Genomic DNA, 57,671 nt, shown 5'->3' on the forward strand with positions numbered 1-57,671 from the left:
GCGTCGGTCAGTTCAAAGCCATTGAGTGTGTAATCGCCACCCACGTTTGCCGGCAACGCCGCCGAGGCGTACCAACGATTGCCGTGCCGGGCGACGATGAAGGTGTAGCGCTTACGGGCCTTGGGGTCGCCCTTGGGGTAAACCTCGGCTTGATAGCGGGTTTTATCAATGGCACGAATGTTCAAATGGCGCGCCTGCCCCCAGGCGTCTTTGCTGCTCCATTTTCCCAGCAGCGACTGCGGGGCCGTTTGTGCCACCAAAGGGGCTTGCTTGAAGGTGACCAGACAACCGTTCAACAGTAAAAACGAGACTGCCAGAAGCATTACGCGCCAACCTTTCATGCCTGCATCCTTCTATAAAGCGGCCAACACCAAGTGCATGTAGCGCGTGAGGATAGCGAGCCGCTCTGCGTCGACTGCTGGCTGCGCGCCATTGAGTAGGGCCTGATATTCCATCCGACCGATAATCGCCGTCAAGACATTGGCATCCTGCTGCGGCTGTTTGGAACCCAGCACCTGAAAGATCTGACACGTGCCCTGCAAAAATATTTGCTCGTGTGCCCGCACCAGTACGGCCAGCCGAGGGTTAAGCAGCGCGGCCTGATGGAACGCCTGCTCGGCGCGCAACTGGTCACGCCGGGTCAGCAATTGGTGCTCCACATAGTGCGCCGTCATGGCCGCGATTTCATCGGCCAGTTGTGAGCGCGATTGCGGGCTGCCATCGCCGTACGCCACCATTTCGCGCAGCTTGCCCTCAGTGCTTTGCCACAATTTGGCCATAAAGGCCGCACTGCGCTCCACGTACTGGGCGAAGGTATCGTGGATCAGGTCATCGATGTCTTTGAAGTAATAGGTGGTCGCCGAGAGCGGCACGCCCGCCTCGCCAGCGACTGCACGATGGCGCACACCGCGCACGCCATCGCGCAACACAATGCGCATCGCGGCATCCAGAATCAGTTGCCGACGCTGCTCACTGCCATGTCGACTGGCTTTACGGCCTTGATACTGGACGCTACCGGCCACCGCCGTGGCAACATCTACGGCACCGGTTTGTGCCTGGACAAGGTTCACGCATGTTTCCTTTTATTGAAGACGATGGCTGTGCCTGAAATGCGCCCGTTTTGGGCGCAATAGCCGCCTGCGCCAGCGATTGCACGGCATACACCACGGGGCAGCAGGCAATAAAAAGCCGCCCTTGGCGGCGGCTTCTTATTTCGCAACGTTACGCTTGTGGGCGCATGTGCGGGAACAGGATCACGTCGCGGATCGACGGTGAGTTGGTCAACAACATCACCAGACGGTCGATGCCGATACCTTCACCGGCCGTTGGCGGCATGCCGTATTCCAGCGCACGCACAAAGTCAGCGTCGTAGTGCATGGCTTCGTCGTCGCCTGCGTCTTTATCAGCGACCTGAGCCATGAAGCGCTCAGCCTGATCTTCAGCATCGTTGAGCTCGGAGTAAGCATTGGCGATTTCACGACCACCGATAAACAGCTCGAAACGATCGGTCACGTTCGGGTTATCGTCGTTACGGCGTGCCAGTGGCGACACCTCGAACGGGTACTCGGTGATGAAGTGCGGCTGTTCCAGTTTGTGCTCGACCAGTTCTTCGAAAATCATCACCTGCAATTTGCCCAGACCTTCGAAACCCAGCACCTTGGCACCGGCTTTCTTGGCGATGGCGCGCGCCTTGTCGATGTCGTTCAGGTCATCGGCGGTCAGCTCAGGGTTGTACTTGAGGATCGAGTCGAACACCGACAAACGCACAAACGGTTCACCGAAGTGGAACACTTTGTCGCCGTACGGCACGTCGGTGCTGCCCAGAACCAGCTGCGCCAGTTCACGGAACAGCTCTTCGGTCAGGTCCATGTTGTCTTCGTAGTCGGCGTACGCCTGATAGAACTCCAACATGGTGAATTCAGGGTTGTGACGGGTCGACACGCCTTCGTTACGGAAGTTACGGTTGATCTCGAACACTTTTTCAAAGCCGCCGACCACCAGGCGCTTGAGGAACAGCTCTGGCGCGATACGCAGGTACATGTCCATATCAAGGGCGTTGTGGTGGGTTTCGAACGGCTTGGCCGCAGCACCGCCCGGGATGGTTTGCAGCATCGGCGTCTCGACTTCAAGGAAGTCGCGTGCCATCAGGAAGCTGCGGATGTGGGCAATCACTTGCGAACGTACACGGAAGGTGTGACGCACGTCTTCGTTGACGATCAGGTCAACGTAACGCTGGCGATAACGCTGCTCGGTGTCGGTCAGGCCGTGGTGCTTGTCGGGCAGCGGACGCAGGGATTTGGTCAGCAGACGCACGTTGGTCATTTCAACGTACAGGTCGCCTTTGCCGGAACGGGCCAGGGTACCTTCAGCGGCAATGATGTCGCCCAAGTCCCAGGTTTTGACTTCGGCCAGGGTGTCTTCCGGCAGGGTTTTACGGTTGACGTAGACCTGAATGCGACCGCTCATGTCTTGGATCACCATGAACGAGCCACGGTTAAGCATGATGCGACCCGCAACCTTGACCGGGATGGCCGCCTCGGCCAGCTCTTCCTTGGTCGCTTGCGCGTACTGCTTTTGCAGGTCGGCGCAAAGGCTGTCACGGCGGAAGTCGTTCGGGAAGGCATTGCCCTTGGCGCGCTCGGCTGCAAGTTTTTCCTTGCGCAGGGCGATCAGGGCGTTTTCTTCCTGTTGCACATCTTGCGGGTCGAGTTGTTGGTCGCTCATGTCTTAAAAAATTCCATCACAGGTTCGTTGCCCCCGCCTTGCGGCAGGGGGGAGCGGGCGTTGGCGGCCCTCACGGGGCAGCGCCTCAGCGGCGCACTTTACGGGTGTTGCGCGACTTACAGCCCTTGTTTCAGGCTCGCTATCAGGTACTCGTCGATGTCGCCGTCGAGCACTTTGTCGCAATCGCTGCGTTCTATATTGGTACGCAAATCTTTAATGCGCGAAGCATCGAGTACGTACGAACGGATCTGGTGACCCCAGCCGATGTCCGACTTGGTGTCTTCCAGCGCCTGGGAAGCGGCGTTGCGCTTTTGCACTTCCTGCTCGTACAAACGTGCCCGCAGCATTTTCATCGCGGTGTCTTTGTTCGCGTGCTGCGAACGTTCGTTCTGGCAGCTCACCACGGTGTTGGACGGTACGTGGGTAATACGTACGGCCGAGTCGGTGGTGTTTACGTGCTGACCACCCGCACCGGAGGAACGATAGGTGTCGATCCGCAGGTCTGAGGGGTTGATGTCGATTTCGATGTTGTCGTCGATCTCTGGCGAAACGAATACCGCCGAGAACGAGGTGTGACGACGGTTGCCCGAGTCGTACGGGCTTTTGCGTACCAGACGATGGACGCCAATCTCGGTGCGCAACCAACCAAAGGCGTATTCACCCTTGATGTGCACGGTTGCGCCTTTGATCCCGGCCACTTCACCGGCAGACAGTTCCATGATGGTGGCATCGAAGCCGCGCTTGTCGGCCCAGCGCAAATACATCCGCAAAAGGATATTGGCCCAGTCTTGCGCTTCGGTGCCGCCCGAGCCTGCCTGGATGTCCAGGTAAGCGTTGTTGGCGTCCATCTCACCACTGAACATGCGGCGAAATTCGAGTTTTTCAAGGGACTCGCGCAGACGTTCAACCTCAGCGGCAACGTCATCCACAGCGGCCTGATCTTCTTCCTCGGCAGCCATCAGCAGCAGGTCTTTGGCATCGGCCAGACCGGTGTGCATCTCATCGAGGGTTTCTACAATTTGCGCCAATAATGAGCGCTCGCGTCCCAGTTCCTGGGCGTACGAAGGGTTGTTCCAGACACTCGGATCTTCAAGCTCGCGATTGACTTCGGTCAGACGCTCATGCTTTTGATCGTAGTCAAAGATACCCCCGAATGGTTTCGGAGCGCTCTGACAGGTCCTTGATGCTGTTAAGGATCGGGTTGATTTCCATGGCGGACTGCACTCGTAGGCGATTTTTACAAAGCCAAAGAGTATACCGAAAATATACCGTTACAGCAGCCCGCCCGGCGGCCTTATATGGGCCATTTGCCGCAGCCCGCAAGGCGCAACACGTCAATGACGGCGCCCTACGAGGCATACAGCACACCGCGAATTTGCAGCTGGCGCGCCACAATAAACAGGCGAAGTCACATCACAACTACAGCTTGGGAATAGTTACCCAACTTTAGAGAAATGGACTACCCGGCGTTTCATTGCACATCACAACAAGCTCGCTATACCTAACCAGTACGGCCTTTAACGCGCTGCTGTCGCGTGATAACACCCCGTGGGCTGACCGTACAAACAAGCACCAGGAGCAAGGCAATGGAAAACCTGAGGTGTGGCCCACAAGGCTTTCAACGCAATTCACGGCAGGTCAACAAACGCTGCCTGGAGCTACTGCTGTCATTGGCAACGCCCCAGGGTAATGTGCTGGATGTCGGCTGTGGCACCGGCAACAGCCTGCTGTTTGTGGATTTGAACAACATCGAACAGTACATCGGCATCGATCAATCCAAGGACAAAATTACCTATGCCAACCTGGTGCATGCCGCGCCCAACGTGCGTTTTATCATCAGTGACTTTCTGACGTACTCCCTGGACCACTTTTCGCCCTTTGATGCCGTCGTTTGCGCGGCCTGCTTGCAAGGGTTTATTCCACAAGAACAAACCGTGATCGACAAACTGTCGGCCGCCATCAGGCCCGGGGGTGACTTGTTTTTGTCCTGCGCGCTGGATTTCGATTACTTGCCGGACGAGCGTTTTATACAAGAGCGAGCCTTGATGGAGATCCGCCATCAATACCCCTGCATCACTGAACCGGTGGTGTTTGATGACTTCAGGTTCAGCCGCCGGGACATTCTGGACACCCTGCACGACTTTGACATGGTGCGCGCACAGCGCATTGAGGAAACCGTCGAGTTTGAGAACTTCAGCGACTTCAGGGACTGGCATTGGGGCGCCAGTACGCAGGTACGCCGCCAGTTCGACGAAACTATCCGCGAACAGGCGATCACTGACTACTACCAAACGCTGTATGCACACTACTGCGCTGGCCGTTATAAAACGGCGTACTCCACCGGGCTGATGCTGCTCAGAAAGAAAGGCGACTAACGCCCGGCCCGGGCTGCATCTGCACGCACAGACGCAGCCTGCGCCAGCAGCTACGGGGAGCCTGACGAGAGTTCGCTTACTCGATACCCACTTGGTTGCGCCCGTTGTTTTTGGCCAGGTACAACCCCTTGTCCGCCGCCGAAATCAATTCGCGGCAATTGCCGCTGTGTTGCGGCGTGAGCGTGGCCAGCCCAATGCTGATCGTGAGGCTGCTGCCCTCGGCGGGCGAGATGTGTGCAATCTTCAACGCCGCAACGGCCTGACGCAGTTTTTCTGCTACCAGGCGTGCTCCGCCCTGAGAGGTGTTGGGCAGCACGATGGCAAACTCTTCACCGCCGTAACGCGCAGGCAAGTCGGAGGGTCGACTGCTGGCATCGCGGATGGAGGCGGCCACTTTGCGCAACGCTTCATCACCGTCCAGATGGCCAAAGGTGTCGTTGAACGACTTGAAGTAGTCCACGTCGATCATCAGCAACGACAACTGGGTTTGTTCACGCAAAGCACGCCGCCATTCCAGTTCAAGGTACTCGTCAAAGTGACGACGATTGGACAGCCCGGTCAGGCCGTCAGAGTTCATCAACCGTTGCAGCACCAGGTTGGTGTCCAACAGTTGCTGCTGGCTCACCCGCAGCGCACGGTAGGCCGCATCGCGCTGCAACAGCGTCATGTAGGAGCGCGAGTGATAGCGAATGCGCGCCACCAGCTCGATGTTGTCGGGCAGTTTCACCAAATAGTCATTGGCCCCTGCCGCAAAGGCCGCGCTCTTGATCAGCGGGTCCTCTTTGGTGGAGAGCACAATAATGGGGATGTCTTTGGTCGCCGGATGATTGCGGTATTCGCGCACCAGCGTCAGGCCGTCGAGGCCGGGCATCACCAGATCCTGCAAAATCACGGTCGGTTTGATGCGAATGGCTTGCGCGATGGCCTGGTGCGGGTCGGCACAAAAGTGGAAGTCGATGTTTTGCTCAAGGGCCAACCCCCGGCGCACGGCCTCGCCGATCATCGCCTGATCGTCGACCAGCAACACCATCGCTGCGTTTTCGTCGTTTTTGACGTCGTCCAACTGCAAGTCATTCATGCGCGTTCACCTGAATTACCACCTTCAAGCCAGTCCTGCCGGGGTTTGTCACTCATTTGCCAAATATCTCCAGCAAGCGTGGCGCAATCTTGTCCAAGGGTCGAATTTCAACCGCGGCATCAATCGCCGCGGCCGCTTTGGGCATGCCGTATACCGAGCTGCTCTGTTGGTCCTGGGCAATGGTCAAAAAGCCTTGCTGGCGCATGAGTTTGAGCCCTTGCGCGCCATCACGGCCCATACCGGTCAGCAGCACCCCCACGGCCTCGCCATTCCAGAACCTGGCAACACTCTCGAAGAACACATCAATCGAGGGCCGATAAATTTCGTTCACCGGCTCTGCCGTGTAGGCCAGCGTGCCGTTTTTCAAGAGCCGGATATGGTGGTTGGTGCCGGCCAGCAACACCGTGCCGGGCTGGGGCGCTTCACCATCGCGGGCCAAACGTACATCGACCCCGCACGAGCTGCTGAGCCATTCGGCCATACCGGCTGCAAACACCTGATCAACGTGCTGAACCAGTACAATCGCCGCCTCAAACTGCCTCGGCAGCCCTGTTAGCAGTGTTTCGAGGGCGGCTGGCCCTCCCGCCGATGAACCAATGGCCACTAGACCGTGGCGCATGCTGTGCTGACGTGGCGGGGTGTCCACCGGTTTTACCCGTTTGTCGGGTTGGCCCACCAACCAGCCAATGTTCAAGATTTTACGCAGCAACGGCGCGGCGGCCTCTCTGGCGTTACCCGCGCCCAAAGCCGGTGTGTCCACCACATCCAGCGCGCCAAAGCCCATGGCTTCGAACACACGGTGCACATTTTGCTGACGGTCGACCGTCACGATCACAATCGCACAGGGGCTTTCTGCCATGATCCGGCGGGTGGCTTCCACACCGTCCATGACCGGCATGATCAGGTCCATCAAGATCAAGTCAGGGGTGTTTTCGGCGCACAGCAAAACCGCTTCTGCGCCGTCTCGCGCCACCCAGATCACCTGATGGGCCGGCTCGAATGCCAACGCCCGGCGCAAGGCTTCAACCGCCATGGGCATGTCGTTGACGATGGCAATTCTCATGTCTGGGCTCCTCCAATGAGCTCAACCACTGCATCGAGCAGCGCATCGTCATGGAAACTGGCTTTGGCTAAATAGTAGTCGGCTCCTGCGTCCAGGCCGCGCCGACGGTCTTCTTCACGATCTTTATAGGACACCACCATCACCGGCATCGACTGCAAACGGTTATCGCGGCGTAACAAGGTCACCAACTCGATACCGTCCATGCGTGGCATGTCGATGTCGGTAATCAACAAATCGAAGTGTTCAGCACGCAATGCATTCCAGCCGTCCATGCCATCGACCGCCACCGCCACTTCATAGCCGCGATTGAGCAGCAACTTGCGTTGTAGCTCACGCACGGTGAGCGAATCGTCGACCACCAAAATACGCTTGCGGGCCAATTCGGCCGTGTGCCGATTACGCCGGTCAATACGCTCAAGACGCCCGGTATTGAGCAGTTTGTCGACAGACCGCAGCATGTCTTCGACGTCAACGATCAGCACCGGCGAGCCGTCATCAAGCAACGCACCGGCCGAAATATCCTGCACCTTGCCCAGACGCGGATCGAGGGGCAATACGACCAACGTGCGCTCGCCGATAAAACGCTCCACCGCCACCCCGTAGACCACATCGCGCTCGCGAATCACCACCACTTTGAGGGTTTCGTCATCGTTCTGGCTGGGCGGGCGTTGCAGCAACTGGCTGGCGGCGACCAAGCCTACGTGGCGGCCCTCATGCCAAAAATGCTGGCGCCCTTCGAGCTGTACGATGTCGTCGGGTTGCAGATCGCGCATGCGTTCGATATGCGCCAGCGGGAAGGCGTAGGCTTCGTCGCCGACCTCCACCACCAGGCTGCGCACCACCGACAAGGTCAGCGGCACTTCCAAATGGAAACGGCTGCCCTGCCCCCCCGTTTGCTCCAGCACAATCGCCCCGCGTAGCAGGCGCACCATGTGCTGCACGGCGTCCAGCCCCACCCCGCGCCCGGACACTTCGGTCACGGTGTCGCGCAGGCTGAAGCCGGGCAAAAACAGAAAGGTCAGCAGCTCTTCTTCACTGAGCTGGGCGGCCGTGGATTCGGTCGAAAGCTGGCGCTCGACGATGGTGCGGCGCAAGCGTTCAAGGTCCACCCCCGCGCCGTCATCGCTCAATTCCAGCACCAGCAAACCGGCCTGATGCGAGGCTCGCAAGCGAATCAGCCCTTCAACCGGTTTACCCGCCAACAACCGCTGCTCGGGCAACTCGATGCCGTGATCAACCGCGTTACGCAGCAAATGGGTAAGGGGTGCCTCGAGCTTTTCCAATACGTCGCGGTCAACCTGGGTTTTTTCGCCTTCAATTTCCAGGCGTATCTGCTTGCCCAGGCTGCGGCCCAGGTCACGCACCATGCGCTCTTGCCCGGCCAATACATCGGCGAAGGGCCGCATGCGGCATGCCAGCGCCGTGTCATACAGCAACTGCGCGCGCTGGCTCGCCTGCCAGCCGAACTCGTCCAGCTCAGCGGTCTGCTCACTGAGCACGTGCTGTGATTCGGCCAACAAGCGCCGGGCCTCAGCCAAGGCTTCTTGCGCCTCATGGCTCAGACCGACCACTTTGAGTTGATCACCGAGGCTGTCCAACGCCCGCAGGCTGGTGCTCTGGATCCGCTTAAGGCGCTGCAACGTGGCCAGATAAGGCTTGAGCCGCTGGGTTTCGACCAGCGACTTACTGGATAAATCCAGCAAGCTGTTGAGGCGCTCTGCGGTGACGCGCAGTACCCGCTCGCCACTTTCCGTGCGCCGTTGCGGACGCTGTGCAGGTTCAGCCGCCAGCGGCGGCTCGAACGTGGGTTGCGGCGCCTGCGGCTGGGGTGCCAGCAGCAGTTGCGACACATCAAAAACCGGGGCTACCACTGGCGCGGGAATTTGCGAGGGATCGAGCAGGCGATTCATCAGCGCCACATAGGCCTCGACATCCGCCGCGCTGACCGTGTTGCCCGGTGTTGCAATGCGCATCAACAGGTCAGTGCCTTGCAACAAGGCATCAATGTGCTCAGGCAACAGGTACAAGCGGCCTTCCTGAGCGCTGACCAGGCAATCCTCCATCACATGAGAGACGCTGACCCCGGCATCCACCCCGACAATGCGCGCTGCACCTTTGAGCGAATGCGCCGCGCGCATGCACGCTTCAAGCTGATCGGCCTGAGTCGGGTTGCGCTCCAGCGCCAGTAAACCCGCATTCAGTACTTGAGTTTGGGTTTCAGCCTCCAGGCTGAACAGCTCCAGCAACGAGGCATCGCGCATTTGCTCGGGGGTCATGTGAGGCTCCGGGTAATGGCGCTGAGCAATTGCTCTTCATCCAGCCAGCGCAGGCTGCGGGCCTTGTACGGCAACACACCCCGGGTGAATTTGGCGCTGGCGTGCTCGCCCGAGAGCGATGCGGTGTTTAACACCCGTTGTTCAATGTTATGAATGCCGTCGACTTCATCCACCGGCAGCACCACCGGCCCGCCCGGCGCGGCCACAATCAGCATGCGCGGCATCACCCGCTGTGATGCCGTCACGCTCACGGTCACGGTCGGGTCCAGCCCCAGCAATTCGACCAGCGACAGGCAAGGCACCAGCGTACCCCGCACGTTGGCAACGCCCAACAAGGCACGCGAACGCTGGTGGGGCAACGAATGGATCGACTGCATCGGCGCCACCTCGTCCAGGCAACCGGTGGCCAGTCCCAACCATTCACCGCCCATGCGAAACATCATCAGCGAACGTGTCGCCACTTTATGTTCAAGGTCGGGCGCAGCGGCAAGGTCTTGGCCGTCCTGCTCAAATGAATAGCGATCAAGCAAGCGGGTTGCCGCTGCCGAGTACACCGAACAGTTGCGACAGTGAATATGCTCAGTCAATAACGGGCAGGATTTATTGCCATAAACACCGATGCGGTTCCAGCAATCATCAATCGCCAGGGCTTCGGTGTGGATCAAGCTTTGGGCTGTTAAACCGTTCATTGTTTACGCTCACTCTGAACCGAACGCTCATTGCGCGCAGCTCGGGCCTGCAAACGCTGGGCACCGGCGACATCGCCCAACGAGGCCAGCAACGCGGCCAACTGCGCCAGCGCCTGGGCATGTTGAGGTTCCAGATACAACGCCTTGCGATAGAACGCTTGCGCCTGGGCGGTCTGCCCTTCGACATCACTGAGCAGGCCCAACCAATAAAACACCTGCGCCTGCGGGCCGTGGCGTTGCAAGCTCAGCTCACAAGCGGCCCGCGCTTGGCGGCTATTACCTTCATTGGCCAGCGTGGCGATTTTTTCGAGCAATTGCGCGGGTTCGTCCAACGTGGGCGCTGACGGCTGCGTGAGCGTTTGCGGGCGGGCAATAAAGGGGCGACTGACGGGCGCTGTGAGCGGCGGCAAAGGCCGCGCTTGCGGCTTGCGCTCCACCCGTGGGGGCATCACCGCAGGCGGCGGCTCCTGGCTGTGGCAAAACGCAAACGACTGCGGCGCATTGATTGAGCGCATGCCCAACCCGTTGAGCAGGCTGCCCTCGGCCGGGCCGATAAACAACACACCATCGGTACGCGTCATGCGTTTGAGCGCGTCCAGTGCTTGCTTCTGCGTTATGAGATCGAAGTAAATCAGCAGATTGCGGCAAAACACGAAGTCATACGCGGGTTGGTTGGCCATCAGTGCAGGGTCGAGCAGGTTACCCACATGGAACGTGATCTGCTCACGCACCCGCGCGCACAGCTGATAGCCGTCCTCCTCAAGGGTGAAATAGCGCTCACGAAATTCGATGTTCTGCCCGCGAAATGAGTTTTTGCCATACACCGCCCGCTGGGCGCGCTGCACCGACAGCGGGCTGACATCCAGCGCATCGACCTTGAACTGATGCGCGGCAAAGCCTGCGTCAAACATCGCCATCGCAATCGAATAAGGCTCTTCGCCGGTAGAACACGGCAGGCTCAAAATGCGCAGCACCCGTGGGCTGCTGTGCGCCGCCAGACGCTCGCGGGCCAGCCGTCCCAGCGTGACAAAGGATTCGGGATAACGGAAAAACCAGGTCTCGGGCACGATCACTGATTCGATCAGCGCTTGCTGCTCGTCCTGCGAGCTATTGAGCCACTGCCAATACTGATCGTGGTCGGCCATGTTCAATGCCGTACACCGCTGGCGCACGGCCCGCTCAATAATCGCCGGCCCTACTGACGCCACATCCAGACCGATCTGACGTTTAAGAAAGTCAAAAAAACGCTGATCAGCACTCATGCGCGGGCCTGCCCAGACAGATCGGGGTCCGCGTCAGTGAACAACAAACCGCGTACTGCTGGCGTTAGCAGGTCGTTGACGCGAATCCACTGCAACAACCCCTGCGCATCTTTGCGCACCGGTCCCAAATAAGGTGCCTCGCGGTTATCCAGCCCATAGGGCTGAAAGTCCGCCGGGTTGCAGCGCAACATCTCGTTGGCCTGCTCCAGCACCAGCCCCAACAAACGGCCCTGATAATTGACCAACACCAGGCGGGTACTGGTGCGCTCGACGGCCGGTTGGCCAAAGGTCATGGCACTCACATCAATCACCGGCACCATCTGGCCACGATGCGCAAACACCCCTGCCACCCACGCGGGCGCATGGGCGATGGGTTTAAGCGGCAAACGCGGCAACACTTCAACCACGTCGATAGCCTGTAAGGCATAGCGCTCGGCGCCAATATAAAACACCAGAAAAAGGCTGTTTTTCGACGCTTTGGCGACTTCGCGCGGGGCGAGAGGTTCGCTCATCAGACTTTGAATCGCGAAACGCCGCTGCGCAGCCCGACCGCCACCTGGCTCAGCTCGTCAATGGCAAAGCTGGCCTGGCGCAAGGACTCAACGGTCTGGCTGCTGGCATCGCCCAACTGCACCAGCGCATGGTTGATCTGCTCGGCGCCGGTGGCTTGTGCCTGCATGCCTTCATTGACCATCAACACACGAGGCGCGAGGGCCTGCACCTGATGAATGATCTGTGACAACTGCTCGCCCACCTGCTGCACCTCGGACATGCCACGGCGCACCTCTTCGGAAAACTTGTCCATGCCCATCACACCCGCCGACACGGCGGACTGAATCTCACGCACCATTTGCTCAATGTCATACGTGGCCACGGCCGTCTGGTCAGCCAAGCGGCGCACTTCGGTGGCCACCACGGCAAAGCCGCGTCCGTATTCACCGGCTTTCTCGGCCTCAATCGCAGCGTTGAGCGACAGCAGGTTGGTTTGGTCGGCCACTTTAACGATGGTCACCACCACCTGATTAATATTGCCGGCCTTCTCGTTCAGAATCGCCAGCTTGGCGTTCACCAGATCGGCCGCCCCCATGACCTGATGCATGGTGTCTTCCATCCGCGCCAGGCCCTGTTGCCCGGAACCGGCCAAAATCGAGGCTTGGTCGGCCGCCGACGTGACTTCGGTCATGGTACGTACCAGATCACGCGAGGTGGCCGCGATTTCGCGCGACGTGGCGCCGATTTCAGTGGTGGTGGCGGCGGTTTCAGTGGCGGTGGCCTGTTGCTGCTTGGAGGTGGCGGCGATTTCAGTGACCGACGTCGTGACCTGCACCGAGGAGCGCTGGGCCTGAGACACCAGCGCCGTCAATTCGGCCATCATGTCGTTGAAGCCAGTTTCGACAGCGCCGAACTCGTCTTTACGCTCCAGGTTCAGGCGCTTGCTCAAGTCACCGGAACGCATCACTTCGAGGATCGACACAATGCGCTGCATCGGCGACATAATCGCGCGCAGCAACAGGAAGCCGCACACACTGGCCGCGATCACGGCAATCAGCACTGACACCAGCATGCTGGCCTTGGCCGCCAGCACCGCGTCAGAAATGTTGTTGCTGGCATGAATGGCCGAGTTTTGGTTGTCTTCAATCACTTTATTGAGTTGCTGACGGCCTGCGTTCCACGCGGGCGTCAGTTGCTCTACCAGCAGGCGCCGAGCTTGATCCATGTCGTTCTTTTCGAACAGCGCGACCACCGTGTCCAGCGAGGCGTCGTAGGCTTTATGGCGCACTAAAAACGCTTCATATTCCGACTCATCCGTGCCGTCGCTGATGGTCGAGCGATAACCGGCCAGTTCTTTTTCCAGACGAGCTTCATAGGACGTGTAGAGGTCTTTTTCCTCTTTGGTGAGCGGGCGACCGGTTACATCATTCATCAGGTGCAAGGTCTGAACGTAACTGTCGACCCAGGCACTGCGGATCATGGAGCTGTAATACAAACCGGGAATGGAGTCGGTGCGCACTTTCTCTTCACTGGTTTCAATCGAGACCAGGCGTGAATACGCTGCGACGATCATCAACAGCATGATGGCAATGATTACGGCAAAGCTCGCCAAGATGCGTTGGCGTAACGTCCAGTTCTTCACAGTCGATCCTCGGGTGCCGTTCAAATGAAGGGGAGTATAGCCGAGGGTGCAGGATGATTCGCACGAGGTTTGAGACCGATCTCACATGGATCAGGTAAAAAACTTACCTAGGATTACATCTGTAATCGCCAAGGCGACATCATCAGGGCGTTCTACCGCCAGGCCGCCACCTCATGTGGCGGCGAGCGGCTTGGCACACAGCCGCTTGAGGTGGGTTGCAGGCGCCAGCCCAGCACGCTGAGCACGTCACAGCCATCACGCAGTCACATCGCTGGCGTGGTGGCCAAGTGTTTGAGGTCGATGGCGTGTGTGAAACCTCCCGAAAACCCGTGATCCCCAGGTGGCTTACTGCTGCTTTTAGCGATGCAACTGCCGTCACTCAAATGGGTTGAACGACGAAGATCCTCACAGGAGGCTGAGCGCAGGTGCTGTTGCGGGGGCACGCCGTGACGGGCCATCCTTGGCCCGACACGTCTGTCCCGAAGGGGCGGGTAGATCAAAAGCCACGTCAAAAGCAGATCTAAAGCAGGTCGCGGACTGCGCGTGTCTTTGCGACGCTACCCTAAGCAAATCCTCACCCTTAAGCCTGTTTAACCTGCTTTTCAAGTTCGTTTTTCAACGCCGGATCAAGCTTTAGCTGCCTGGCCAGTTCATCCAGATACGAACGTTCCATGAAGCTGTCTTCATCCACCAGCATCACGCTGGCGATGTACATTTCAGCCGCCATTTCCGGCGTGCTCGCCGCGAGGGCCACTTCGGCCGGGTCCAACGGTTTGATCAGCTCGGCTTGCAGCCACTCCTGTGTCTTGGGGTCGTTGTTACATTTGCTGAACTCGCCCTCGATCAGTTGACGCTCACGGTCGTCAATGTGGCCATCGGCCTTGGCCGCCGCGATTAACGCTTTAAGGATGGCCCGGCTGTGCTGCTCAACTTGCGGTGGCGGCAGGCGATCAACGGTTTGCGGCTCGGTTTGGGGCGCGCTGCCCTGGTTGGCCTGCCAGTTGCCATAGGCTTTGTAGGCCAACACGCCCAAAGCCGCCAAACCACCGTAGGTGATGGCCTTGCCGCCAATTTTGCGCGCGCTTTTGTTGCCCAGCAGCAGGCCCATTGCGCCCGCCGCCAACGCTCCACCGCCCGCACCCGAAAGCAAGCCGCCCAACCCGCCAGCGCCGCCCAACAGGCCGCCTAACCCGCCTTTGTCAGCTCCCGCGCTGCTTTTGGCAGCACCGGTTTTGTTCTGTAACAATTCCTGGCCAGACTTGAGTAACTGATCGAGTAATCCACGAGTGTTCATACAAGGCCTCTAGCAACGGGGTTAAGGAAAAAAGCAGGCCGACAGAGTAGTGCCCCATCAGCGGCTATGGTCAGTTCGATTGCTTCCAGATGTTGCGCCGCGTAGGCCAGGCCCACATTAAGTGCAGCCGATAACGCCCTGCCCCGCAGCGTTATCAGACACTCCTCCAGCGCAAATCGCACAGCGGCGTTTCAATCACGCAGGTCCGATTCATGAATCGGTTGATCGCGATGGGTCGCCCGCTGGTATTGGGCAGGCCAGGTGGCCTGTTTGCCGCCCAGGTCGTCATCGGCGTGCAAGGCCCAGTAAGGGTCGCGCAGCAGTTCACGCGCCAGCAGGATCAAGTCGGCCTGACCGGTGCGCAATATATGCTCGGCCTGCGCCGGCTCGGTGATCATGCCTACCGTGCCGGTAGCGATGCCTGACTCTTTGCGAATGCGCTCGGCAAAGCGCGTCTGGTAACCCGGCCCCACGGGGATTTCTGCGTTGGCCGCGGTGCCGCCCGATGACACGTCAATCAGGTCCACACCCAACGCTTTGAGGCGCCGCGCCAGTTCAACGGTTTCGTCGGGGTTCCAGCCGTCTTCCACCCAGTCGGTGGCCGAGACCCGCACGAATAACGGCAGCTCTTGTGGCCACACTTCACGCACCGCTTCGGTGACTTGCAGGACCAGACGAATACGGTTTTCGAAGGAGCCGCCGTACTGGTCGCGGCGCTGGTTGCTCAACGGCGAGAGGAATTGATGCAGCAAGTAACCATGCGCGGCGTGCACCTCAACCACTGAAAAACCCGCCTCTAACGCACGTTTGGCGGCGTCGACAAAGGCTTGAATCACGTCCTGAATCTGACCCTCGTCCAGTTGGGTGGGTGCGGTGTGTTGGGGGTCGAAGGCGATGGGCGATGGCCCCACCGGCACCCAGCCGCCCTCTTCGACTTTCACGCTGCCGTGCTTGCCCAACCACGGGCGATGGGTGCTGGCCTTGCGTCCGGCGTGAGCCAATTGGATACCTGCGACCGCGCCTTGTGCCCGAATGAAGCGGGTGATGCGTTGCAGCGGTTCAATGTGTTGGTCATCCCACAACCCAAGGTCTTGGGCGGTGATGCGGCCATCGGCGGTGACGGCGGTGGCCTCGGTGAAGACCAGCCCCGCGCCACCCACCGCACGGCTGCCCAGGTGCACCAGGTGCCAGTCATTGGCCAAGCCGTCGACGCTGGAGTATTGGCACATCGGCGAGACCGCGATGCGGTTAGGAAAGATCAATTGGCGCAGGGAATAGGGTTCGAGCAGCAGGCTCATGGGTCACCTCTCATTTCAGTGGGCGGGCTCCAAGCTGCTCAGACCCGTGTTGGCGACCAAGCAGTACCCAGAGACTAGTCGACAACACTGAAAGAGGTGGGGTTCACATTCAGGCAGAGGCCTCAATAAATCACCGAGGGTTAGCGCGGCTCAATATGGGCAATCATTAATTGCACGGTTTCATTGCCACGAAACTCGTTGAGGTCCAGTTTGTAGGCCAGCTCTACAAAACGGATGGTCGGGTTGGGCCACACCTCACGGTCGATGCCAAACGCGATGCCATCGAGTTTCACGCTGCCGCATTCGGTTTTGAGCACCACTTTCAAATGTCGCTCACCGACAATGCGCTGTTCGACTAGCTGAAAAACACCGTGGAACAACGGCTCCGGGAAGTGCTGCCCCCACGGCCCGGCCGTGCGTAACGCCCGTGCCAGTTCGAGGTGGAACTCTTCGACGGCCAGGCTGCCATCTGACAACAGGCGCCCGGTCAGGTCTTCTTCACGCAGCTGGCGACGCACTTCGGCATCGAACGCCTGTGCAAACAGCTCAAAATTGGCCACCGGCAATGTCAGGCCCGCCGCCATAGCGTGCCCGCCGTATTTGGCGATCAAATCTGGATGCTGGGCGGCAACCACACTCAGTGCATCGCGAATATGAAAGCCCGGCACCGAGCGCCCAGAACCTTTGAGCACGCCATCGCCCGCATCGGCAAAGGCAAACGTGGGGCGGAAATAACGCTCTTTCAGGCGCGAAGCCAAAATCCCGATCACGCCCTGGTGCCATTGCGGGTCAAAGAGGCACAAACCAAAGGGCATTGAATCGAGCGGCAGCTCTTTAAGCTGGGCCAGTGCTTCGCGTTGCATGCCTTGCTCGATGGCTTTGCGGTCCTGGTTCATTTCGTCCAGTTGCACGGCCATCGCCCGCGCCGCGTTGGCGTCGTCGGTGAGCAGGCATTCGATGCCCAGGCTCATGTCGTCCAATCGTCCTGCCGCGTTCAAACGCGGGCCGAGGATAAAACCCAGGTCGGTAGAGGTGATGCGCGAGTGATCGCGCTTGGCCACTTCCAGAATGGCTTTAAGCCCCGGCCGCGCGCGCCCGGCGCGAATGCGTTCAAGCCCTTGGTGCACCAAAATGCGGTTATTGGCGTCCAGCGGCACCACGTCGGCCACGCTGCCCAGTGCCACCAGGTCCAGCAACTCGGCAATGTTCGGCATCTTGCTGTCTTGATAGCGGCCCAGGTCTTTCAAACGGGCACGCAGGGCGATCAGCACATAAAAGATCACGCCCACTCCCGCCAACGCTTTGCTGGGGAACGCGCAACCGGGCTGGTTGGGGTTGACGATAGCGTCAGCCGCCGGCAGTTCGGTGCCCGGCAAGTGGTGGTCGGTGACCAGCACGCTCAGCCCTGCCCGTTTCGCTGCGGCCACACCGTCAACGCTGGAGATGCCGTTGTCGACAGTGATCAGCAGGTGCGGCTCGCGGGTCAAGGCCACTTCGACGATTTCCGGGGTCAGGCCGTAGCCGTATTCAAACCGGTTAGGCACCAGGTAATCGACATGGGCGGCACCCAACAAACGCAGCCCCAGCATGCCGACCGTACTGGCCGTGGCGCCGTCGGCGTCAAAGTCACCCACGATGAGGATGCGCTGGCGCTGATCCAGTGCCACCACCAGCAAATCCACTGCGGCATCAATGCCTTTAAGTTGCTGAAACGGGATCAGGCGCGCCAGGCTTTTGTCCAGTTCCGCTTCAGATTGCACACCTCGTGCGGCGTACAACCGTGTGAGCAACGTCGGCATTTCGCCCAAAAAAGGCAGGATGTGTGGCAATGGGCGAGGTTCGATGCGCATAAGCGGGTGAAGAGTCTCTGTTACTGAAGATTGAATTGTGCAGCGTGTGCGGCTTAGCCGCGCTCGCCCGTCAGCCATTGCAATTGCACTTCGTGCTGGCCACGGTCATCGGTCACAAAGATCGTGCCTTCGCTGATCATCACGTCCCACTTGATGACCCGAGGCATATCTTTGGCCAAGGTTTCGAGCACTTCTTGGGGCACGGCGGCGACATTGACGTTTTTCAGGTTTTTGATCGCCGGGATCACTTTGCCTTCCCATACGCGCAGGCTGCCATAGGCCAGCAAGCTGGTGCGCTCGGTGCGACGCGAACACCAGGTCAGACGGTCGGCATCTGGCTGGCCGACTTCGATCCAGTGCAGCACCCGGTCATCCAGGCTTTTTTCCCACAGCGCGGGTTCGTCTACATCAGACAGCCCACGGCCGAAGGACAGTTGCTCGTTGTACCAAAAGGCGTACGCCAACAAACGCACAGTCATACGCTCTTCGGTCTCCGAAGGGTGACGGGCGATGGTCTGTTTTACGCTCTCATACACACCGCGATCGAGATCGGTGAGGTTGAGTTCAAATTTGTACGTGGTGGACGGCTGGGCCATGAACGGGCTTCTTGATACAGAGAAAGGCGCCAAGTCTAACCGATACGTCCGTGTTCAACGAACTCTGCGGCTTCTTGCAGGCACTGTCCTATGTTAAAACGCTGTACCCGCTCGCTCCCGGACAAGGATTACTTATGCCGCTCACCGCCAAACCCCTTTCGGGCCTCAAAGTCGTTGAACTGGGAACCCTGATTGCCGGCCCCTTTGCTTCGCGCATTTGCGCCGAGTTCGGCGCGCAGGTGATCAAGGTCGAGTCCCCGGATGGCGGCGATCCCTTGCGCAAGTGGCGCAAGTTGTACGAAGGCACGTCGCTGTGGTGGTTTGTGCAGGCGCGTAACAAAAAATCCCTGACGCTGAACCTTAAACACCCTGACGGCTTGAACGTCCTCAAAGAACTGCTGGCCGACGCCGACATTTTGATCGAGAACTTTCGCCCCGGTGTACTCGAAAAACTTGGCCTGGGATGGGACGTGTTGCACGCACTGAACCCAAAACTGGTGATGGTGCGCTTGTCGGGCTTTGGCCAAACCGGGCCGATGAAAGACCAACCGGGGTTTGGCGCGGTCGGCGAGTCGATGGGCGGCTTGCGGTACATCACAGGTTTTGAGGACCGGCCACCGGTGCGAACCGGCATTTCCATCGGCGACTCGATTGCCGCGCTGTGGGGGGTGATTGGTGCGTTGATGGCACTGCGTCATCGTGAAGTGAATGGCGGTCTGGGCCAAGTGGTGGATGTGGCCTTGTATGAAGCCATTTTCGCGATGATGGAAAGCATGGTTCCCGAGTTCGATGTGTTCGGTTTTATTCGCGAACGCACCGGGAACATCATGCCAGGCATTACCCCCTCCTCGATTCATACCAGCCTGGACGGTAAACACGTGCAGATCGGGGCCAACGGCGACGCCATTTTCAAACGTTTCATGCACACACTGGGGCGCGACGATTTAGCCAATGACCCGGCGCTGGCCAGTAACGATGGGCGCGACGTGCGCCGCGATGAGTTGTATGGGGTGATTGATCGTTGGGTCGCCTCATTACCGCTTGAGACCGTGCTTGAACAGTTGAATGCGGCACAAGTGCCAGCCAGCCGCATTTTTTCAGCTGAAGACATGTTCACCGACCCGCAATTTTTGGCACGCGAAATGTTTTTGCACGCCAAACTACCGGACGGCAAAGACTTTAAAATGCCTGGCATTGTGCCCAGGCTGTCCGAGACGCCCGGTTCAGCCGATTGGGTGGGCCCTGAACTGGGTGCCCACAATCATGAGGTATTGGCCGCGCTGGGTTATGACGCGCACGCCATTGCAGAACTCAAGCGCTCGGGCGCCATTTAGTCCGAATGCCGATCGCCATTTTTAGAGGCTGTTTAAGGAGATCAGCACAATGACCATTCGCTCACAGCGGCGAAACCTGTGGGCAGGGCTTATCGCATGGATCGTGTTGATGGGGTCGCCCGCCAGCCACGCAGCCGAAAAACTCATTTGGCTAATGCGTGATTTACCGCCCTTGACGGTGTTTGAGGGCCCACAAAAAGGACACGGGGTGATCGACCAGCTCATGCCGTTTCTGATCGCCAACCTGCCCCGATATGAGCACGAGGTGGTGAAGGTCAATCGGGCACGCGCCCTGCAAATGCTTGAAGGCACAGCACTGGCCTGTGATCCGGCACTGGTATGGAACCCGGCCCGCGCTCGTTCAATTGTTTATTCCACCCCCATTATGGGTTTGCACAGCAATGGCCTGGTGATTCGACGCAGTGACCAGGCACTGCTTGCGCCGTTTGTCAGCGATCAAACGGTCGAGCTCAAAAACATGCTCAATGCGCAGGCCATCAGGCTGGGTATTGTTGCCAAGCGCAGCTACGGGGTCTGGATAGACGAACAACTGGCACAAGGCGAAACCGACGCCGTCTTCATCCATTACGGTAACGATGCCTTGGGCAGCCTGCTGCAAATGCAACAGGCGGGGCGAATAGGCGCCATTTTGGGCTACTGGCCCGAAATTCAGTCAAAAGCCCGTCAGCAAGGCCTGTCACTCGAGAACCTGGTGTTTTATCGCATTCACGGCGCACCCACTTACCAGCCCATTTACATCGGCTGTACGGCGACACCGGCAGGACGTGAGGCGATGATCAGCATTAACCATGCGCTGAGAAAAATTGACCCGCAGGCGCTGTTCGACTCACAAACCCAATGGCAAGCGCCTGACCAGCACGATGATTATCTGAACGCACGGCCCGTGCCGCTTCAGCCGCTATTGCCCCGCTGAAAAAATCCAAAAAAAACCCCGAGCCGTGGGGTGTCGACTCGGGGTTTAACAGGATCAAATTGATCCGCTCGACAGGCTACAAGCATCGGAGCAAAACGCCTGACCCTGTCGATGAAAAATCTGACAGGTATATCGGAATAAAGGTTCCCAGCCTTGCCGATGAAATGCTCAATAGCGACAGGATCTGAAATTGGCCACCTGGTATTTCTCAAGCAACTGATTCAAACGGTTCAAAGTGACGGGCTTTGACAGGCAACCCAACACCTTGAGCCCTTGCCTGTGGGCGTCGCGTGCCGCCATCTCGACGATATGGGGCGCGGCACAACTTTGAATAATTAACGCCGACGCGTGCTGCTTAGCGGCCAACTCACTGATCAGCTCCACCCCCGATGCATCTTCCAGATACAGATCGCAAATGGCGATATCAATGGCTCCGCGTACGGCCAGGGAACTGCGCGCAGACTCAATGCTTGAAGCCGTCATCACATCAAAAATGCGGCATGCATTCAGCATCTGGTGCATGACCATTAACTGGAAAGGGTTGTCTTCAAGGATCAATATTTTGAGAGTTCGCATCATGAGCCTTCGGCCGGCTGAATGGTTTCACCGTGAAGACGCACTTTAGTGGCCTCAACATGGACGAGGTATAGGATTAGTCCTAAATACCAGTAGGAATAACCAAAAACCATTCAACGCAGCGCGCACGTCCTGCTTGTCACAGAGGGTCCCACTTCTTCATTTCTGAAATATCAAACCACCCGCCCATCAAGCCTTCCAACTCCCCCGAGGTTGAATAAAAAGGAACCGTCCATTGATAGATATATCGCCCTCCCGACTTGAACTCGACAAAGCGCTTTTTATAAAAGGATTTTCGGCTTTGCAACATGCTCAATAACTCGCAATGAAACTGCTCGGCCTGCGGTTGGGGGTAGAGGTTGATTTCAATGCTGTTTAAACCCACAACACGCTCCAACTTAATGGACAAGCGATCTTCATAACTGCGATTGCAGCTAATAATTTCAGCTTTAAGACCGACCACAAAAATCGGACTAGGAATACCGTCCAAAAAACGCTGCTGTAACAGAATGTCTTCTCGCAATACGCCTTCTCGTGCCTGCCCAATCACAATCTTTTTGTGCAATTGTCGATTGCACAAAAACAACCACAGGCCGATTGCACTCACCACCGCCATGACCGCATACAACCAGGACGAGTGGTGTAAGGCACTTTCGACATTTGCCGCGGCCCCACCACCGCCCAGCCACTTGCTTCTCAAGGTACGAATCTCGGTCATGGGCATGGCTTCCAGCGCTTTGTTCAAAATGCTCAGCAGTTCAGGTTGCTGCACATTCACCGCAAAAGTATCAGCGGACCATCGCCCGTCCACACTGCGCCCGACTTTAAGTCGACCCGAAGGATAAAGATGCGCCTGCGTTTCACTCTGGATCGTCGCATCGGCTTCGCCACGTTCAACCAGCCCCCTTGCCTGCTCAAAAGTATCTACACGTTTGACGGTGATGCCCGGGTATTCACGCCTGATCATCTCTTCGAGCGCGTGCTTGGCGGGAAGAGCCAGCACCTTGCCCGTTAACTGATCAAGTGAACCCAGCCGGGAGTCATGGGCACGTACGACAAAAACCCAAGGTGCGCCGCCATAGGAATAGCTGAAGTTCAGAAAAGCTTTTCGCTCCTGACTGATCGACAGGGTTGAATTCATTTGTGCGATCCCCCCCTTGAGCAAGTCCAGGGTTTGCATCGTTGAAAAGGTTTCTATATGCGCAAACTGCAAACCGGTCATGCGTGTAATGCGCGCCAGAATATCAATGTTCAAACCTTCCCAATCACCCTCGATATTCCTGAAGGTATACAAGGGGAATTGTTGACTCGCCAGCGTCACCACCGGATTGGCCTTGATCCACTCTCGCTCACTGTGCAGCAGGTCGATATGTTGCTGCGCGATGCTGCCCTCAAGCCCGTGGGTCCAGCGCGCAAGAATCGCCCGGCAAAGGGTTTCATCCACACTCCCCAACACTTGATTGATCAGGTCAGTCATTTGCCGGTCGGCCAGGCGCGTGGCAAAAGAAAACCCGGACACCGGCAAGGCACTGCTCCCCAAGATGCGCAACTTGGAGTACGGCCTCACACTTTTAAAGGACTGGACAATGATTTCATTGCCGATGAAAGCGTCAATATCGCCCTCAGTCAGGGCTTCCATGGCGCTGTGCAGGGTGGGCGTAATGATGAGCTGGCTGTCAGGGTAAAAGGCATGGGCCGCTTGTATATCAACGTAACCGTCTACAAAGCCGATCTTTTTACCCACCCAGTTCTCGATAGGCTGTGCCTCTAAGGCTCGGCCGACAATGACAGGCCGATCAATCAGGTAATCGTCAGAAAAAGCGAGACCTTCTATACCGCGTTCAAAACCATTGGCGCTGGCGAGCATATCAATTTTGCCACTCAGCAAATCGGCAACGGCCTCAGCACGTTTTCGATAGCCCACCACTTCAACCTGTGCGCCCAACTTGTCACGAATGATGCTCAAGTAGTCGGCACTGATGCCTTGATAACGGTTACGGTCGCTTGTGATATCGACAGGCTCGTAATCGTCAAGGGTAATGCCTACCCGCAGCGTTCCATGCGACTCAAGCCAGCGTTTTTGCTGGGTATCCAGACGCAAGGGGTTAAAGCTGGCAAAGCTTTGTGGGAGCTTGAAGGGCAACCCCTGGGCCGCACTGGCCGACGGCACCAGGCTCAACAACCCGATGAAAAGCACTGCACAAACCCATGATTCAAATGCCTGAAGAGACCGTAACATTGCAGCTTCCTTGACCGACCACTCAGCCGCCCAAGAGGGCGAGAACGGAACAAGTTTGCCACGCAGATACTAAAAAGCCCGTCAGGCGACGGGCTTCAAAGTCTGTAAGAAAACGCCGCTTAGAGCGCCTTGCCTCGGTTGCCATGCTGGCTGACAAAGGCTTGAACCGCTTTGAGATCGTTATCCAACACGGTGTAACGCTCTTCTCTCTCAAACAAGTCAGAAAGATGAGCTGGGAGTTCCAGCGCTTTTCCTACGCCAGCTTTCTCAACGGCATCCGGGAACTTGACCGGGTGTGCCGTTCCCAAAATGACCATCGGGGTGTCCAGGTGGCGACGGCATTCACGGGCCGCCTTGACGCCAATGGCGGTGTGCGGGTCGAGCACTTCGCCCGTTTCAGCAAACACTTGGGCGATGGTTTCACAGGTCTGGGCGTCATCCACGGCCAGCGAGTCAAACAGGCGGCGTGCTTCGGTCCAGCGGTCGTCTTCAACGCTGAAGTGGCCGCTGTGCTTGAAGGTGTCCATCAAGCCTGCAACCGCTGCACCGTTGCGCCCATGCAGATCGAACAGCAAGCGTTCGAAGTTCGAGGACAACATGATGTCCATCGACGGGGACAGGGTCGCGTGCAGGGTGTCTTTGGCGTACTGATTACCGCTCATGAAGCGGTGCAGGATGTCGTTACGGTTGGTGGCAACGATCAACTGGTTGATCGGCAACCCCATGTTGCGTGCCAGGTAACCGGCGAAGATGTCACCAAAGTTACCGGTAGGCACCGAGAACGAGATGGAGCGCTGAGGCCCGCCCAACTGCAACGCTGCATGGAAGTAGTAAACGATCTGGGCCATGATCCGCGCCCAGTTGATCGAGTTAACCGCCACCAGGCGCGTGCCTTTCAGGAAGCCTTGATCGGCAAAACTGGCTTTGACCATTTCCTGGCAGTCATCGAAGTTACCTTCAATGGCGATGTTGTGAATGTTGTCACCCAAGAGTGTCGTCATTTGACGACGCTGCACTTCAGACACCCGGTTATGGGGGTGCAGGATGAAAATATCGACGTTTTCACAGTGCTTGCAGCCTTCAATCGCCGCAGAGCCGGTGTCGCCGGACGTCGCGCCAACAATGACCACGCGCTCTGCGCGCTTTTCAAGCACGTAGTCGAGCAGGCGGCCGAGCAATTGCAAGGCGAAATCTTTGAACGCCAGGGTCGGGCCGTGGAACAGCTCCATGACCCATTCGTTGCTATTGAGTTGACGTAAGGGTGCAACCGCAGCGTGAGCAAACACGCCGTAGGTGTCTTCCAGTATTTTTTTGAAGTCGGCATCCGGGATGCTGCCTGTCACAAACGGACGCATCACTCGGAATGCCAGCTCGTGATAAGGCAGACCAGCCCAGGAAGCGATTTCTTCTTGAGTGAAACGTGGCAGGTTTTCTGGCACGTACAAGCCGCCATCGCTGGCCAGACCGGCCAGCAACACGTCTTCAAAATTCAGGGCCGGTGCCTGGCCGCGGGTACTGATATAGCGCATTAGGGCGAACCTTCGAGGTGAGCTGCAAGCGGTTTGGCCACCGGCCACACGTCAAGCACAGGGGCTTTGAACATGTGGCGCGCAACAAGACGCTTGCCGCTATTGATTAATTTAGATGCTCAACGCGGATACGGACCACCGGGCCGACGACGCCTTGCAACGCTTCAAGCGCGGTGATGGCATCGTTCATGCTTTGCTCAAGCACACGGTGGGTCAGCAGGATCATGGGCACCAGACCGTCGTGCTCTTCGACTTCTTTTTGCATGATCGATTCAATGTTGATACCGCGCTCGGACAAGATGCTGGCCACTTGCGCCAGGACACCAGGATGGTCCTTGGCCTGAATGCGCAGGTAATAAGCGCTTTCGCAGGCTTCGATCGGCAGGATCGGGTGATCGGACAGTGCGTCGGGCTGGAAGGCCAGGTGCGGCACGCGGTTCTCAGGGTCACTGGTCATGGCGCGAACCACGTCAACCAGGTCTGCGACGACCGAAGACGCGGTCGGTTCCATGCCAGCGCCAGCGCCGTAGAACAAGGTTGAGCCGGCAGCATCACCGTTGACCATCACCGCATTCATTACGCCATTAACGTTGGCGATCAGGCGATCAGCCGGGATCAGGGTGGGGTGAACACGCAATTCGATGCCGCTGGCCGTGCTGCGTGCAACACCCAGGTGCTTGATGCGATAGCCCAGTGCTTCGGCGTAATTCACATCAGCGGTTGTCAGCTTGGTGATGCCTTCGGTGTAGGCTTTGTCGAATTGCAGCGGGATACCGAACGCGATGGACGCCAGAATGGTCAGCTTATGCGCGGCGTCGATGCCTTCAACGTCGAAAGTCGGATCGGCTTCGGCATAGCCCAGTGCTTGTGCTTCGGCCAATACGTCTTCAAAGGTGCGGCCTTTTTCACGCATCTCGGTAAGGATGAAGTTACCCGTGCCGTTGATGATGCCCGCTACCCAGTTGATACGGTTGGCCGACAACCCTTCACGGATGGCCTTGATCACCGGGATACCGCCCGCTACAGCGGCCTCAAACGCCACGATTACGCCCTTTTCCTGCGCCTTGGCGAAGATCTCGTTACCGTGCACGGCAATCAGCGCCTTGTTGGCCGTGACTACGTGCTTGCCGTTTTCGATGGCTTTGAGCACCAGCTCGCGGGCGATGGTGTAACCGCCAATCAGCTCGATGACGATGTCGATTTCAGGATTGGTTGCCACGGCGAATACATCGTGGGTAATGGGGGTACCGGTAATGTCGCACTGAGGGTTTGGCGTACGCAGGGCAATTTGCGCAACCTGGATACCACGCCCGGCACGGCGGGCAATCTCCTCGGCGTTACGCTTAAGTACGTTGAAGGTGCCGCCACCGACGGTCCCTAGTCCACAGATGCCTACTTTGACCGGATTCACGCTGAACTCCCCATAAAACGGCCGACTCAAGGCCGGCCGTGGAATACAACCGTGGACTGCCACGGTTCTCTATAAATGACTGGGCAACGGAGCTGCCCGGCCATGCTCGTCAAAGGCTTAGCGTGACGAGGCAGGATTATTTAACACTGAGTGCCAGCTTGCCAACCTGTGCTGCCGGCTGATAGCCCGGAATGACCTGGCCATCGGCCAAAACGATGGCAGGCGTACCGTTGACCCCAATGGACTGACCCAGGGCAAATTGCTTGGCCACCGGGTTGGCGCATTTAGGGGCGTCGACTGTTTTGCCGTCGGTCATTTTGTCCATGGCGCTTTTCTTGTCTTTCGAGCACCAGACCGCTTGCAACTGCTGGTCACCGGCCGAACCCAGGCCCTGACGCGGGAACGCAACGTAACGCACTTCAATGCCCATTTTGTTCAGTTCAGGCACTTCTTCATGCAGTTTGTGGCAATAAGGGCAGGTGGTATCGGTAAAAACAGTGATGTGCGACTTGGTTTCGCCGATGGCCGGGTACACCACGGTTTCTGCAACGGGAATCCCGTTGATCAACTTGGCGACACCTACACGCTCGGCTTTTTCGGTCAGGTTGACCGGCTTACCGTCTTTGAGCTGGAACATATAGCCTTGCACGATGAACTGGCCATCCGCGCTGGCATACAGTACGCGGCTGCCCTTGAGCTTGACTTCATACAGGCCCGCCAGCGGACTGGCGCTGATGCTTTCTACCGGAACATCCAGTTGCAGCGTTTCAAGGCTTTTACGGATGGCTTGCTCGGCGCCGGTGTCGGCAAATGAAAAGGTGCTGACCAACGCAAGGGCTGCGGCGGCAAAAATATGGGTCACGCGCATGAAAACTCCTGAAGGCGGACAAAACGGCCAAACCTGAATGCCCCGAGACAAAAAAGGGCGTCAGTGGCCCGTTTTCTAAACCCGCAAAGCCTACCACAAATGGCTTTCAAGGCCGACTGTGACCAACGCAAGAGCACGGCAAACAACTTAGCCTCGCGGATGATGTTGAGCATGCAGGTCTTGCAGGCGAGCACGCGCCACATGGGTGTAAATCTGGGTGGTGGATAAATCGCTGTGCCCGAGCAGCATCTGCACCACGCGCAGGTCGGCTCCGTGGTTGAGCAGGTGGGTCGCGAAAGCATGCCGCAAGGTGTGCGGTGACAATGACTTGTCGATGCCTGCGACGCGGGCTTGATGCTTGATGCGGTGCCAGAACGTTTGACGCGTCATTTGCTCACCCCGCTGGCTGGGAAACAACACGTCGCTGGGCCGCCCATTTAACAGTTCATGCCGCGCATCGCGCATGTAGCGTTCAACCCACACGATGGCCTCCTCCCCCATCGGCACCAGGCGCTCCTTGCTGCCCTTGCCCATGACGCGCAATACGCCCTGGCGCAAGTTGACCTGCTCCAGTGTCAGGCTGATCAGCTCTGTCACACGCAGCCCACAGGCGTAAAGCACCTCCAGCATGGCGCGGTCACGCTGGCCGATGGCCTCACTCAAATCAGGTGCGATCAGCAAGGCTTCTACGTCTGCCTCTGACAACGATTTGGGCAGCGGCCTTCCCAGTTGCGGCATATCGACTTGCAAGGTTGGATCAACCGCAATCAGTTTTTCACGCAACAGATAGCGATAAAAGCCACGCGCACCTGACAAGAATCGCGCTGTTGAACGGGGTTTGTACAACTGATCAAGGCGCCACGCCAAGTGATCGAGAATCAGCTCGCGCCCGGCATGAATCAACTCAATGCCACGTTCCTGCAGCCAGCCATTAAATAACGCCAAATCGCTGCGATACGCGTAACGGGTATTGTCGGACAGGCCTTTTTCCAGCCACAAGGCATCCAGAAAGCGGTCGATCAGTGGGTCATCTATAGCAGGCATCGGTTCTCGACAGGCACAGCCACAAGGCCACGCAAAAATAAAAAGTGAACGGTGAAAGTGGCCGCTAGTCTTTCATAGCCGGCTCTGGGCATAAACACAAAGCTCCACTTACTCGGCACGCAAAGGACCCTTTATGAATGAACAACAGATTCTGCTGACGTTCGGTGGCATCGGGGTCGCAGCTCTGGGCTGCCAATGGCTGGCCTGGCGGCTGAAGCTGCCCGCCATTTTGTTTTTGTTGCTGGCGGGGATTTTACTCGGCCCGGTATTGGGCTGGCTAAATCCGCAACAGCTGTTTGGCCCGCTGCTGATGCCCTTGGTATCACTGGCAGTGGCACTGATTCTGTTCGAAGGCAGCCTGACGCTGCACCTGTCCGAGTGGCGCGAAATCGGCACCGTCGTGCATCGACTGGTGACCGTGGGCGCGCTCTCGACATGGGCCGTAATCACCCTCGCCACTCATTGGCTGCTGGGTTTTGACTGGCTGCTGGCCTTGCTGTTCGGCACCCTGACGCTGGTGACCGGGCCGACCGTGATTGTGCCGATGTTACGCGTGGTACGGCCCAAAGCATCAATTGCCAATATTTTGCGCTGGGAAGGGATCGTCATCGACCCAATTGGTGCATTGCTCGCGGTGGTGGTCTACAGCTTCATCATTGCCAGCGCCAGTGGTGACGGCCTGAGCCACAGTTTATTGACCTTTGCCGGGGTGATTGTATGCGGCAGTGTGTTTGGCATCGTGGGCGGCTGGGTCTCGGGCCACGTATTGCGCAAGCAATGGCTGCCCGAATATCTGCATAGCCTCGCCACACTCGCGGTGGTATTGGCGGTGTTTATCGCGGCCAATCAGGTGATGCATGAGTCCGGCTTGCTGGCAGTCACGCTGATGGGCATGTGGATGGCCAACATGAAAGGGGTTGATGTGCGCAATATTCTGCACTTCAAAGAAAACCTCAGCATCTTCCTGATTTCGGGCCTGTTCATATTGCTGGCCGCCCGCCTCGACCTGAACGCAATGATCGGCCTTGGCCCGGCGGTACTGGTCTTGCTGCTGATCATTCAGTTCATCGCGCGGCCACTGAATGTATTGCTTTGCACCTTTGGCTCAACGCTGAACTGGCGCGAACGCACCTTGCTGGCCTGGATTGCACCACGCGGTATTGTGGCCGCAGCAGTCTCAGCGATTTTTGCCATTCGTCTGGACGAAGCAGGGCATGAAGGCGCACTGCTGCTGGTCCCCCTGACCTTCGCCGTGATCATCGGCACCGTGGTGTTACAAAGTGCCACCGCTCGACCGCTTGCGCGCTTGCTCAAGGTCGCTGAACCGCCACCCAGCGGCTTTTTGATCGTGGGCGCCAACGGTCCTGCCCGCCTCATCGCCAAAGCGCTGCACCAACTGGGCAGCCGGGTGCTGCTGACGGATTCAAACTGGGAAAACATCCGCGCTGCACGCATGGACAACCTGCCGACTTACTTTGGCAACCCGGCGTCGGAACATGCCGAATCGCATCTGGATTTAGTCGGCCTGGGCCACCTGCTTGCGCTGTCACCATCGGGTGAGCTCAACGCACTGGCTGCCACGCGCTTTCGGCATGAATTTGGGCCACAACGCTTGTATGCACTGACCAACAACCAGGAAAGCCGTCGTACCGACAAACATCGCGCCAGTCATGAACATCGCGGGCAAGCCTTTGGGGATCGGGCACTGACCTACAGCCAGTTGGTGAGCGACCTGAATCAGGGCGCTGAAATCTACAGCACACTGCTCACCGACGCGTTCACGTGGGAGGACTATCAGGCGCTGCATGGTGAGCGTGCCACATTGCTGTTTGCGCGCGATAAAACCGGCTGGGTGCATGTGGTGACACCTGACAGCGACTTGAAGCCGGGCGCTGGCTGGACGCTACTGGCGTTGATCAGGCAATCCAGTAGCGACTGACGCATAAGCGAGGCTGCGTCCGGGCACGCAGCACTCGCTAAATCCTTCAACCAGGTGCCCCAGAGACACCGCGGTCATCGGGTTAGGATTACTGCGCAATCGGACGTCGCCTTAGGCAATCTGCCTGGGCTGACGCGTAATGCGCCCACAGGCGTGCACCGCGCTTGCTACACCGTTATGGCGCAAACCCTGGCAACACGGGCACCGGGCGTTTGTCGTCATCAATCGCCACGAAGCTGAACAAGCCCTGGATCGCCAATTCACGGCCATCGCAGCTCATGCTTTCTACATACACTTCAACTTCAACCTTGAGGCTGGTGTTGCCGACTTTCACCACCCGGCCCACCAGTTCCACAATTGAACCTGCCGCTATCGGGTGATTGAAGTTGATGGGATCGGTGGACACGGTCACCAACGGCAGCCGGCAGAAACGGGTCGCGGCAATGAACGACACTTCGTCCATCCAGGCCAGTGCAGTGCCGCCAAACAAGGTGTTGTGGTGGTTGGTGGTCGAAGGGAATACAGCTTTGGTGATGCGGGTAACGGACAGCTCGGTCCGGCGTTGAATCTCTTGCTCACGCGAAATCATGCTTGCTTAGTACCTACAACTGGACAAAGGTCTGACAAATCTCAGGCAACAAAAAAGCAGCCCGAAGGCTGCTTTTTTCTGCATCGGGAAGCTGGACTTAAGCCAGTTTTTCCTTGATGCGAGCTGCTTTACCGGACAGGTCACGCAGGTAGTACAGCTTGGCTTTACGAACGTCACCGCGACGCTTAACAGCCATGCTGTCGATTTGCGGGCTGTAGGTCTGGAAAGTACGCTCTACGCCAACACCGTTGGAGATTTTACGAACAGTGAAAGCACTGTTCACGCCACGGTTACGCTTGGCAATCACTACACCTTCGAAAGCTTGCAGACGCGAACGATCGCCTTCCTTCACTTTCACCTGAACGACAATGGTGTCGCCCGGGGCAAAAGGAGGGATCTCTTTGGTCATCTGCTCTGCTTCGAGTGCAAGGATGATTTTGTTAGTCATGCTGTGCTCCTAAGGTAGATCGTCGGATCTACCATCGATACGTTGTTAACTATCGTCCCGCGCGAGGATGTATTCCTCGAGCAGCTTCTTCTCTTCTCCAGAAAGCGAGCGGCTTTCCAGAAGATCGGCGCGTCGTTCATAGGTCCGCCCAAGGGACTGCTGTAAACGCCAACGCCGGATGTGTGCATGATTGCCACTAAGCAATACGTCGGGAACACGCTGATCCGCATACACCTCCGGTCGGGTGTAGTGCGGGCAATCCAGCAGACCATCCGTAAAGGAATCTTCCTCGGCGGAGTCCGCATGCCCTAAAGCTCCAGGCAGCAGTCGTGTAACCGCATCAATCAGCACCATCGCCGGCAGCTCGCCGCCAGACAATACATAGTCACCAATTGACCACTCTTCATCGACATGAGCGTCTATAAAACGCTCGTCAATGCCTTCATAACGACCTGCAATGAGGATTAATGCTTCCTCATTCGCCAGTTCGCGTACCGCCGACTGATTCAGTTGACGGCCTTGGGGCGACAGGTAAATCACCTTCGCCGCCTCTCCGGCTGCGTTTCTGGCCTGAACCAGCGCATCTTCCAGAGGCTTGATCTTCATCACCATGCCCGGACCACCGCCAAATGGGCGATCGTCCACAGTGTGATGTCGGTCCGTTGTGTAGTCTCGCGGGTTCCAACAGGTGAGCTGCAACAGCCCTTGTTTCACCGCGCGACTGGTGATGCCGTAGTCGCTGATGGCAGAAAACATTTCGGGAAACAAACTGATCACTTCTACGCGCAATTTAGCCACGCTTAGAAATCCGCATCCCAATCCACCTTCATCTCGCCAGCCGCCAGGTCGACGCTCAACACGCATTGCTCTGTATAGGGCAACAAGCGATCACGATCATCCAGACTTCCTGGGCAAGGTTTGACTTCCATGACATCGTTCGAGCCAGTTTCCATCAGGTCAACAATCTTGCCGAGCAGTTGCCCTTCAAGGTTGGTCACTTTCAGTCCCTGCAGCTGGTACCAGTAGTACTCGCCGTCGGTCAGTTCAGGAAACAGGTTACGCGGCACGCAGATTTCAAATTCGCGAAGAAGACCTGCTTCGTCACGGTCATCGAGACCCTTGAGCTTTACAACCAGAAACTTGCCGTTGTGAGAACGGCCACTGACCAGCTCTGCCTGTCGTACATCATTGCCGCGCCGAAGCGTCAGCTTTTTGTAGTCCAACAGGTTATCAATTGGATCCGTAAAGGAATAAACCTTCACTTCGCCGCGTACGCCGTGAATCGAGTAGATTTTGCCGATAACGATCAAATCATCAGCAGTTTCAGGCGTCACGCTCATATTGCTCAGGCCGCAGCCTTAGCATTTACTTTAACCAGCTGAGCAACACGCTCAGACATAGTTGCGCCAACGCTCAACCAGTAAGCCAGACGGTCTTCTTTAACGGAGAAACGAACTTCCTGACCACGGGCAACCGGGTTGAAGAAGCCAATTTGTTCCTTGTGGGAACCGTCACGTGGGTTACGGCTATCGGTAACGGTCAAGTGGTAAAACGGGCGCTTTTTGGAGCCGCCAAGGGCAAGACGGATTGTTAGCATGTGAACATCATTCCTGTAGTCGGTGCTGCAAATCTAAATGCACAGCGGGCATAGGTGCCCGAAAGGCCGCATATTCTAAGGAATATCCGGACTTTTGCAAATGTCTTTTTCTGGCGCCTATTGGCATAACACCCAGATTTGCTATAAGGCCGCCACGAATGGCGACAGGTCAGCTCCCGCACTGTGCGGGTTTGCTGGGGGTCTCGCATTGCTGCGAGCCGCGCAAACGCAAGCGCTTGCGCAGGTGATTTACATTTTTGGCATGCCGCCGCCGGGCATCATCGAGCCCATGCCGCGCATCATTTTGGCCATGCCGCCTTTAGCCGAGAACTTTTTCATCATCTTTTGCATCTGCTTGTGCTGCTTGATCAAGCGACCGATGTCCTGCACTTGCGTGCCGGAGCCCATGGCAATACGGCGTTTGCGCGAACCGCTGATCAGGTCAGGGTCGCGGCGCTCGGCCGGGGTCATGGAGTTGATGATGGCTTCCATTTGTTTGAACTGTTTCTCTGCTGCGCCCTGGGCATTGCCCATTTGCGCCAGATTCACACCACCCATGTTCGGCAGTTTGTCCATGAGACCGCCCAAGCCGCCCATGTTTTTCATCTGTTGCAGCTGATCGCGGAAGTCTTCGAGGTCGAAGCCCTTACCTTTCTTGAGCTTTTTGGCCAGCTTGTCGGCTTTGTCTTTATCGAGGGTCTGTTCGGCCTGCTCGATAAGGCTGAGCACATCGCCCATGCCCAAAATGCGTGACGCAATACGGTCCGGGTGGAACGGGTCCAGCGCGTCGCTCTTCTCGCCCATGCCGAGGAACTTGATCGGCTTGCCCGTGATTGCACGCACGGACAGTGCAGCACCGCCACGGGCATCACCGTCGACCTTGGTCAGGATCACACCGGTCAGCGGCAGCGCGTCACCGAAGGCCTTGGCCGTGTTGGCGGCATCCTGACCGGTCATGGCGTCAACCACGAACAGGGTTTCTGCCGGCTTGACCGCGGCGTGCAGCGCTTGAATCTCGGCCATCATGTCGGCGTCGATGTGCAGGCGACCCGCGGTATCGACAATTACGACATCAATGAACTTGAGCTTGGCTTCATTAATAGCCGCCAGCGCAATCGCAACCGGCTTTTGGCTGATGTCGGACGCAAAGAACGTAACGCCCACTTCACCCGCCAGGGTTTCCAGCTGTTTGATCGCCGCCGGACGGTAAACGTCAACCGAAACCACCATGACGCTTTTCTTTTTGCGCTCTTTAAGGAAGCGCGCCAGCTTGCCAGCGGTGGTGGTTTTACCCGCACCCTGCAAACCGGCCATCAAAATAACAGCAGGCGGCGTGACGTTGAGGATCAAATCCTCGTTGGCAGCGCCCATCAGGCTTTCGAGTTCAGCCTGGACGATCTTCACAAACGCCTGGCCCGGCGTCAGGCTGCGCGACACTTCTGTGCCCACAGCGCGCTCTTTGACCGCGTTGACGAAGTCTTTGACCACTGGCAAAGCCACGTCGGCTTCCAGCAACGCCATGCGCACTTCGCGCAGGGTGTCTTTGATATTGTCCTCGGTCAGCTTGGCCTTGCCGGTGACATGGCGCAGCGTCTGCGAGAGACGGTCGGTTAAATTTTCAAACATGCGCGATCCTTTCAGGCCCAAAGTAGACCGGGGTTATTGCGGCCCAGCCCGTGTAAAACTGATGCTCGGCGAGCCTGCGGCGTGGGCAGGTCGCGGATTATAGCGAAGACTGATCGCGGCGGACACCTTACCGTCAGCTTATGTGGCCTTTCGTGTTCAGGCGGTTGTATGCCAAACTCAGCCCTTTCGGGCTTGCCTAACAGGATTTATGCTCCCCTTGTCACCGAGTTTGCTCCCCAGCCTCGCCGCCGCCTGCTTATACGCCGCTGCGACCTTCTATCAAGGCAATTGCCTGCGCCACGGCGCGAAGGCAAACAATCGTCTGTTGGTGACGCTCGGCATCCTTGCCGTCCTCGCCCACGCTGCGAGCCTGTTTACCCATTTGATGACCCCTGCCGGGCTTGAGCTGGACTTCTTCAGCGCGGCCAGCCTGATTGCCGTTGCCGTCATCAGCGTGACGCTGGTTGCGTGTGCGCGTATCCCGGTCGAGAACCTGTTGCTGCTGTTATATCCGTTAGGGGCACTCACGGTACTGATGTCCGAGTTCGCCCCGCCGGGCACCGTACAGGTCATTAATGAACAACCCGGCATTCTGGCCCATATCCTGCTGTCGATCCTGGCGTACGGAATGTTCACCATTGCGGTGTTCCAGGCCTTGTTGCTGTCATTGCAGAACTACCAGCTCAAACACAAACACCCCAAGGGCCTGATCAAGAACTTCCCGCCGCTGCAAACCATGGAGAGCCTGCTGTTTGGCTTTTTGTGGGCAGGCTGGGCATTACTGTCGCTGTCACTGATTTCGGGCTGGCTGTTTTTGGGCAACCTGTTTGCCCAGCATCTGGTGCATAAAACCCTGCTGGCGTGCCTGGCGTGGATCGTTTTCAGCGTGCTGCTGTGGGGCCGTCATCACCTTGGCTGGCGCGGCCACAAAGCCATCCGCTGGACGTTTGCCGGGTTCTGCCTGCTGATGCTGGCCTACTTTGGCAGCAAGCTGGTTCGTGAATACATTCTGCATATCTGACGGGCGTTGATTATGGATAGCTTGCCCCCCGGGCCATTACTCGCCCTCTTGGCGCTGGTGTTTGCAGGACTGGGATTCTGTATCGGGATTGTTTCGCGCAAGCCTCAGGCCGTGACACAACGCGGCGACGCTCACCCGCCGCATAACGCCCTGCCCGCTGAGAATGATGAACAACCTGGCAGCCGCCCACAGCTGCTGTCGGGCATTCATGCACTGGACAACATCACGGTCAACGACATCCTGATCCCGCGCAGCGAAGTCGAGGGCCTGAACCTGGACGACTCGATCGAAGACTTGATCGAGCAACTGCGCCAGACCAAGCGCACGCGACTGCCGGTGTTTCATAACGACATCAATCAGGTCGAAGCCATCCTCAATACACGCCACATCCAGCACATGCTGCCCGATGCCAGCCTGACCAAAGAGGCGATTCTGGCCGTCTGCCACGAACCCTACTTCATCCCTGAAAGCACCCCGCTGCAATTACAGCTGCTCAACTTTCATAAACAGCAGCGGCGCATCGGCATCGTGGTGGATGAATACGGCGAAGTGCTGGGCATCGTGACCCTTGAAGACATTCTTGAAGAGATCGTCGGTGAGTTTGAAGACGAGCAAAACGCCGACAACCCGCACGTAGAACCGCTGCCCGACGGCCGTTACGTAGTGGATGGCGCCGCGTCCATCCGCGAGTTGAACAAAACCCTGGGCTGGCAACTGCCTTGCGATGGCCCGAAAACCTTGAACGGCCTGGTCACTGAAGCACTGGAAACCATCCCCGAAACCACGGTGTGCCTGAAAATCGGTCGTTACAGACTGGAAATTCTGGAGACCGAAGAAAACCGTGTCAGCCGCGTACTGATCTGGCACAACAGCGTCAAGCCTGCGGCCTGATCGCAGCCCCGCAGCTTGTTCCATCCCCCCGCCGCTCCCTATAATCACTCCCGCTTACCCAAGCCTGGCCGACACGCGTGCTACCCGCACTCAGCGTCGTCGGCCTGCCGCTGCTGGCTGTACCTGCGCGCGCTCCCATCCCGAGCGGCGCTTGCACCCTGGTATCCCTCAGGGCAATGACCATAAAAAATCGCTCAGCCTTGTCTTGCCTCACCGCCAGATAACGCCACGGGCACATAACTGTCAGGGATATGCACATGACCACAACCACTACGTTCAGCGAAGCCTCGTGCGATAAACCGGTTAACTCGGCCTCCCGCGTGGCCACTGCCAGCTTTATCGGGACGGCCATCGAGTTCTACGATTTCTACGTCTATGCCACCGCCGCAGCGCTGGTCATCGGCCCGGTATTCTTCCCGCAAACCTCCGGCACCGCGCAAATGCTGTCGGCGTTTCTGACGTTCGGCATTGCCTTCCTCGCCCGCCCGCTCGGCTCCTTTGTGTTTGGCCACTATGGCGACCGCATTGGGCGCAAATCCACGCTGGTGGCATCGCTGCTGTTGATGGGCGTGTGTACCACGCTGATTGGCGTGCTGCCGGGCTACGCCACAATCGGTGCCTGGGCACCCATTCTGCTGTGCGTGCTGCGTTTCGGGCAGGGCCTAGGCTTGGGCGGGGAATGGGGCGGTGCAGCGTTGCTGGCCACCGAGAACGCACCGAAAGGCAAGCGCGCCTGGTTCGGGATGTTTCCGCAATTGGGGCCCTCAATTGGCTTTCTGGCGGCCAACGGGTTGTTCTTGATCCTGGCAATGACCCTCAGCGATGAACAGTTTCGCTCATGGGGCTGGCGGATTCCGTTCCTGCTCAGCGCAGCCTTGGTCATGGTCGGTTTATATGTGCGGCTCAAACTCGAAGAGACCCCGGTGTTCGCCAAAGCTGTGGCGCAACACGAACGGGTGAAAATGCCGATCGTTGAACTGTTAAGCAACTACTGGGCACCGATGCTGCTGGGTGCCGCCTCGATGGTGGTGTGCTACGCGCTGTTTTATATCTCAACCGTGTTTTCGCTGAGTTACGGCGTGTCCACGCTGGGCTATACCCGCGAGACCTTCCTCGGGCTGCTGTGCTTTGCCGTGCTGTTCATGGCCGCTGCAACGCCCCTTTCGGCATGGGCCAGCGACCGTTATGGGCGCAAACCGGTGCTGATCGTGGGCGGCGTGCTGGCGATAGCGTCCGGTTTTCTGATGGAGCCGCTACTCACCCACGGCACGACCTGGGGCGTGGCGCTGTTCTTGTGCATCGAGCTGTTTCTGATGGGCGTGACGTTTGCACCGATGGGCGCGTTGCTGCCTGAGCTGTTTCCAACGCGCGTGCGGTATACCGGCGCCTCGGCTGCCTACAATCTGGGCGGCATTGTCGGCGCGTCAGCCGCACCCTTCTTCGCCCAAAAACTGGTGAGCATGGGCGGTTTGAGCTGGGTGGGCGGCTACGTGTCAGGCGCGGCGATACTCAGCTTGATCGCCGTGCTGTGCTTGAAAGAAACCAGAGAGGCTGATCTGAACAAGGTCGGGTAACAAGCAATACCCCGCAGGCTGCGATCTTTTGCTCTAAAAGATCGCAGCCTGCGGGAGCTTCCAACTGTTTACAGCTCGACGATGACCGCTGTGGCAGCACGGGTCGCTTTGGCGCGAGCCGCTTCAATCGATTCGTCACGCGCCAGGGCCACGCCCATGCGGCGCTGACCATTGACTTCGGGTTTGCCAAATAGGCGCAAAGCCGTGTCCGGCTCACTCAAAGCAGCACCCAGGTTGGCGAAGGCGGTCTGGGTCGACTGCCCTTGCACCAAAATCACCGCCGAGGCCGATGGCCCAAACTGACGAATCAAGGGAATCGGCAGGCCGAGAATCGCGCGGGCATGCAGCGCAAACTGCGACAAGTCCTGCGAAATCAACGTCACCAAACCCGTGTCATGCGGGCGCGGCGAGACTTCGCTGAACCACACTTGATCGCCCTTGATAAACAGTTCGACCCCAAACAGGCCGCGCCCGCCCAACGCCTCGGTCACCGACTTGGCCACGCGCTCGGATTCAGCCAGTGCAATCGGGCTCATGGCCTGTGGCTGCCATGATTCCTGGTAGTCGCCCTTCTCCTGACGATGACCTACCGGCGCGCAGAACGTTGTGCCGCCGACATGACGCACCGTGAGCAAGGTGATTTCGTAATCGAAGTCGATGAAGCCTTCGATGATGACCCGGCCTTTACCGGCGCGGCCGCCTTCTTGCGCGTAGTCCCAGGCTGTTTGCACGTCATCGGCACTGCGCAACAGGCTTTGGCCTTTGCCCGACGAACTCATCACCGGTTTGACGACACACGGGAAGCCGAGGTCTTGCACAGCACGGCTGTAGTCCTCGAACGTGTCGGCAAAGTGATACGGCGAAGTGGGCAGGTCCAGCTCTTCTGCCGCCAGGCGACGAATGCCTTCACGGTTCATGGTCAAGGACGTGGCACGCGCGGTCGGGATGACGGTGAAGCCTTCGGCTTCCAGCTCAACCAGCGTGGCGGTGGCGATGGCTTCGATTTCCGGCACGATGAAGTGCGGCTTTTCAGCTTCGATCACGGCGCGCAACGCCGCGCCATCCAGCATGTTGATCACGTGACTGCGATGCGCAACTTGCATGGCAGGTGCATTGGCGTAGCGATCTACGGCGATCACTTCGACACCCAAACGCTGCAATTCGATGACGACTTCTTTACCCAGCTCGCCGCAGCCACACAGCAATACGCGGGTCGCGGTCTGCGACAGTGGAGTTCCGATACGGGTCATTTCAGGTCCTCAAGGAAACAAATCATCGAAGGCGCTCGCCAGGCCAGCGCCTGCTGGGGGGAGAAAGGCCGGCATTTTACATGATCTGGGGCGCGTGACCTTATTGAGCGGCGGCTTTGCGCAAACGCCAGGCCATCGCCAACCACACGCAGGTCACACCGGCGAACTTTGAACCCATCGCGGTGAGGATCACGCCGGGGGTGAAGGCGTCGATCATGGCGAAGAAGATGAAGGTATCAATCGGAATGCTCAGCGCCGAACTGATCCACAAGCGGTCTTGCAGCGGGCGCTTGGTGATACTGAACACCAGCCAGTCAATGCATTCGGACACCGCAAAGGCGGTGGCGCTGGCCAGGGCAATTGAAGGGTCTGAGGTCACATACGACAGCACCAGCGCCGCGAGCATGGCCACAATGGCGCCGTGGCCAAAGCGGATTTGCACCATGTCGCGCAACACGAATACCAGTCCGCCCCAGGCCGACCAGATGATGTCCAGATGCGGGGCGGTAGAAAACGCGTAGTTGATCAGTACGACGCTGGCGATATAAGCGATAAGAAACAACATGGGAACGGGCAGCACCTGTGAATAAGGCGCACAGGGTACTTGAGTCAATCGCAACTGTGTAGTCGCTGCCGCAGGCTGCGACAAGGCCCATGCAGACGTCAAGTCAACGGGGGGGGGCACCCCTTTGCAGCCTGCGGCAGCGACTACAAAAGCATTACGTACTGCCCAGCAGCCATACCACCCCGCTGGACGCAGCACGCTCATTACACAACGCCAGCACTTCGCGCCGTTCAGGGTTGGTCATGCGGCTCCAGCGGGTGATTTCGGCCACGCTGCGCTGACAGCCGGTGCAGATGTCCGCCTCGTCCAATGCGCAGATATTGACGCAGGGGGATGCGACCGGGCGCTCCGGCTCGCTCACGATGGTTGCTCTCCAAGATCGCGGGCATAGCGCTGGCCGTTCTGCACATAGTGCGCAGCGCTGGCTTCAAGCAGTTTTTTCTGCTCATCCGTCAGGTCGCGGACCACCTTGCCCGGTGAACCCATGACCAGTGAACCGTCAGGGATGACCTTGCCTTCACCAATCAGCGAATTGGCGCCGATGATGCAGTGCTTACCGATGCGTGCGCCGTTGAGAATCACCGCGTTGATGCCGATCAGGCTGTAATCGCCCACGGTGCAACCATGCAGCATGGCGTTGTGACCGATGGTCACGCCGGTGCCCAGCGTCAGCGGATAGCCCATGTCGGTGTGCATCACGGCGCCGTCCTGCACGTTGCTGTTTTTACCGATCAGGATCAGCTCGTTGTCGCCGCGCAACACCGCGTTGAACCATACACTGGCACCTTCTTCCAGCCGGACCTTGCCGATCAGGGTGGCATTGGGCGCGGTCCAGCTGTCGGGGTGGGTGTCGACGAACGAGTCGCCCAAACGGTATTTCATGCGAATGTCCTCAAGGCAGGCGTGACCTTCTTTCTATAGAAGGCTCTAGATATTGATAAAACGTTCCGGCGGGGTGTGCAGGTTGATATTCACGTCGTCGTAAAGCAGGTTCATCAGTTCAACGATCATGATTGCCGTCAGGCCCCAGATCTTGTACACGCCAAAACGGTAGCTCGGCACGTACCAACTGCGCCCCTGGTAATCGATACGGTGGGTATGCTCGCGCGGGTCCTGGCGAAAGAAATCCAGCGGCACACTGAACACAGCGGCAATTTCGGCATCGTTGGCCAGGTATTCGACGTAATCGGGCACCACGCCAACATAGGGCGTAACGCGGATGCCATGCAGGGAAATCAAGGGACTGAGCGGGCCGATAACTTCGACCAAACCCGGCGGCAGGCCGATTTCTTCTTCGGCTTCGCGCAGGGCGGTGAATACGAGGTCCAGGTCTTCGGGGTCACGTCGACCACCGGGAAATGCCACCTCGCCACCATGGGTCGACAACCCGCTGGCGCGCAAGGTCAAAATCAGTTCGGGCTTGTCATTGCGGGTCACTGGCAGCAATACCGCAGCTTCGGGGAAACTACGCTCTGTTACCAGCGTTCGCGGGGTATAGCGGCGCACGCGGCCAAGCAGCTCGTCCAGCATAGGTCATCTCGATCCGTCACTTATCGGGCATCATGCACCAAATCACCCGGAGCACCCAAGCCCCACACTGTCGCAGGTCGCGATGCAGCACTTGCCCAGGCCCTGCTTCAGCCCCCAAGATAGGCGCCACAACAGAGAGCACAGCATGAATTTTTGCAGCCAGTGTGGCCATTCCGTCAGCCAGCATATCCCGCAGGGTGACTCGCGCCTGCGGTATGTGTGTGACCACTGCCAGGTCATTCACTATCAAAACCCGAATATCGTCGCCGGTTGCGTCGCGACCTGGGGCACGCAAGTGTTGCTGTGCCGCCGCGCAATCGAGCCGCGCAAGGGCTATTGGACCCTGCCCGCAGGCTTTATGGAAAATGGCGAAACCGTCGAACAGGCGGCCCAACGCGAAACCCGCGAAGAAGCCTGTGCCGAAGTGGCCAACCTGAGCATCTATACCCTGATTGATGTGCCGCACATCAATCAGGTGCATATTTTCTACCGTGCCCACATGCTGAACCCACACTATGCGGCCGGTGAAGAGAGCCTTGAAGTGCGGTTGTTTGATGAAGCCGACATCCCTTGGTCCGAGCTGGCTTTTCGCACGGTCAGTCGTACCTTAGAATGCTTTTTCGCTGACCGCCCGAACCAGGTTTACCCTGTGCGCAGCGAAGCCGTTGCACCTTTGGCCGGTTTGGCCAAGCCACAACAATAACGACGCCCGTCACCCATTTGTACCTTTAGGGATACCGCTCCATGCGCTGGTTGTTCGCCGCCCTTTGCCTGTCATTCGCTGTTACGTGCCAAGCCGCTGTTGTCGTCACGATCAACGGCAAACCTGTCGATAAAAATGCGGTCATAAAGCCGGCTCATTCGACTCAGCTCACCCGTGGCAGCAAGCCGGTGGAGAAAATCCTCGTGCTCAAGTCAGCGCGCCAGTTGCAGCTGATCAGCGACGGCAAGCCGATCAAGACTTACCGCATCTCGCTGGGCAAGCAGCCTAAAGGGCCGAAAACCCGCGAGGGGGACAAACGCACCCCAGAGGGCCTGTACTGGGTCGACTGGCGCAAAAAAAGCGAGAAGTTCAACCTTGCGATGCACATCTCGTATCCCAACATCAGCGATGCTGCCCACGCACGCCGTGAAGGTGTAAGCCCCGGCTCGATGATCATGATCCACGGCACGCCCGACACCGAAGAAAACCCGGAAAACCTGTTCCACACGCTGGACTGGACCGATGGCTGCATCGCCATGAAAAATGTCGAAATGCGCGAAGTGTGGAACCTCACCAAAGACGGCACGATGGTTGAGATTCGCCCTTAACAGCTGAATCCGCCGACAGCAAAAAGCCCGCTGACCGTTACCGGTTCAGCGGGCTTTTTTGTAGAGCAAAGGGCTAGAAATCAGCCAGACGCCACACCTCATACGCCGGTGTTTCGTACGGGTGGCTGAGCTTGAGCGCAGCCACCACGGCTTGTATCAGATCATCGGCAACGACCAGCTCAACTTTCCACTCCCCCACATACTCAACCTGGCCGGTTTGCCCGATAAACGGCTGACTGCCGTCCAGCGCACGAAACTGGCCTTGGCCCATGGTCTGCCAGGCGCAGTGATCGTACTGGCCGATTCGACCGCCACCGGCAGCAAATACGGCGTCCTTGACCCCATCGACATGGCTGGGCGGCACGAAAAAGCTGAGCTTGTACATCGCGCTTAATCCACCCAGACGCGAGCGTTGCGGAACATGCGCAACCACGGCGCATCTTCATTCCACTCCTCGGGACGCCACGAGTTCTGCACGGCGCGGAATACCCGCTCCGGGTGCGGCATCATGATGGTCACACGGCCGTCACGGCTGGTCAGACCGGTAATCCCGCGCGGCGAACCGTTCGGGTTGGCCGGGTAGTTTTCAGTCACTTTGCCGTGGTTGTCGACGAAACGCAGCGCCACCGAACCGGACAAGTCGGCTTGCAGCAAGGCTTCTTCGCTGGCGAACTCGGCATGGCCTTCACCGTGCGCGATAGCGATTGGCATGCGCGAACCGGCCATGCCTTGCAGGAAGATGGAGTTCGACTCCTGCACTTGCACCATTGCCACACGCGCTTCGAACTGCTCGGAACGGTTGCGCACAAAGTGTGGCCACAACTCGCTGCCCGGAATCAGTTCGCTCAGGTTGGACATCATCTGGCAACCGTTGCACACACCCAGCGAGAAGCTGTCGGAGCGCTCGAAGAAGCTCTGGAACGCATCACGGGCACGGGTGTTGAACAGTGCCGACTTGGCCCAGCCTTCACCGGCACCCAGCACGTCGCCGTAAGAGAAACCACCGCAAGCCACCATGCCCTTGAACTCGTTCAGGTCGACACGGCCGGCCAGAATGTCGCTCATGTGCACGTCGATCGCGTTGAAACCGGCACGGTCAAACGCCGCCGCCATTTCAACCTGACCGTTGACGCCCTGCTCGCGCAGCACAGCCACTTGCGGGCGAATGCCTTTTTTGATGTACGGCGCACTGATGTTGTGGTTGACGTCAAAGCCCAGCTTGACGCTCAGGCCCGGATTGTCTTCTTCCAGCAACACGTCGAATTCCTGATCCGCACAGTCGGCGTTATCACGCAGACGCTGGATCTGGTAGCTGGTCTGCGCCCACTGACGCTGCAACGCGCCACGCTGACCTTCAAAGACGGTTTCGCCTTTGAGGCTGATGGTCACTTCGCTGTTGTTCAACGGCTGGCCAATCACGGCCACGCACTCACCCAGGCCTGCCACGCTGAACTGGGCCAGAATTTCGGCCGTAGCGTCCTGACGCACTTGAATCACGGCACCCAGTTCTTCGTTGAACAGGATGGCCGGGATTTCGCTGGCGTTTTGGGTCAGGCAATCGAGCGTCAAGCTCAGGCCACAGTGACCGGCAAAAGCCATCTCCAGCACGCTGGTCATCAAACCACCGTCGGAACGGTCGTGGTAGGCCAGCAAGTGACCGTCCGCGTTCAGCCCCTGAATCACGGCGAAGAAGGCTTTGAGGTCTTCTGCGTCATCGACGTCTGGCGCCTGCTTGCCCAGCTTGCCGTAGGTTTGCGCCAGGATGGAGGCACCCATACGGTTTTGGCCACGGCCCAGATCGATCAGGATCAGATCGGTCAGCCCCTTGTCCATGCGCAGTTCAGGGGTCAGGGTTTGACGGATATCAACCACGGGGGCGAAGCCGGTCACGATCAGCGACAACGGCGAGGTGACGCTCTTGTCGGCGCCCTCTTCGCTCCAGCGGGTTTGCATCGACATCGAGTCTTTGCCCACTGGAATGGTGATGCCCAACTCTGGGCACAGCTCCATGCCGACCGCTTTAACAGTGTCGAACAGGCGCGCGTCTTCACCGGGATGACCCGCAGCGGACATCCAGTTGGCCGACATTTTGATGTCAGACAGCTTGCCGATGCGCGAGGCGGCAATGTTGGTCAGGGTTTCGCCGATGGCCATACGGCCCGATGCCGGGGCATCCAGCAGCGCCAGCGGAGTACGCTCGCCCATCGCCATCGCTTCACCGGTGTAAACGTCAAAGCTGGTGGCGGTCACGGCCACGTCAGCCACGGGCACTTGCCACGGGCCGACCATTTGATCGCGAGCAACCAGGCCGGTGATGGTGCGGTCGCCAATGGTGATCAGGAAGCTTTTGCTGGCAACGGCCGGGTGATACAGCACGCGCTCAACGCACTCGGCGATGCTCAGCGTGGCAGGATCGAAATCATCGCCCAACTCGGCTTCACGCACGGCCGAACGGTGCATGCGCGGTGCTTTGCCCAGCAACACTTCCAGTGGCATGTCCACCGGGTTGTTGCCGAAGTGGCTGTCGGTGACCGTCAGTTGCGGTTCAGCCGTGGCCTCACCGACCACGGCAAACGGGCAACGTTCACGTTCGCAGATGGCCTGGAAGCGCTCGAAATCTTCTACGCCCACTGCCAGTACGTAACGCTCCTGGGATTCGTTGCTCCAGATTTCGTGCGGGGCCATGCCCGGCTCGTCGTTTGGAATGTTGCGCAGTTCGAAGCGACCACCACGCTCGCCGTCATTTACCAGCTCGGGGAAGGCGTTGGACAGACCACCTGCACCCACGTCGTGGATGAAGCTGATCGGGTTTTTGTCACCCAACTGCCAGCAACGGTCGATCACTTCCTGGCAACGACGCTCCATTTCCGGGTTTTCGCGCTGTACCGAAGCGAAGTCCAGGTCAGCCGAGCTTGCGCCCGTCGCCATAGAGGAAGCGGCACCGCCGCCCAGACCGATCAACATCGCCGGGCCGCCCAGCACGATCAGCTTGGAGCCGACCGTGATCTCGGCTTTCTGTACGTGCTCGGCGCGGATGTTGCCCATGCCGCCCGCCAACATGATCGGCTTGTGATAACCGCGCACTTCGTCGCCATGCGGGGTGGTGATGGACTGCTCAAAGGTACGGAAGTAGCCGGTCAGGGCCGGACGACCGAACTCGTTGTTGAACGCGGCGCCGCCCAGCGGGCCTTCGATCATGATGTCGAGCGCGGTCACAATGCGCTCAGGCTTGCCGTACGGCACTTCCCACGGCTGTACGAAGCCCGGAATTTGCAGGTTGGACACGGTAAAACCGGTCAGGCCCGCTTTGGGCTTGGCACCACGCCCTGTTGCGCCTTCATCGCGGATTTCGCCGCCAGAACCGGTCGCCGCACCCGGAAACGGGGCAATAGCGGTCGGGTGGTTGTGCGTCTCGACTTTCATCAAGATGTGCACCGGCTCTTGCACCGCGCCGTATTGGCGGGTGTCAGGGTTGGGGAAGAAACGACCGGCCACGCTGCCGACAATCACCGAAGCGTTGTCTTTATAGGCCGACAGCACACCTTCGCTGTGCATCACGTAGGTGTTTTTGATCATGCCAAACAGGCTTTTTTCCTGATTTTGGCCGTCGATGTCCCAACTGGCGTTGAAGATCTTGTGGCGACAATGCTCGGAGTTGGCCTGGGCAAACATCATCAGTTCGATGTCGTGCGGGTTACGACCCAAACCGTTGAAAGCATTGACCAGATAGTCGATTTCGTCATCTGCCAGCGCAAGGCCCAACTCGACGTTGGCTTTTTCCAGCGCAGCACGGCCACCACCCAACACATCAATCGCGGTCAGCGGCTTGGGTTCGGCGTGGCTGAACAAACCAGCCGCCTGCTCCAGATCGCCCAACACAATTTGCGTCATGCGGTCGTGCAAGGTCGCGCCAATCAGCTCGGCTTCAGCGTCGCTGAATTGACCTGCCACATAGAACGCAATGCCACGCTCCAGGCGCTGGATTTTAGCCAGGCCACAGTTACGGGCAATGTCGCTGGCCTTGCTCGACCAAGGGGAGATGGTGCCAAACCGCGGCAACACCAGGAACAGTCGGCCGCTCGGCTCTTGGACCGGCACACTTGGACCGTACTTCAGGAGACGAGCCAGTACCAATTGCTCATCGCGGGTCAACTCACCAGTAACATCGGCGAAGTGGGCGAATTCAGCGTACAAGCCACTGACAGCTGGAACCTTTTGGCTCAGTTGTGCGAGAAGTTTGTTGTGGCGAAAGGCAGATAGGGCAGGAGCGCCGCGCAGGATCAACATCTTCGGGACAGCCTCGGGAGGGGTGTGCTTTGAGGCCCGGCATTCTAACGTAAACCTTTGGTCTCGGCACCCGAAACGGCACACCTTGCGCACGTCAAACGTCGTTATTCGATCAGGGCCTTATTCTTTATGGCTATCAGCGACCACAAGCCAAGTCTGTTTGGATCTTTCAACACCCCTCAAAGGCCCATTTCACAAGGGTTCGCGCTGACTCAAGGCTTCTCAACTGGCTGAGTGCCTATTGCCGTGATATGGCACGCGCGCTGCTTTGCGTATACTGCGCCCATGTTTTCTCTATCTGTATTCCGCCAGCGTTGCGCCAAATGGCTCCTCGCAACCGGACTCTTCCTGATGCTCGGTGCCTGCGTTGAAAAACCCAGCACCCTGGAGCGCGTAAAGGAGGATGGGGTACTGCGGGTGATCACCCGTAACAGCCCGGCCACCTACTTTGAGGATCGCAACGGCGAAACCGGCTTTGAATACGAGCTGGTGAAACGCTTTGCCGATGATCTGGGTGTGGAGCTGAAGATCGAAACAGCCGATAACCTGGACGACCTGTTTACCCAGCTCGGCCAACCTGACGGCCCGGTGCTGGCTGCTGCCGGACTGGTCAGCAGCGAAAATCGCCTCCAACAAGCCAAGTTTTCTCACCCCTACCTTGAGGTCACGCCGCAGATCATCTATCGCAACGGTCAGTCACGCCCTACCTCTGCGGCAGACCTGGCAGGCAAGCGCATCACGGTGCTCAAAGGCAGCTCCCACGCAGAGCAACTCGCCGAACTCAAAAAGCAATACCCCGGCATTGAGTACGAAGAGTCTGACGCTGTTGAAGTAGTCGACCTGCTGCGTATGGTCGATGAAGGTCAAATCGACCTGACACTGGTTGACTCCAATGAAGTGGCCATGAACCAGGTGTACTTTCCTAACGTGCGCGTGGCCTTCGACCTGGGGGATGCCCGCAGCCAGCGCTGGGCGGTGATGGCAGGTGAAGACAACAGCCTGCTGAACGAGATCAACGCCTACCTCGACAAGGTTGAAAAGAACGGCACTTTGCAGCGCCTCAAAGACCGTTATTACGGCCACGTCGATGTGCTGGGTTACGTGGGCGCTTACACCTTTGCTCAACACCTGCAACAACGCCTGCCCAAGTACGAAAAATTCTTTAAGGAGGCCGCCAAAAAAGAAGGCGTGGACTGGCGACTGCTGGCAGCGATGGGCTATCAGGAATCCCTGTGGCAACCCACCGTCACCTCAAAAACCGGGGTTCGCGGCCTGATGATGCTCACCCAGAACACCGCACAGGCGATGGGCGTGGCCAATCGACTGGACGCCAAGCAAAGCATTTATGGCGGCGCGAAGTATTTGGCACTGATCAAGAGCGAGCTGGACGACGACATTCAGGAGCCGGATCGAACCTGGTTTGCGCTGGCCGCGTATAACGTTGGCGGCGGGCACCTGGATGACGCACGCAAACTGGCGAAAAAAGAAGGCCTGAACCCGAACAAGTGGCTGGACGTTAAAAAAATGCTGCCGCGCCTTGCGCAGAAGCAGTGGTACAGCAAAACCCGCTACGGCTACGCCCGCGGCGGCGAGCCCGTGCACTTTGTGGCCAACATCCGTCGTTACTACGACATCCTGACCTGGGCCACGCAGCCGCAACTGGAAGGCGACCAGGCCGCCGACAGCACACTGCACATCCCCGGTATCGACAAGACCAAGCCCAAAGAAGAGCCGCAGCTTTAATCCTGCACTGAATAAAGCCGGTCAAACCCTGTAGTCGCTGCCGAGCAACGAAGGCTGCGACTACAGTCAGGCCTGCTTATACCTTGGCAGCCGCCACAATCAGCGCTTTCATCTCGGCCACTGCCGATTTGAAGCCCACAAACAGGGCGTGCGCCACCAGTGCGTGGCCAATGTTCAACTCGTTGATGCCCTTGATCGCTGCCACGTCTTGCACGTTGTGATAGTGCAAACCATGACCGGCGTTAACGATCAGACCCTGGGCCAAACCAAACGCCACCCCATCAGCGACACGCGTCAATTGTTCAGCAACCTCGGTTGGCGTCTGTGCATCGGCGTAACGCCCGGTGTGCAGTTCAATCGCCGGTGCGCCCACGCGACGGGAAGCTTCGATCTGGCGCTCGTCGGCATCAATAAACAAGGACACTTCGCAGCCGATCCGGCTCAGGCGCTCCACGGCGGCCTTGATTCGTGCTTCCTGCCCCGCTACGTCCAGGCCCCCTTCTGTGGTCAGTTCCTGACGTGTTTCGGGTACCAGGCAGATGTGCGCCGGACGAATGCGCTCGGCGAAGACCATCATCTCTTCGGTCACGCCCATCTCGAAGTTCATGCGGGTTTGCAGCACGTCCTTGAGCAGCAACACGTCGCGCTCCTGGATGTGACGACGGTCTTCACGCAGGTGCACGGTGATGCCATCGGCGCCCGCCTCTTCTGCGTCCAGCGCGGCCTTGACCGGGTCAGGGTAACGCGTGCCGCGCGCCTGGCGCAGCGTGGCTACGTGGTCGATGTTCACGCCGAGAAGAATGCGATTGCTGTGGGTCACGGTGGGCTCTCCTGAAGAGTTGCAGATTCGGCGCACAGCATACCGGTCTATTCAGGGCTTGCGAAACAACTCGCGACTGGCCAGCGGCTTGCCCGCCAAATGCACGGCCAAGGCCTGGCGCATCAGACGCTTGGCCGCAGACAAGGCACCGGGCGTGCTCCAGTCGGCATCCGCCATCGCGTGCAGTTCAACACCGTGAAACAACCCCGGCTGCACCAGATAAATGCGCTCAAGGCCAGCATCGACCTGCAAACGGTACATGCCGTCCACGGCGACGGGGTCACCGTGGATGTCTTGAGTCAGTGAGAAGCCATAGCCCAGGTCATCCAGCAGGCGCCATTCAAAGGCGCGCAACAACGGCTCAAGCGCACGTCCTTCGGCGAGCGCCAGCAAGGTGGCGGCGTAGTGATCGAACACGGCGGGATGGGGGTCTTCAGCCGGTAGCAGGCGCACCAGCAACTCATTGAGGTAAAGGCCACTGAACAAGGCCTCGCCGCTGAGCCAGGTTGAAAGGCCTGCGCTTTCCATGCGCCCGACGTTTTTCAGTTCACCCCGGCCCCGAAATTCGATTTCCAGCGGGACAAAAGGTCGGGCCTGAGAGCCGGCCTTGCCGCGCGCACTGCGCAAAACGGCCCGCAATCGCCCTTGTGGGGTAATAAAGTCGACCAGTGCACTGGTTTCGCGATAGGGGCGACTGTGCAGGACATAGGCGAGTTGGGGGGTGGGGGTTTTGCTGGACATGCCTGCTATCTCGGGGGCCAACAGACAATCTCTGTAGATACCTGGTTGGCGGTCAAGGATCACGGACACAGTGCATGTAGCCGCTGAGGAGCAATGCGAGGCTGCGTCATGCCTTGGCAGCTCCCCCAGCGCGTGGAAGGAGCTGCCGCGGCCTGGGATTACAGGTCGCCGTAGCCCAGCGAACGCAAGGCGCGTTCATCGTCGGACCAGCCGCCTTTCACTTTCACCCACAGGTTAAGCATGATTTTGGAGTCGAACAGCAGCTCCATATCTTTGCGCGCTTCGGTGCCAATGCGCTTGATGCGCTCGCCCTTGTCGCCAATGATGATTTTTTTCTGACCGTCACGCTCAACCAGAATCAAGGCATGGATATGCAAGGTTTTGCCCTGCTGCTTGAATTCTTCGATCTCAACGGTGATCTGATACGGCAGCTCGGCGCCCATTTGACGCATGATTTTTTCACGCACCAGCTCAGCGGCGAGGAAGCGGCTGCTGCGGTCAGTGATCTGATCTTCCGGGAAGAAGTGCTCGTTTTCCGGCAAATGCCCGGCGATCACACGCTCAAGCGCTTCAAGGTTGTGGCCGTGCTGAGCGGAGATCGGGATGATCTGGGCGTTCGGCAGTTGCTCCTGAAGCCAGCTCAGGTGCGGCATCATTTCGGCTTTGTCTTCAATGCGGTCGGTCTTGTTCAACGCGACGATCAGCGGGCCGGTCACGTACTGCACGCGTTCCAGCACCATCTGGTCTTCGTCGGTCCACTTGGTGCGGTCGACCACAAAGATCACCACGTCGACGTCTTTCAACGCCGCCGAAGCGGTTTTGTTCATGTAGCGGTTCAGGGCTTTTTCGCCGCCTTTGTGCATGCCCGGGGTATCAACGTAGACCGCTTGTACAGCGCCTTCGGTTTTAATGCCCAGCATGTTGTGACGGGTGGTCTGCGGCTTGCGCGAGGTGATCGCCAGCTTTTGACCCAAAATGTGGTTCAGCAGTGTGGATTTACCCACGTTTGGTCGACCAACAATGGCGACATAGCCACAGCGTGTTGCAGTTGAATCAGTCATGGCCATTCTCCACGCCAAGGGCAATCAGTGCTGCTGCGGCCGCTACCTGTTCGGCAATACGACGACTCACACCCTGACCCCGGCTTTTTTCATTCAATAAGGCAATTTCGCACTCCACAAAGAAAGTGCGGCAATGCGGTTCGCCCTGGATATCTACCACTTCGTAGCGCGGCAGATCACAGGCACGCGACTGCAAGAACTCTTGCAGGCGAGTCTTTGGATCTTTGTTGGTGTCGACCAGGGTCAACGTCTCGAACTCGCTGGCCAGCCAGGCCAATACGCGGTCGCGGGCAACGTCCATGCCTGCATCCAGGTAAATGGCGCCGATCAGCGCTTCGAGGGCGTCTGCCAGAATCGACTCACGGCGAAAACCGCCGCTCTTGAGCTCGCCCGAGCCCAAACGCAGGTACTCGCCCAGCTCAAAACCACGGGCCAGCACGGCCAGGGTTTCGCCTTTTACCAGGCGCGCGCGCAGACGCGACAGTTGGCCTTCACGGGCCAACGGGAAGCGGTCAAACAACGCCTCGCCCGCTACAAAATTGAGAATTGCATCACCCAGAAACTCCAGGCGCTCGTTATTGCGCCCCGCGAAGCTGCGGTGAGTCAGGGCCAGAATCATCAGTTCCTGGTCTTTGAAGGTGTAGCCGAGCTGACGCTCTAAACGCTCTAAAGAAAAACTCACGATTTACCCACGCTGAGTTCGTGGCCGAATGTCACCACCGGACCGATATTAGGGATCAGTGATGCTCGTTTATCGCATAGCAAATGGACAGGGAACACACTGTTCGCCGCCGTCACACTTAACGCTTTGTTCAAATCCACATCCTGAATACTGTTGACCGCCCTGTCTGACGCGACAAAGCGGTTGTAAGAACCGTCAGGCAACCGATTTATTCGGACACCTGAAAAGCATTCGGCGCTGTTATTAACAGCGCCGTCTTGGCTACTTGATCAGACCCACTCGCGAGAAGTTCGGCAAATGGCTGGTTTTCGGTTCGGGCCAGCTCATCCAAACAGCGAAGGCCTTGCCGACAATGTTCTCGTCGGGGACCATGCCCAGCTCGTCTTTGGGAATGTTCGGATCATCCCAGTAACGGCTGTCGTTCGAATTGTCGCGGTTGTCACCCATCATGAAGTAGTGCGCGGCCGGGACCGTCCACTCATGATCGGGCGGCGTGCGGTAGCGGCTCATTTCCTTGCGGATCATGTGCTCCACTTCGCCCAGCTTCTCTTTGTACAGCTCGGCACTGCCCAACGTGCCAGGCTCCGAACCCACCAGTTGTTCAGCCACCAGTTGGTCATTGACGTACAGTTTTTTGTCGCTGGTGTAGCGAATCTTGTCGCCCGGCAGGCCCACTACACGCTTGATGTAGTTGACTGTCGGATCGCTTGGGTAGCGAAACACCATCACATCGCCACGCTTCGGATCACCCACTTCGATGATTTTCTTGTCGATCACCGGCAAGCGGATCCCGTAAGAAAACTTGTTCACCAAAATGAAGTCGCCCACATCCAGCGTCGGCTTCATCGAGCCGGACGGGATCTGGAACGGCTCAACCAGAAACGAACGCAGCACCAGCACGATGAACAACACCGGGAAGAACGACTTGCCGTATTCAACCAGCAACGGCTCTTTGTTGAGCTTCTCGATCACCTGCGTATCAGCCGGCTTGACGCTGGCTTGATAGTTGGCAATGGCCTTGCGCCGGCGCGGAGCCAGGAAGACCAGATCGAGCAGCGCCAGCAAACCGCAGACGGCTACAGCAATGACCAGCAACAGCGGGAAATTTAGTGACATAGGACCTAGCTATCCAACCTGAGCACCGCAAGGAAGGCTTCTTGTGGAATCTCCACGTTACCCACTTGCTTCATGCGTTTTTTACCGGCTTTCTGCTTTTCCAACAGCTTGCGCTTACGGCTAACGTCACCACCGTAGCATTTGGCCAGTACGTTTTTACGAAGCGCTTTAACAGACGAGCGCGCAATGATTTGGCCACCAATGGCAGCCTGAATAGCCACATCGAACATCTGACGCGGAATCAGCTCTTTCATCTTCTCGGTCAACGCACGCCCTTTATAGTGAGCGTTGTCGCGGTGAACGATAAGTGCCAGGGCATCCACTTTTTCGCCGTTGATCAATACATCAAGCTTGACCAGATTAGCCGACTGATAGCGGTTGAAGTGGTAATCAAGCGAAGCATAGCCGCGACTGGTGGACTTGAGACGGTCGAAGAAGTCCAGAACCACTTCGTTCATCGGCAAGTCGTAGGTCACTTGTACCTGGCTACCCAGGAACAGCATGTCGTGCTGAACACCGCGTTTTTCAATGCACAGGGTTATGACGTTGCCCAAGTGCTCTTGAGGCACAAGGATATTGGCGCGCACGATCGGCTCGCGAATATCTTCAATCGAAGAAACGTCCGGCAGCTTGGACGGGTTATCGACGTAAATCGTTTCACCCGTTTTGAGCAGCAACTCAAAAATTACCGTCGGCGCAGTGGTGATCAGATCCAGGTCGTACTCGCGCTCAAGGCGCTCCTGAATGATCTCCATGTGCAGCATGCCGAGGAAGCCGCAACGGAAGCCGAAGCCCAGCGCGTCAGAGCTTTCCGGGGTGTATTGCAACGACGAGTCGTTCAACGTGAGCTTTTGCAGCGCCTCACGGAAGTCTTCGAAGTCGTCAGAGCTGACCGGGAACAGGCCAGCGTACACCTGCGGCTGAATACGTTTGAAACCAGGCAGTACGTCGACATCCGGGGTGGAGCTCAAGGTCAGGGTATCGCCCACTGGCGCGCCGTGAATGTCCTTGATACCCGCAATGATGAAGCCTACTTCGCCAGCTTTCAGATCCGTGGTGGCCGTGTGCTTGGGGTTGAACACACCCACGCTGTCGACCAGGTGCATCTTGCCGGTGGATTTAACCAGAATTTTGTCGCCCTTTTTCACGCGGCCGTGGCGCACGCGAACCAGGGACACAACGCCCAGGTAGTTATCGAACCAGGAATCGATGATCAACGCTTGCAGCGGATCTTCATAGTTACCGGTTGGCGCAGGAATGGTGTGCACCAGGCGCTCAAGCACCTCGTCCACGCCCAGGCCGGTCTTGGCGCTACAGGTCACGGCATCAGTGGCATCAATACCAATGATTTTTTCGATTTCTTCCTTCACCCGGTCCGGGTCGGCTTGCGGCAGGTCGATCTTGTTCAAGACCGGCATTACCTCAAGCCCCTGCTCGATAGCGGTGTAGCAGTTAGCCACGGACTGGGCTTCAACGCCCTGCCCCGCATCGACCACCAGCAAGGCACCTTCACAGGCCGCCAGGGAACGGCTGACTTCATAGGTGAAGTCAACGTGGCCCGGGGTATCAATGAAGTTCAGCTGATAGGTAATACCGTCTTTGGCCGTGTAATACAGCGTAACGCTGTGGGCCTTGATGGTGATCCCGCGCTCACGCTCCAGGTCCATGGAGTCCAGTACCTGGGCCTCCATTTCACGGGCGGTCAGGCCACCACACATCTGAATAAAGCGATCGGCCAGCGTCGACTTGCCATGGTCAATGTGGGCGATGATGGAGAAATTGCGGATATGACTCAAATCACTCACGGGTCAACACTCAAAAAAAGTCGCAGGCAGACTGCCCGCCGAAAAATAGCCGGGAATTGTACCTGATGATCGCGCCAAGCGTCACGTTCACAGGCCAATGCACACTGACAAAAAAGCCCCTATCGCGAGATAGAGGCTTTTGGTTCAAGCATTAAAGAGCAATCAACCCGCCCGGCGCAGCAACCAGATACCCGCCAACGCGCAGATACCGGCGGGCAGCAGGACCGCAAACAAGGGCGAGAAACCGAATACCAGGCTGGACGGCCCCAGCAGGTCTTGCGCAATTTTAAAGGTGAAGCCCACCAGCACACCGGTGAACACACGCTGCCCCAATGTCACCGAGCGCAGCGGACCAAAGATAAAGGAGATCGCCATCAACACCAGTGCCGCTGTGACCAGCGGCTGCAACACCTTGACCCAGAATGCCAGCCAGTAGCGGCCATTGTTCAGCCCCTGGTCTTTGAGGTAGTGGATGTAGCTCCACAGACCACTGATCGACAGCGATTCTGGCGCCATGACCACGGTATTGAGCAATTGCGGGCTCAAGGCCACATCCCAGCGCTCGACCGGCGCACTGACCACTTCGGTGCTGCGGTCATGAAACAGCGTGGTGGTGACATCCGAAAGCTGCCAGTGATCCTGATCAAACACCGCTTTTTTGGCGAAGCTCGACGATTGCATGTGCCGCTCTTTATCAAAGCGATAACGGGTCACACCAAACAGCGTGCCGTTAGGTTGCACGGCGTTGATGTGGATGAATTCCTCACCCTGGCGGTGCCACAGACCGTGCTTGGAGCTTTGTGCATCACCGCCGCCCTGCGCCAGTGCGCGATTGGCCTGAGCCATGGTCTCGGTGGCCGGGGCCACATACTCGCCCACCAGCACACCTGCGACCATCAACACCAGCATGGGCTTCATCACCGCCCATACAATCCGGCCGATCGACACACCCGCCGCCCGCATGATGGTCAGCTCACTGTTGCTGGCCAGACTGCCCAAACCAATCAGACAGCCAATCAACGCGGCCATCGGCAACATTTCGTACATGCGCCGTGGGGCCGTCAGCAACACAAAACTGAAAACGTCCATCACGGTATAGCTGTCACTGATGCTGCCCATCTCATCGATGAACGCGAACAACGACGCCAGACCCAAAATAATCCCCAGCACAGCCAGGATCGCCATAAAGACGCTGCTACCGATGTAGCGATCTAGCTTACCCACGCGCCATCTCCTTCACGCTACGGCGACTCGCCAGCTTCAAGCGCAGCGGCTCCCAATACAGCAACAACAGGCCAATGGCCAGGAACAGAACGTGTACCCACCACAGGCCCAGTGTCGGCGACAGCTTGCCTTTTTCCAGCGCGCCACGGGCCGAAATCAGAATGGTCAGGTAACCCATATAAAGCAGAATGGCGGGCAGCAACTTGAGGAAGCGGCCCTGACGCGGGTTGACACGCGACAGCGGCACGGCAATCAAGGTCACGATAAACACCAGCAGCGGCAAGGAAATACGCCATTGCAACTCGGCAATCGCGCGCGGCTCCTTGTTACCGATCAGATCAAGGGTCGGGATCGCGTCGCGGTCCGTCACTTCATCGCTGGCATCAGGCTTGGGCAACAGCACGCCGTAGGTGTCGTACTTGATGGCGCGGTAGTCCGCCAGACCGGGGTTGCCGTCATAACGGTAGCCATTGTCCAGAATCAACCAGCGACTGCCGTCGGGGCGTACTTCCTGACGGCCTTTTTCGGCCACCAACACAGAAATACTGCGGTCTTTGGCGTCCTGACCGAGATTTTTTTGCGAGATAAACACGCCTGACAGGTTAGTCCGGTCATTGGTCAGCTCTTCGGTGTACGTCACCCGGGAACCATCACTCAATGACTGAAAGCGGCCCGGCACCAAGGTGTCGAACTCGGTCAACGCGTCTTGCTTGTTGAGCAACAACTGGAACTGATTGGCACCCTGCGGCGCCAGGCTCAGGCTCAGCCATGCCACCAGCAAGGCGACAAAAGCGGCCGGCACCATGGTCATGCCCAGCAAACGTTGCTGGCTCATGCCGGTGGCGGACAGTACGGTCATTTCACTTTCGAGATACAAGCGCCCGTAGGCCAGCAAAATGCCCAGAAACAGCCCCAAAGGCAGAATCAGTTGCAAGAAGCCGGGCAGACGAAAGCCCATGATCAGGAACAAAGAACCCGGGTCCAGGGCACCCGAAGCTGCCTGCGCCAGGTACTTGATGAAACGACCGCTCATGATGATGACCAGCAGCACAGCGCTGACAGCGCTCAATGTAAGCAGGACTTCGCGGGACAAATAACGGAAGACGATCAAACCAGACACTCCAGGGTCGTCAGGCTAAGGCGGCCAAACACACGGCATTACCAGCCAGCCAGACACTCATCATAGATGAGCGCAGCGGACTAAAAAGATGGCGCATTATCCTGTGAATACCCTCGCCTGTCACTGCGCTTGCTTACCCAAGGTTACAAAGCACTCA

51 protein-coding genes and 1 pseudogene (1 of these 52 only partly in view) are annotated in these 57,671 nt (G+C 58.1%); 10 read left to right on the top strand and 42 right to left on the bottom strand.

Features of this window, described 5'->3' with window-relative positions; translation table 11 throughout:
• From ACP7A4_RS10495 to prfB, 4 genes are all read right to left on the bottom strand, one after another.
• On the bottom strand, positions 1-341 hold the 5' portion of the coding sequence (locus ACP7A4_RS10495; RefSeq protein ID WP_426246697.1) for a hypothetical protein. 208 nt of this gene lie to the left of the window's left edge; only the first 341 of its 549 coding nucleotides appear in the window; the start codon lies at positions 339-341; its stop codon lies off the left edge, out of view.
• Between the two features lie 12 nt (positions 342-353).
• Positions 354-1,070 carry a TetR family transcriptional regulator gene (locus ACP7A4_RS10500; RefSeq protein ID WP_203303240.1) on the bottom strand — a complete coding sequence of 239 codons (717 nt, stop codon included), beginning with the start codon at positions 1,068-1,070 and terminating at the stop codon, positions 354-356.
• 151 nt (positions 1,071-1,221) lie between these two features.
• The gene (lysS, locus tag ACP7A4_RS10505) at positions 1,222-2,724 is read right to left on the bottom strand and encodes a lysine--tRNA ligase (RefSeq protein WP_059764463.1); all 1,503 of its coding nucleotides are present in this window, start codon (positions 2,722-2,724) and stop codon (positions 1,222-1,224) included.
• Between the two features lie 116 nt (positions 2,725-2,840).
• Positions 2,841-3,936 (bottom strand): peptide chain release factor 2 gene (gene prfB / locus ACP7A4_RS10510; RefSeq protein WP_120752346.1). Its coding sequence is split into 2 segments (ribosomal slippage): positions 2,841-3,863 and positions 3,865-3,936, totalling 1,095 coding nucleotides; the frame shifts between segments, so codons are not numbered across the junction.
• A gap of 374 nt (positions 3,937-4,310) precedes the next feature.
• Between prfB and ACP7A4_RS10515 the strand changes: the two genes are divergently transcribed.
• Positions 4,311-5,099 carry a class I SAM-dependent methyltransferase gene (locus ACP7A4_RS10515; RefSeq protein WP_059764459.1) on the top strand — a complete coding sequence of 263 codons (789 nt, stop codon included), beginning with the start codon at positions 4,311-4,313 and terminating at the stop codon, positions 5,097-5,099.
• A gap of 76 nt (positions 5,100-5,175) precedes the next feature.
• Here ACP7A4_RS10515 and ACP7A4_RS10520 read toward each other — a convergent pair whose 3' ends face one another.
• The 11 genes from ACP7A4_RS10520 to ACP7A4_RS10570 all read right to left on the bottom strand — a co-directional run bounded on the left by ACP7A4_RS10520 (position 5,176) and on the right by ACP7A4_RS10570 (position 18,639).
• Positions 5,176-6,177 (bottom strand): response regulator, encoded by a 1,002-nt coding sequence (locus tag ACP7A4_RS10520; RefSeq protein WP_059764457.1) that lies wholly within the window; start codon positions 6,175-6,177, stop codon positions 5,176-5,178.
• A gap of 52 nt (positions 6,178-6,229) precedes the next feature.
• Entirely contained in the window at positions 6,230-7,240 is a 1,011-nt protein-coding gene (locus ACP7A4_RS10525) for a chemotaxis response regulator protein-glutamate methylesterase (protein WP_203303241.1), read from the bottom strand.
• Entirely contained in the window at positions 7,237-9,516 is a 2,280-nt protein-coding gene (locus ACP7A4_RS10530; protein WP_426246701.1) for a hybrid sensor histidine kinase/response regulator, read from the bottom strand. Before ACP7A4_RS10530 ends, ACP7A4_RS10525 begins: the two co-directional genes overlap by 4 nt.
• Positions 9,513-10,205, bottom strand: a complete 693-nt coding sequence (locus ACP7A4_RS10535) for a chemotaxis protein CheW (protein WP_426246703.1) — start codon at positions 10,203-10,205, stop codon at positions 9,513-9,515. The genes ACP7A4_RS10530 and ACP7A4_RS10535 overlap by 4 nt, the downstream gene beginning before the upstream one ends.
• Positions 10,202-11,467 (bottom strand): CheR family methyltransferase, encoded by a 1,266-nt coding sequence (locus ACP7A4_RS10540; RefSeq protein WP_426246705.1) that lies wholly within the window; start codon positions 11,465-11,467, stop codon positions 10,202-10,204. Before ACP7A4_RS10540 ends, ACP7A4_RS10535 begins: the two co-directional genes overlap by 4 nt.
• Positions 11,464-11,979, bottom strand: coding sequence for a chemotaxis protein CheW (locus tag ACP7A4_RS10545; protein WP_426246707.1), 516 nt, complete (start codon positions 11,977-11,979; stop codon positions 11,464-11,466). Before ACP7A4_RS10545 ends, ACP7A4_RS10540 begins: the two co-directional genes overlap by 4 nt.
• Complete coding sequence (locus tag ACP7A4_RS10550; RefSeq protein WP_059764444.1) at positions 11,979-13,601, bottom strand: methyl-accepting chemotaxis protein; 1,623 nt, start codon at positions 13,599-13,601, stop codon at positions 11,979-11,981. The genes ACP7A4_RS10545 and ACP7A4_RS10550 overlap by 1 nt, the downstream gene beginning before the upstream one ends.
• Before the next feature lie 580 nt (positions 13,602-14,181).
• Positions 14,182-14,895: a tellurite resistance TerB family protein gene (locus tag ACP7A4_RS10555; protein WP_426246709.1), complete on the bottom strand. Its 714-nt coding sequence runs from the start codon at positions 14,893-14,895 to the stop codon at positions 14,182-14,184.
• Positions 14,896-15,086: 191 nt separating this feature from the next.
• Positions 15,087-16,193 (bottom strand): NADH:flavin oxidoreductase/NADH oxidase, encoded by a 1,107-nt coding sequence (locus ACP7A4_RS10560; RefSeq protein ID WP_059764441.1) that lies wholly within the window; start codon positions 16,191-16,193, stop codon positions 15,087-15,089.
• Positions 16,194-16,333: 140 nt separating this feature from the next.
• Entirely contained in the window at positions 16,334-18,043 is a 1,710-nt protein-coding gene (gene recJ, locus ACP7A4_RS10565; RefSeq protein WP_048363306.1) for a single-stranded-DNA-specific exonuclease RecJ, read from the bottom strand.
• Between the two features lie 53 nt (positions 18,044-18,096).
• A complete protein-coding gene (locus ACP7A4_RS10570; RefSeq protein ID WP_059764439.1) occupies positions 18,097-18,639 on the bottom strand; it encodes a YaeQ family protein in 543 nt (180 codons plus the stop codon).
• Positions 18,640-18,773: 134 nt separating this feature from the next.
• On the opposite strand from ACP7A4_RS10570, the gene ACP7A4_RS10575 reads away from it, so the two are divergent.
• Together ACP7A4_RS10575 and ACP7A4_RS10580 are read left to right on the top strand one after the other, a co-directional pair.
• Entirely contained in the window at positions 18,774-19,973 is a 1,200-nt protein-coding gene (locus ACP7A4_RS10575) for a CaiB/BaiF CoA transferase family protein (RefSeq protein WP_426246712.1), read from the top strand.
• A gap of 49 nt (positions 19,974-20,022) precedes the next feature.
• Positions 20,023-20,907, top strand: coding sequence for a TIGR02285 family protein (locus ACP7A4_RS10580; RefSeq protein ID WP_203303247.1), 885 nt, complete (start codon positions 20,023-20,025; stop codon positions 20,905-20,907).
• Between the two features lie 168 nt (positions 20,908-21,075).
• On the opposite strand, the gene ACP7A4_RS10585 is transcribed toward ACP7A4_RS10580, so the two are convergent.
• From ACP7A4_RS10585 to xerD, 6 genes are all read right to left on the bottom strand, one after another.
• Entirely contained in the window at positions 21,076-21,486 is a 411-nt protein-coding gene (locus ACP7A4_RS10585; RefSeq protein WP_426246714.1) for a response regulator, read from the bottom strand.
• A gap of 136 nt (positions 21,487-21,622) precedes the next feature.
• On the bottom strand, positions 21,623-23,722 hold the full coding sequence (locus ACP7A4_RS10590) for a transporter substrate-binding domain-containing protein (RefSeq protein ID WP_203303248.1): 2,100 nt from the start codon (positions 23,720-23,722) through the stop codon (positions 21,623-21,625).
• 119 nt (positions 23,723-23,841) lie between these two features.
• A complete protein-coding gene (thrC, locus tag ACP7A4_RS10595) occupies positions 23,842-25,251 on the bottom strand; it encodes a threonine synthase (protein WP_426246717.1) in 1,410 nt (469 codons plus the stop codon).
• Between the two features lie 106 nt (positions 25,252-25,357).
• Positions 25,358-26,662 carry a homoserine dehydrogenase gene (locus ACP7A4_RS10600; RefSeq protein WP_059764429.1) on the bottom strand — a complete coding sequence of 435 codons (1,305 nt, stop codon included), beginning with the start codon at positions 26,660-26,662 and terminating at the stop codon, positions 25,358-25,360.
• Between the two features lie 136 nt (positions 26,663-26,798).
• Positions 26,799-27,530 (bottom strand): thioredoxin fold domain-containing protein, encoded by a 732-nt coding sequence (locus ACP7A4_RS10605; RefSeq protein WP_059764427.1) that lies wholly within the window; start codon positions 27,528-27,530, stop codon positions 26,799-26,801.
• A gap of 147 nt (positions 27,531-27,677) precedes the next feature.
• Positions 27,678-28,574, bottom strand: a complete 897-nt coding sequence (gene xerD, locus ACP7A4_RS10610) for a site-specific tyrosine recombinase XerD (protein ID WP_426246719.1) — start codon at positions 28,572-28,574, stop codon at positions 27,678-27,680.
• A gap of 133 nt (positions 28,575-28,707) precedes the next feature.
• Here xerD and ACP7A4_RS10615 point away from each other — a divergent pair, with 133 nt between their 5' ends.
• Positions 28,708-30,513, top strand: a complete 1,806-nt coding sequence (locus tag ACP7A4_RS10615; protein ID WP_426246721.1) for a cation:proton antiporter — start codon at positions 28,708-28,710, stop codon at positions 30,511-30,513.
• Between the two features lie 175 nt (positions 30,514-30,688).
• On the opposite strand, the gene ACP7A4_RS10620 is transcribed toward ACP7A4_RS10615, so the two are convergent.
• The 6 genes from ACP7A4_RS10620 to ffh all read right to left on the bottom strand — a co-directional run bounded on the left by ACP7A4_RS10620 (position 30,689) and on the right by ffh (position 34,773).
• A complete protein-coding gene (locus tag ACP7A4_RS10620) occupies positions 30,689-31,102 on the bottom strand; it encodes an acyl-CoA thioesterase (RefSeq protein ID WP_059764421.1) in 414 nt (137 codons plus the stop codon).
• 97 nt (positions 31,103-31,199) lie between these two features.
• Entirely contained in the window at positions 31,200-31,550 is a 351-nt protein-coding gene (gene rplS / locus ACP7A4_RS10625; protein WP_003440273.1) for a 50S ribosomal protein L19, read from the bottom strand.
• Between the two features lie 45 nt (positions 31,551-31,595).
• The gene (trmD, locus tag ACP7A4_RS10630) at positions 31,596-32,348 is read right to left on the bottom strand and encodes a tRNA (guanosine(37)-N1)-methyltransferase TrmD (RefSeq protein ID WP_048363295.1); all 753 of its coding nucleotides are present in this window, start codon (positions 32,346-32,348) and stop codon (positions 31,596-31,598) included.
• Positions 32,349-32,350: 2 nt separating this feature from the next.
• The gene (gene rimM, locus ACP7A4_RS10635) at positions 32,351-32,890 is read right to left on the bottom strand and encodes a ribosome maturation factor RimM (RefSeq protein ID WP_048363294.1); all 540 of its coding nucleotides are present in this window, start codon (positions 32,888-32,890) and stop codon (positions 32,351-32,353) included.
• A gap of 5 nt (positions 32,891-32,895) precedes the next feature.
• Entirely contained in the window at positions 32,896-33,147 is a 252-nt protein-coding gene (gene rpsP / locus ACP7A4_RS10640) for a 30S ribosomal protein S16 (protein WP_048363293.1), read from the bottom strand.
• A gap of 249 nt (positions 33,148-33,396) precedes the next feature.
• A complete protein-coding gene (gene ffh, locus ACP7A4_RS10645; RefSeq protein ID WP_048363292.1) occupies positions 33,397-34,773 on the bottom strand; it encodes a signal recognition particle protein in 1,377 nt (458 codons plus the stop codon).
• Positions 34,774-34,981: 208 nt separating this feature from the next.
• On the opposite strand from ffh, the gene ACP7A4_RS10650 reads away from it, so the two are divergent.
• From ACP7A4_RS10650 to ACP7A4_RS10660, 3 genes and pseudogenes are all read left to right on the top strand, one after another.
• Positions 34,982-35,794, top strand: coding sequence for a cytochrome C assembly family protein (locus tag ACP7A4_RS10650; RefSeq protein WP_048363291.1), 813 nt, complete (start codon positions 34,982-34,984; stop codon positions 35,792-35,794).
• Positions 35,795-35,878: 84 nt separating this feature from the next.
• Positions 35,879-36,685: pseudogene (locus tag ACP7A4_RS10655) on the top strand (transporter associated domain-containing protein); the annotation flags it as partial.
• Positions 36,686-36,942: 257 nt separating this feature from the next.
• Positions 36,943-38,259, top strand: a complete 1,317-nt coding sequence (locus ACP7A4_RS10660; protein ID WP_059764415.1) for an MFS transporter — start codon at positions 36,943-36,945, stop codon at positions 38,257-38,259.
• 68 nt (positions 38,260-38,327) lie between these two features.
• Here ACP7A4_RS10660 and purT read toward each other — a convergent pair whose 3' ends face one another.
• From purT to ACP7A4_RS10685, 5 genes are all read right to left on the bottom strand, one after another.
• On the bottom strand, positions 38,328-39,509 hold the full coding sequence (gene purT, locus ACP7A4_RS10665; RefSeq protein WP_426246726.1) for a formate-dependent phosphoribosylglycinamide formyltransferase: 1,182 nt from the start codon (positions 39,507-39,509) through the stop codon (positions 38,328-38,330).
• Between the two features lie 100 nt (positions 39,510-39,609).
• Positions 39,610-40,074 (bottom strand): preQ0 transporter, encoded by a 465-nt coding sequence (locus tag ACP7A4_RS10670; protein WP_059764412.1) that lies wholly within the window; start codon positions 40,072-40,074, stop codon positions 39,610-39,612.
• Positions 40,075-40,228: 154 nt separating this feature from the next.
• Positions 40,229-40,435 carry a DUF1289 domain-containing protein gene (locus ACP7A4_RS10675; RefSeq protein WP_059764410.1) on the bottom strand — a complete coding sequence of 69 codons (207 nt, stop codon included), beginning with the start codon at positions 40,433-40,435 and terminating at the stop codon, positions 40,229-40,231.
• Positions 40,432-40,956 carry a gamma carbonic anhydrase family protein gene (locus ACP7A4_RS10680; RefSeq protein ID WP_426246729.1) on the bottom strand — a complete coding sequence of 175 codons (525 nt, stop codon included), beginning with the start codon at positions 40,954-40,956 and terminating at the stop codon, positions 40,432-40,434. Before ACP7A4_RS10680 ends, ACP7A4_RS10675 begins: the two co-directional genes overlap by 4 nt.
• 45 nt (positions 40,957-41,001) lie before the next feature.
• Positions 41,002-41,604 carry a CoA pyrophosphatase gene (locus tag ACP7A4_RS10685; RefSeq protein WP_059764406.1) on the bottom strand — a complete coding sequence of 201 codons (603 nt, stop codon included), beginning with the start codon at positions 41,602-41,604 and terminating at the stop codon, positions 41,002-41,004.
• Positions 41,605-41,749: 145 nt separating this feature from the next.
• Here ACP7A4_RS10685 and ACP7A4_RS10690 point away from each other — a divergent pair, with 145 nt between their 5' ends.
• Complete coding sequence (locus ACP7A4_RS10690) at positions 41,750-42,307, top strand: NUDIX hydrolase (protein WP_059764404.1); 558 nt, start codon at positions 41,750-41,752, stop codon at positions 42,305-42,307.
• A 41-nt stretch (positions 42,308-42,348) separates the two neighbouring features.
• Entirely contained in the window at positions 42,349-42,915 is a 567-nt protein-coding gene (locus ACP7A4_RS10695; protein ID WP_059764401.1) for a L,D-transpeptidase family protein, read from the top strand.
• 73 nt (positions 42,916-42,988) lie between these two features.
• Here ACP7A4_RS10695 and ACP7A4_RS10700 read toward each other — a convergent pair whose 3' ends face one another.
• Entirely contained in the window at positions 42,989-43,300 is a 312-nt protein-coding gene (locus ACP7A4_RS10700) for a YqfO family protein (protein WP_048363280.1), read from the bottom strand.
• A 5-nt stretch (positions 43,301-43,305) separates the two neighbouring features.
• Entirely contained in the window at positions 43,306-47,202 is a 3,897-nt protein-coding gene (purL, locus tag ACP7A4_RS10705) for a phosphoribosylformylglycinamidine synthase (protein WP_048363279.1), read from the bottom strand.
• A gap of 285 nt (positions 47,203-47,487) precedes the next feature.
• Between purL and mltF the strand changes: the two genes are divergently transcribed.
• Positions 47,488-48,945 (top strand): membrane-bound lytic murein transglycosylase MltF, encoded by a 1,458-nt coding sequence (gene mltF / locus ACP7A4_RS10710; protein WP_048363277.1) that lies wholly within the window; start codon positions 47,488-47,490, stop codon positions 48,943-48,945.
• Between the two features lie 76 nt (positions 48,946-49,021).
• On the opposite strand, the gene pdxJ is transcribed toward mltF, so the two are convergent.
• The 8 genes from pdxJ to lptF all read right to left on the bottom strand — a co-directional run bounded on the left by pdxJ (position 49,022) and on the right by lptF (position 57,505).
• Positions 49,022-49,765 (bottom strand): pyridoxine 5'-phosphate synthase, encoded by a 744-nt coding sequence (pdxJ, locus tag ACP7A4_RS10715; protein ID WP_059764398.1) that lies wholly within the window; start codon positions 49,763-49,765, stop codon positions 49,022-49,024.
• A 51-nt stretch (positions 49,766-49,816) separates the two neighbouring features.
• Entirely contained in the window at positions 49,817-50,506 is a 690-nt protein-coding gene (gene recO, locus ACP7A4_RS10720) for a DNA repair protein RecO (RefSeq protein ID WP_048363275.1), read from the bottom strand.
• A 158-nt stretch (positions 50,507-50,664) separates the two neighbouring features.
• Complete coding sequence (gene era / locus ACP7A4_RS10725; RefSeq protein ID WP_048363274.1) at positions 50,665-51,567, bottom strand: GTPase Era; 903 nt, start codon at positions 51,565-51,567, stop codon at positions 50,665-50,667.
• Entirely contained in the window at positions 51,560-52,249 is a 690-nt protein-coding gene (gene rnc / locus ACP7A4_RS10730) for a ribonuclease III (RefSeq protein ID WP_048363273.1), read from the bottom strand. Before rnc ends, era begins: the two co-directional genes overlap by 8 nt.
• 261 nt (positions 52,250-52,510) lie before the next feature.
• A complete protein-coding gene (lepB, locus tag ACP7A4_RS10735) occupies positions 52,511-53,365 on the bottom strand; it encodes a signal peptidase I (protein ID WP_048363272.1) in 855 nt (284 codons plus the stop codon).
• A 5-nt stretch (positions 53,366-53,370) separates the two neighbouring features.
• Positions 53,371-55,170 carry a translation elongation factor 4 gene (gene lepA / locus ACP7A4_RS10740; protein WP_048363271.1) on the bottom strand — a complete coding sequence of 600 codons (1,800 nt, stop codon included), beginning with the start codon at positions 55,168-55,170 and terminating at the stop codon, positions 53,371-53,373.
• 162 nt (positions 55,171-55,332) lie between these two features.
• Positions 55,333-56,394 (bottom strand): LPS export ABC transporter permease LptG, encoded by a 1,062-nt coding sequence (gene lptG, locus ACP7A4_RS10745; RefSeq protein ID WP_048363270.1) that lies wholly within the window; start codon positions 56,392-56,394, stop codon positions 55,333-55,335.
• Complete coding sequence (gene lptF / locus ACP7A4_RS10750) at positions 56,387-57,505, bottom strand: LPS export ABC transporter permease LptF (RefSeq protein ID WP_048363269.1); 1,119 nt, start codon at positions 57,503-57,505, stop codon at positions 56,387-56,389. The genes lptG and lptF overlap by 8 nt, the downstream gene beginning before the upstream one ends.
• Positions 57,506-57,671: the final 166 nt, after the last annotated feature.

This window comes from Pseudomonas sp. TWR3-1-1 (assembly GCF_049896545.1).
GTDB lineage: Bacteria > Pseudomonadota > Gammaproteobacteria > Pseudomonadales > Pseudomonadaceae > Aquipseudomonas > Aquipseudomonas weihenstephanensis.

Coding starts and splice junctions, on each gene's coding strand:
- thrC (WP_426246717.1), bottom strand. CDS start 25,251: ATGCGCTATATCAGTACCCGCGGCCAGGCACCGGCCCTGAATTTTGAA.
- ACP7A4_RS10580 (WP_203303247.1), top strand. CDS start 20,023: ATGACCATTCGCTCACAGCGGCGAAACCTGTGGGCAGGGCTTATCGCA.
- lysS (WP_059764463.1), bottom strand. CDS start 2,724: ATGAGCGACCAACAACTCGACCCGCAAGATGTGCAACAGGAAGAAAAC.
- mltF (WP_048363277.1), top strand. CDS start 47,488: ATGTTTTCTCTATCTGTATTCCGCCAGCGTTGCGCCAAATGGCTCCTC.
- ACP7A4_RS10575 (WP_426246712.1), top strand. CDS start 18,774: ATGCCGCTCACCGCCAAACCCCTTTCGGGCCTCAAAGTCGTTGAACTG.
- ACP7A4_RS10530 (WP_426246701.1), bottom strand. CDS start 9,516: ATGACCCCCGAGCAAATGCGCGATGCCTCGTTGCTGGAGCTGTTCAGC.
- purL (WP_048363279.1), bottom strand. CDS start 47,202: ATGTTGATCCTGCGCGGCGCTCCTGCCCTATCTGCCTTTCGCCACAAC.
- rimM (WP_048363294.1), bottom strand. CDS start 32,890: ATGAGCGTGACGCCTGAAACTGCTGATGATTTGATCGTTATCGGCAAA.
- ACP7A4_RS10615 (WP_426246721.1), top strand. CDS start 28,708: ATGAATGAACAACAGATTCTGCTGACGTTCGGTGGCATCGGGGTCGCA.
- ACP7A4_RS10520 (WP_059764457.1), bottom strand. CDS start 6,177: ATGAATGACTTGCAGTTGGACGACGTCAAAAACGACGAAAACGCAGCG.
- era (WP_048363274.1), bottom strand. CDS start 51,567: ATGACTGATTCAACTGCAACACGCTGTGGCTATGTCGCCATTGTTGGT.
- rpsP (WP_048363293.1), bottom strand. CDS start 33,147: ATGCTAACAATCCGTCTTGCCCTTGGCGGCTCCAAAAAGCGCCCGTTT.
- ACP7A4_RS10680 (WP_426246729.1), bottom strand. CDS start 40,956: ATGAAATACCGTTTGGGCGACTCGTTCGTCGACACCCACCCCGACAGC.
- recO (WP_048363275.1), bottom strand. CDS start 50,506: ATGTCCAGCAAAACCCCCACCCCCCAACTCGCCTATGTCCTGCACAGT.
- xerD (WP_426246719.1), bottom strand. CDS start 28,574: ATGCCTGCTATAGATGACCCACTGATCGACCGCTTTCTGGATGCCTTG.
- ACP7A4_RS10620 (WP_059764421.1), bottom strand. CDS start 31,102: ATGATTTCGCGTGAGCAAGAGATTCAACGCCGGACCGAGCTGTCCGTT.
- ffh (WP_048363292.1), bottom strand. CDS start 34,773: ATGTTTGAAAATTTAACCGACCGTCTCTCGCAGACGCTGCGCCATGTC.
- lepB (WP_048363272.1), bottom strand. CDS start 53,365: ATGTCACTAAATTTCCCGCTGTTGCTGGTCATTGCTGTAGCCGTCTGC.
- ACP7A4_RS10695 (WP_059764401.1), top strand. CDS start 42,349: ATGCGCTGGTTGTTCGCCGCCCTTTGCCTGTCATTCGCTGTTACGTGC.
- ACP7A4_RS10670 (WP_059764412.1), bottom strand. CDS start 40,074: ATGTTGTTTCTTATCGCTTATATCGCCAGCGTCGTACTGATCAACTAC.
- ACP7A4_RS10650 (WP_048363291.1), top strand. CDS start 34,982: ATGCTCCCCTTGTCACCGAGTTTGCTCCCCAGCCTCGCCGCCGCCTGC.
- ACP7A4_RS10590 (WP_203303248.1), bottom strand. CDS start 23,722: ATGTTACGGTCTCTTCAGGCATTTGAATCATGGGTTTGTGCAGTGCTT.
- ACP7A4_RS10685 (WP_059764406.1), bottom strand. CDS start 41,604: ATGCTGGACGAGCTGCTTGGCCGCGTGCGCCGCTATACCCCGCGAACG.
- ACP7A4_RS10515 (WP_059764459.1), top strand. CDS start 4,311: ATGGAAAACCTGAGGTGTGGCCCACAAGGCTTTCAACGCAATTCACGG.
- ACP7A4_RS10700 (WP_048363280.1), bottom strand. CDS start 43,300: ATGTACAAGCTCAGCTTTTTCGTGCCGCCCAGCCATGTCGATGGGGTC.
- ACP7A4_RS10525 (WP_203303241.1), bottom strand. CDS start 7,240: ATGAGAATTGCCATCGTCAACGACATGCCCATGGCGGTTGAAGCCTTG.
- ACP7A4_RS10660 (WP_059764415.1), top strand. CDS start 36,943: ATGACCACAACCACTACGTTCAGCGAAGCCTCGTGCGATAAACCGGTT.
- purT (WP_426246726.1), bottom strand. CDS start 39,509: ATGACCCGTATCGGAACTCCACTGTCGCAGACCGCGACCCGCGTATTG.
- rplS (WP_003440273.1), bottom strand. CDS start 31,550: ATGACTAACAAAATCATCCTTGCACTCGAAGCAGAGCAGATGACCAAA.
- ACP7A4_RS10605 (WP_059764427.1), bottom strand. CDS start 27,530: ATGCGCGTGACCCATATTTTTGCCGCCGCAGCCCTTGCGTTGGTCAGC.
- ACP7A4_RS10540 (WP_426246705.1), bottom strand. CDS start 11,467: ATGAGTGCTGATCAGCGTTTTTTTGACTTTCTTAAACGTCAGATCGGT.
- ACP7A4_RS10690 (WP_059764404.1), top strand. CDS start 41,750: ATGAATTTTTGCAGCCAGTGTGGCCATTCCGTCAGCCAGCATATCCCG.
- ACP7A4_RS10555 (WP_426246709.1), bottom strand. CDS start 14,895: ATGAACACTCGTGGATTACTCGATCAGTTACTCAAGTCTGGCCAGGAA.
- recJ (WP_048363306.1), bottom strand. CDS start 18,043: ATGCGCATCGAACCTCGCCCATTGCCACACATCCTGCCTTTTTTGGGC.
- ACP7A4_RS10560 (WP_059764441.1), bottom strand. CDS start 16,193: ATGAGCCTGCTGCTCGAACCCTATTCCCTGCGCCAATTGATCTTTCCT.
- ACP7A4_RS10570 (WP_059764439.1), bottom strand. CDS start 18,639: ATGGCCCAGCCGTCCACCACGTACAAATTTGAACTCAACCTCACCGAT.
- ACP7A4_RS10585 (WP_426246714.1), bottom strand. CDS start 21,486: ATGATGCGAACTCTCAAAATATTGATCCTTGAAGACAACCCTTTCCAG.
- ACP7A4_RS10545 (WP_426246707.1), bottom strand. CDS start 11,979: ATGAGCGAACCTCTCGCCCCGCGCGAAGTCGCCAAAGCGTCGAAAAAC.
- ACP7A4_RS10535 (WP_426246703.1), bottom strand. CDS start 10,205: ATGAACGGTTTAACAGCCCAAAGCTTGATCCACACCGAAGCCCTGGCG.